Source organism: Comamonas suwonensis (genome assembly GCF_012844455.2).
Taxonomy (GTDB): Bacteria; Pseudomonadota; Gammaproteobacteria; order Burkholderiales; family Burkholderiaceae_C; genus Comamonas; species Comamonas suwonensis.
In genome coordinates this window covers 56,420-108,950 of sequence record NZ_JABBCQ020000018.1, presented here as the reverse complement: position 1 = coordinate 108,950, position 52,531 = coordinate 56,420, and the positions used below count along the sequence as shown (strand labels likewise).

General features: G+C 56.6%; 51 protein-coding genes and 1 other RNA gene (1 of these 52 only partly in view). 28 read left to right on the top strand and 24 right to left on the bottom strand.

Annotated elements, in window-relative coordinates; translation table 11 throughout:
- The first annotated feature begins 1 nt into the window (after nt 1).
- From HF327_RS18380 to HF327_RS18370, 3 genes are all read left to right on the top strand, one after another.
- Nucleotides 2-445, top strand: coding sequence for a methyltransferase family protein (locus tag HF327_RS18380; RefSeq protein ID WP_236024276.1), 444 nt, complete (start codon nt 2-4; stop codon nt 443-445).
- A 166-nt stretch (nt 446-611) separates the two neighbouring features.
- Nucleotides 612-1,052: a hypothetical protein gene (locus HF327_RS18375; RefSeq protein ID WP_198461765.1), complete on the top strand. Its 441-nt coding sequence runs from the start codon at nt 612-614 to the stop codon at nt 1,050-1,052.
- Complete coding sequence (locus HF327_RS18370; RefSeq protein WP_198461764.1) at nt 1,049-1,465, top strand: hypothetical protein; 417 nt, start codon at nt 1,049-1,051, stop codon at nt 1,463-1,465. Before HF327_RS18375 ends, HF327_RS18370 begins: the two co-directional genes overlap by 4 nt.
- A gap of 268 nt (nt 1,466-1,733) precedes the next feature.
- On the opposite strand, the gene HF327_RS22375 is transcribed toward HF327_RS18370, so the two are convergent.
- Nucleotides 1,734-1,868, bottom strand: a complete 135-nt coding sequence (locus HF327_RS22375) for a thermonuclease family protein (protein ID WP_328701907.1) — start codon at nt 1,866-1,868, stop codon at nt 1,734-1,736.
- Nucleotides 1,869-2,343: 475 nt separating this feature from the next.
- Between HF327_RS22375 and rimO the strand changes: the two genes are divergently transcribed.
- From rimO to HF327_RS18340, 5 genes are all read left to right on the top strand, one after another.
- A complete protein-coding gene (gene rimO, locus HF327_RS18360; protein WP_407927054.1) occupies nt 2,344-3,723 on the top strand; it encodes a 30S ribosomal protein S12 methylthiotransferase RimO in 1,380 nt (459 codons plus the stop codon).
- A 491-nt stretch (nt 3,724-4,214) separates the two neighbouring features.
- On the top strand, nt 4,215-4,634 hold the full coding sequence (locus HF327_RS18355; RefSeq protein WP_198461762.1) for a nucleotidyltransferase family protein: 420 nt from the start codon (nt 4,215-4,217) through the stop codon (nt 4,632-4,634).
- A gap of 24 nt (nt 4,635-4,658) precedes the next feature.
- A complete protein-coding gene (locus HF327_RS18350; protein ID WP_198461761.1) occupies nt 4,659-5,168 on the top strand; it encodes a hypothetical protein in 510 nt (169 codons plus the stop codon).
- The gene (locus tag HF327_RS18345) at nt 5,165-6,055 is read left to right on the top strand and encodes an S-4TM family putative pore-forming effector (protein WP_198461760.1); all 891 of its coding nucleotides are present in this window, start codon (nt 5,165-5,167) and stop codon (nt 6,053-6,055) included. The genes HF327_RS18350 and HF327_RS18345 overlap by 4 nt, the downstream gene beginning before the upstream one ends.
- A 287-nt stretch (nt 6,056-6,342) precedes the next feature.
- Complete coding sequence (locus tag HF327_RS18340) at nt 6,343-6,918, top strand: recombinase family protein (RefSeq protein WP_198461759.1); 576 nt, start codon at nt 6,343-6,345, stop codon at nt 6,916-6,918.
- Nucleotides 6,919-8,481: 1,563 nt separating this feature from the next.
- Here the strand turns inward: HF327_RS18340 and HF327_RS18335 are convergent.
- Both HF327_RS18335 and ffs read right to left on the bottom strand, forming a co-directional pair.
- A complete protein-coding gene (locus tag HF327_RS18335; protein ID WP_198461758.1) occupies nt 8,482-9,882 on the bottom strand; it encodes a site-specific integrase in 1,401 nt (466 codons plus the stop codon).
- A 116-nt stretch (nt 9,883-9,998) separates the two neighbouring features.
- Nucleotides 9,999-10,094, bottom strand: an RNA gene (gene ffs / locus HF327_RS18330) — signal recognition particle sRNA small type.
- A gap of 101 nt (nt 10,095-10,195) precedes the next feature.
- Between ffs and dnaX the strand changes: the two genes are divergently transcribed.
- The 3 genes from dnaX (at nt 10,196) to recR (ending at nt 13,475) form a co-directional block, all read left to right on the top strand.
- On the top strand, nt 10,196-12,346 hold the full coding sequence (dnaX, locus tag HF327_RS18325) for a DNA polymerase III subunit gamma/tau (protein ID WP_198461757.1): 2,151 nt from the start codon (nt 10,196-10,198) through the stop codon (nt 12,344-12,346).
- A 27-nt stretch (nt 12,347-12,373) separates the two neighbouring features.
- On the top strand, nt 12,374-12,706 hold the full coding sequence (locus HF327_RS18320) for a YbaB/EbfC family nucleoid-associated protein (RefSeq protein WP_099737431.1): 333 nt from the start codon (nt 12,374-12,376) through the stop codon (nt 12,704-12,706).
- A 178-nt stretch (nt 12,707-12,884) separates the two neighbouring features.
- Nucleotides 12,885-13,475, top strand: a complete 591-nt coding sequence (gene recR, locus HF327_RS18315) for a recombination mediator RecR (protein WP_198461756.1) — start codon at nt 12,885-12,887, stop codon at nt 13,473-13,475.
- Between the two features lie 153 nt (nt 13,476-13,628).
- Here the strand turns inward: recR and HF327_RS18310 are convergent, their stop codons facing one another.
- Nucleotides 13,629-15,149 carry a transglycosylase SLT domain-containing protein gene (locus HF327_RS18310; protein WP_198461755.1) on the bottom strand — a complete coding sequence of 507 codons (1,521 nt, stop codon included), beginning with the start codon at nt 15,147-15,149 and terminating at the stop codon, nt 13,629-13,631.
- Nucleotides 15,149-15,934 carry a hydroxyacylglutathione hydrolase gene (gloB, locus tag HF327_RS18305; protein ID WP_198461754.1) on the bottom strand — a complete coding sequence of 262 codons (786 nt, stop codon included), beginning with the start codon at nt 15,932-15,934 and terminating at the stop codon, nt 15,149-15,151. Before gloB ends, HF327_RS18310 begins: the two co-directional genes overlap by 1 nt.
- 19 nt (nt 15,935-15,953) lie before the next feature.
- Here gloB and HF327_RS18300 point away from each other — a divergent pair, with 19 nt between their 5' ends.
- Complete coding sequence (locus HF327_RS18300) at nt 15,954-16,799, top strand: class I SAM-dependent methyltransferase (protein ID WP_198461753.1); 846 nt, start codon at nt 15,954-15,956, stop codon at nt 16,797-16,799.
- On the top strand, nt 16,796-17,245 hold the full coding sequence (gene rnhA, locus HF327_RS18295) for a ribonuclease HI (protein WP_198461752.1): 450 nt from the start codon (nt 16,796-16,798) through the stop codon (nt 17,243-17,245). Before HF327_RS18300 ends, rnhA begins: the two co-directional genes overlap by 4 nt.
- 129 nt (nt 17,246-17,374) lie before the next feature.
- Here rnhA and HF327_RS18290 read toward each other — a convergent pair whose 3' ends face one another.
- The 6 genes from HF327_RS18290 to HF327_RS18265 form a co-directional block, all read right to left on the bottom strand.
- On the bottom strand, nt 17,375-17,701 hold the full coding sequence (locus HF327_RS18290; RefSeq protein ID WP_198461751.1) for a thioredoxin family protein: 327 nt from the start codon (nt 17,699-17,701) through the stop codon (nt 17,375-17,377).
- 57 nt (nt 17,702-17,758) lie between these two features.
- A complete protein-coding gene (gene moeA / locus HF327_RS18285) occupies nt 17,759-19,132 on the bottom strand; it encodes a molybdopterin molybdotransferase MoeA (protein ID WP_198461750.1) in 1,374 nt (457 codons plus the stop codon).
- 78 nt (nt 19,133-19,210) lie between these two features.
- Nucleotides 19,211-19,891, bottom strand: a complete 681-nt coding sequence (gene mobA / locus HF327_RS18280) for a molybdenum cofactor guanylyltransferase MobA (RefSeq protein ID WP_198461749.1) — start codon at nt 19,889-19,891, stop codon at nt 19,211-19,213.
- The gene (gene moaA / locus HF327_RS18275; protein WP_198461748.1) at nt 19,884-21,026 is read right to left on the bottom strand and encodes a GTP 3',8-cyclase MoaA; all 1,143 of its coding nucleotides are present in this window, start codon (nt 21,024-21,026) and stop codon (nt 19,884-19,886) included. The genes mobA and moaA overlap by 8 nt, the downstream gene beginning before the upstream one ends.
- Before the next feature lie 97 nt (nt 21,027-21,123).
- On the bottom strand, nt 21,124-21,705 hold the full coding sequence (locus HF327_RS18270; RefSeq protein WP_198461747.1) for a DUF2889 domain-containing protein: 582 nt from the start codon (nt 21,703-21,705) through the stop codon (nt 21,124-21,126).
- Nucleotides 21,706-21,907: 202 nt separating this feature from the next.
- Complete coding sequence (locus tag HF327_RS18265; RefSeq protein WP_198461746.1) at nt 21,908-22,729, bottom strand: Crp/Fnr family transcriptional regulator; 822 nt, start codon at nt 22,727-22,729, stop codon at nt 21,908-21,910.
- 61 nt (nt 22,730-22,790) lie between these two features.
- Between HF327_RS18265 and HF327_RS18260 the strand changes: the two genes are divergently transcribed.
- The 4 genes from HF327_RS18260 (at nt 22,791) to HF327_RS18245 (ending at nt 28,220) form a co-directional block, all read left to right on the top strand.
- Nucleotides 22,791-23,315 carry an Mpo1 family 2-hydroxy fatty acid dioxygenase gene (locus HF327_RS18260; protein WP_198461745.1) on the top strand — a complete coding sequence of 175 codons (525 nt, stop codon included), beginning with the start codon at nt 22,791-22,793 and terminating at the stop codon, nt 23,313-23,315.
- 228 nt (nt 23,316-23,543) lie between these two features.
- Nucleotides 23,544-24,071 (top strand): inorganic diphosphatase, encoded by a 528-nt coding sequence (gene ppa / locus HF327_RS18255; RefSeq protein ID WP_099737418.1) that lies wholly within the window; start codon nt 23,544-23,546, stop codon nt 24,069-24,071.
- Nucleotides 24,072-24,208: 137 nt separating this feature from the next.
- Nucleotides 24,209-25,993, top strand: a complete 1,785-nt coding sequence (locus tag HF327_RS18250; protein ID WP_198461744.1) for a methyl-accepting chemotaxis protein — start codon at nt 24,209-24,211, stop codon at nt 25,991-25,993.
- Nucleotides 25,994-26,453: 460 nt separating this feature from the next.
- Entirely contained in the window at nt 26,454-28,220 is a 1,767-nt protein-coding gene (locus tag HF327_RS18245) for a methyl-accepting chemotaxis protein (protein ID WP_198461743.1), read from the top strand.
- Nucleotides 28,221-28,300: 80 nt separating this feature from the next.
- On the opposite strand, the gene HF327_RS18240 is transcribed toward HF327_RS18245, so the two are convergent.
- Nucleotides 28,301-29,620 (bottom strand): GNAT family N-acetyltransferase, encoded by a 1,320-nt coding sequence (locus tag HF327_RS18240; protein WP_236024275.1) that lies wholly within the window; start codon nt 29,618-29,620, stop codon nt 28,301-28,303.
- Between HF327_RS18240 and HF327_RS18235 the strand changes: the two genes are divergently transcribed.
- Nucleotides 29,619-31,259 (top strand): NAD+ synthase, encoded by a 1,641-nt coding sequence (locus tag HF327_RS18235; RefSeq protein ID WP_198461742.1) that lies wholly within the window; start codon nt 29,619-29,621, stop codon nt 31,257-31,259. The genes HF327_RS18240 and HF327_RS18235 overlap by 2 nt on opposite strands.
- 51 nt (nt 31,260-31,310) lie before the next feature.
- Nucleotides 31,311-31,649 (top strand): P-II family nitrogen regulator, encoded by a 339-nt coding sequence (locus HF327_RS18230; RefSeq protein ID WP_198461741.1) that lies wholly within the window; start codon nt 31,311-31,313, stop codon nt 31,647-31,649.
- A 132-nt stretch (nt 31,650-31,781) separates the two neighbouring features.
- Here HF327_RS18230 and HF327_RS18225 read toward each other — a convergent pair whose 3' ends face one another.
- The 6 genes from HF327_RS18225 to HF327_RS18200 all read right to left on the bottom strand — a co-directional run bounded on the left by HF327_RS18225 (nt 31,782) and on the right by HF327_RS18200 (nt 35,248).
- A complete protein-coding gene (locus HF327_RS18225; RefSeq protein WP_198461740.1) occupies nt 31,782-32,375 on the bottom strand; it encodes an LOG family protein in 594 nt (197 codons plus the stop codon).
- The gene (locus HF327_RS18220; RefSeq protein WP_198461739.1) at nt 32,372-32,770 is read right to left on the bottom strand and encodes a diacylglycerol kinase; all 399 of its coding nucleotides are present in this window, start codon (nt 32,768-32,770) and stop codon (nt 32,372-32,374) included. Before HF327_RS18220 ends, HF327_RS18225 begins: the two co-directional genes overlap by 4 nt.
- Before the next feature lie 11 nt (nt 32,771-32,781).
- Nucleotides 32,782-33,330 (bottom strand): RDD family protein, encoded by a 549-nt coding sequence (locus HF327_RS18215; protein ID WP_198461738.1) that lies wholly within the window; start codon nt 33,328-33,330, stop codon nt 32,782-32,784.
- Between the two features lie 63 nt (nt 33,331-33,393).
- On the bottom strand, nt 33,394-34,206 hold the full coding sequence (locus tag HF327_RS18210) for a DUF3106 domain-containing protein (RefSeq protein WP_198461737.1): 813 nt from the start codon (nt 34,204-34,206) through the stop codon (nt 33,394-33,396).
- Between the two features lie 23 nt (nt 34,207-34,229).
- Nucleotides 34,230-34,682: a DUF3619 family protein gene (locus HF327_RS18205; RefSeq protein WP_198461736.1), complete on the bottom strand. Its 453-nt coding sequence runs from the start codon at nt 34,680-34,682 to the stop codon at nt 34,230-34,232.
- Nucleotides 34,679-35,248 (bottom strand): RNA polymerase sigma factor, encoded by a 570-nt coding sequence (locus tag HF327_RS18200; RefSeq protein WP_198461735.1) that lies wholly within the window; start codon nt 35,246-35,248, stop codon nt 34,679-34,681. The genes HF327_RS18205 and HF327_RS18200 overlap by 4 nt, the downstream gene beginning before the upstream one ends.
- 265 nt (nt 35,249-35,513) lie before the next feature.
- Between HF327_RS18200 and HF327_RS18195 the strand changes: the two genes are divergently transcribed.
- From HF327_RS18195 to pbpG, 7 genes are all read left to right on the top strand, one after another.
- Nucleotides 35,514-37,301: an acetolactate synthase 3 catalytic subunit gene (locus tag HF327_RS18195; protein ID WP_198461734.1), complete on the top strand. Its 1,788-nt coding sequence runs from the start codon at nt 35,514-35,516 to the stop codon at nt 37,299-37,301.
- 154 nt (nt 37,302-37,455) lie between these two features.
- Nucleotides 37,456-37,947: an acetolactate synthase small subunit gene (gene ilvN / locus HF327_RS18190; RefSeq protein ID WP_099737407.1), complete on the top strand. Its 492-nt coding sequence runs from the start codon at nt 37,456-37,458 to the stop codon at nt 37,945-37,947.
- A 65-nt stretch (nt 37,948-38,012) separates the two neighbouring features.
- Complete coding sequence (ilvC, locus tag HF327_RS18185) at nt 38,013-39,029, top strand: ketol-acid reductoisomerase (RefSeq protein WP_198461733.1); 1,017 nt, start codon at nt 38,013-38,015, stop codon at nt 39,027-39,029.
- Nucleotides 39,030-39,227: 198 nt separating this feature from the next.
- A complete protein-coding gene (pssA, locus tag HF327_RS18180) occupies nt 39,228-40,097 on the top strand; it encodes a CDP-diacylglycerol--serine O-phosphatidyltransferase (RefSeq protein ID WP_198461732.1) in 870 nt (289 codons plus the stop codon).
- Nucleotides 40,098-40,326: 229 nt separating this feature from the next.
- Nucleotides 40,327-42,000 carry a 2-isopropylmalate synthase gene (gene leuA, locus HF327_RS18175; RefSeq protein WP_198461731.1) on the top strand — a complete coding sequence of 558 codons (1,674 nt, stop codon included), beginning with the start codon at nt 40,327-40,329 and terminating at the stop codon, nt 41,998-42,000.
- Between the two features lie 102 nt (nt 42,001-42,102).
- On the top strand, nt 42,103-43,641 hold the full coding sequence (locus HF327_RS18170) for a 2-isopropylmalate synthase (protein ID WP_198461730.1): 1,539 nt from the start codon (nt 42,103-42,105) through the stop codon (nt 43,639-43,641).
- Nucleotides 43,642-43,753: 112 nt separating this feature from the next.
- The gene (pbpG, locus tag HF327_RS18165) at nt 43,754-44,971 is read left to right on the top strand and encodes a D-alanyl-D-alanine endopeptidase (RefSeq protein ID WP_198461729.1); all 1,218 of its coding nucleotides are present in this window, start codon (nt 43,754-43,756) and stop codon (nt 44,969-44,971) included.
- A gap of 148 nt (nt 44,972-45,119) precedes the next feature.
- Here pbpG and HF327_RS18160 read toward each other — a convergent pair whose 3' ends face one another.
- The 6 genes from HF327_RS18160 to HF327_RS18135 form a co-directional block, all read right to left on the bottom strand.
- The gene (locus HF327_RS18160; RefSeq protein ID WP_236024273.1) at nt 45,120-45,956 is read right to left on the bottom strand and encodes an IclR family transcriptional regulator; all 837 of its coding nucleotides are present in this window, start codon (nt 45,954-45,956) and stop codon (nt 45,120-45,122) included.
- Between the two features lie 101 nt (nt 45,957-46,057).
- On the bottom strand, nt 46,058-46,825 hold the full coding sequence (locus tag HF327_RS18155) for an arginyltransferase (protein WP_198461728.1): 768 nt from the start codon (nt 46,823-46,825) through the stop codon (nt 46,058-46,060).
- A gap of 29 nt (nt 46,826-46,854) precedes the next feature.
- The gene (gene aat / locus HF327_RS18150; protein WP_198461727.1) at nt 46,855-47,604 is read right to left on the bottom strand and encodes a leucyl/phenylalanyl-tRNA--protein transferase; all 750 of its coding nucleotides are present in this window, start codon (nt 47,602-47,604) and stop codon (nt 46,855-46,857) included.
- Between the two features lie 198 nt (nt 47,605-47,802).
- Nucleotides 47,803-48,357, bottom strand: coding sequence for an elongation factor P (gene efp / locus HF327_RS18145; protein ID WP_003056627.1), 555 nt, complete (start codon nt 48,355-48,357; stop codon nt 47,803-47,805).
- A 194-nt stretch (nt 48,358-48,551) separates the two neighbouring features.
- Complete coding sequence (gene earP, locus HF327_RS18140) at nt 48,552-49,664, bottom strand: elongation factor P maturation arginine rhamnosyltransferase EarP (RefSeq protein ID WP_198461726.1); 1,113 nt, start codon at nt 49,662-49,664, stop codon at nt 48,552-48,554.
- Nucleotides 49,665-49,668: 4 nt separating this feature from the next.
- Complete coding sequence (locus tag HF327_RS18135; RefSeq protein ID WP_198461725.1) at nt 49,669-50,583, bottom strand: LysR family transcriptional regulator; 915 nt, start codon at nt 50,581-50,583, stop codon at nt 49,669-49,671.
- A 137-nt stretch (nt 50,584-50,720) separates the two neighbouring features.
- Between HF327_RS18135 and HF327_RS18130 the strand changes: the two genes are divergently transcribed.
- On the top strand, nt 50,721-51,953 hold the full coding sequence (locus tag HF327_RS18130) for a CaiB/BaiF CoA transferase family protein (RefSeq protein ID WP_198461724.1): 1,233 nt from the start codon (nt 50,721-50,723) through the stop codon (nt 51,951-51,953).
- A protein-coding gene (locus HF327_RS18125) for a hydroxymethylglutaryl-CoA lyase (RefSeq protein ID WP_198461723.1) crosses the window boundary here: on the top strand, nt 51,950-52,531 show its 5' portion. Its footprint extends 399 nt past the window's final position; 582 of the gene's 981 nt are visible here — the first part of the coding sequence; the start codon lies at nt 51,950-51,952; the stop codon falls past the right edge of the window. Before HF327_RS18130 ends, HF327_RS18125 begins: the two co-directional genes overlap by 4 nt.

Here is a 52,531-nt window from a genome sequence, read left to right as displayed (position 1 = left end):
GCTGTCCTTGCGAGTGCCCCCAGTGGCGCTTTCCGCGTTATTCGCCGCCGCAATGTGGTTTCTTCCCGATGTCTTAATGATCAAGACTCCAGGCGCATGGGTGGTGGCAATTGTTCTGGCTACGCTCGGCGGGGCCTTCTGCATTGCAGGCGTTCTGGCATTTCGGCAAGCAAAAACCACGGTCAACCCAGTCAATCCCGAGACCTCGACAGCGCTGGTCGTGCATGGGGTTTTTCGTCTGACACGCAACCCCATGTATTTGGGCTTCACATTTTTACTCTTGGCCTTTGCAGTGTGGTTGGGAAAGATACCAGCGATGCTCCTCGTGCCGCTATTCATGGCGTATCTGCAGCGCTTCCAGATACGACCTGAGGAAGATGCTTTGAACGAGCGATTTGGAGCTTCGTTCGATGCATATCGTCATCAGGTGCGGCGTTGGCTCTAGGTTGGATCGCGTCTTATTGATGCGTTCGGCCAGGAGCAGCCGTTGTCGGAGCCCGCACCGGCCCCTTGACGACGATTCGCCGTGCCTTCAGGCAAAATCCAGATGATTGGGGCAAGCTTGGCGTCAGATCTGTCGGGAACCCCACCTTGAAGAATGGAAAGCATCAATGGCACTGACGAAGAAGGGCGAGTTCATGTACGGGACGACGTCCGGCGACACCCAAGCCGAACTGCGCAGCTACAGCGTTGCGAATCGCCATGAGGCCGTCCGGTTTGCCTCGTCCAAATGCGATTGTGGGTGCCGGACTTTTGCGCTGCAGACCGATGAAGAAGCCGGCGTGGCAATTCGCACCTGCACTGACTGCGGGCAGGAACACCTGATGGGCGACAGCGCGGACTACATTGAAAAGTCCGCGCCCGAGGGGCACGAGTGCGTATGCGAGAACGAGGCGTTCGAGCTCGTGTCCGGCGTCTCCGTGTATGAGGGCACACATGATGTTCGTTGGTACTACATCGCTTGCCACTGCGTGGAATGCAATCTGGTTGGAGTCTTCGCAGACTGGAAGTGTGAAGCCGGTGATGCGGCGGCCTTCCTCGCCAAGGTATGAGCAGCTTTCTGTCCTTTGTTAGCAAAACGGATAGCAACCCAATTGACCCAGATGCAGTCGAAGAAGCGTCGCGCTGCCTTGACCAATTTACTGCTGCATTCAATGCACTGGATTTAGCTGGCATGGATGCACAGCTTCATTTCCCGCATGTGATGATTTCGGGAGCTGATACCCTGGTTTGGGATGCTCCGAACCAACATCCTTCGGATTTTTTTCAGCGGCTAAAAAGTACTGGTTGGTCATCGACGCGATACGAATCGAAAGTCCCCGTTCTGAGTAGCCAGGACAAGGTCCATTTCCTCGTCACGTACACCCGACGTTCAGACACCGGTGAAGAACTGACTCGTCACACCAACCTTTGGATTCTGGTTAAGCAAAATGAAGTTTGGGGTATATCTCTTCGCTCATACTGAGTGATCGGCCGCTTGGGGTCGTTTACTGACTTAGCCTCATCCGGGACTCGCGAGCCATTTTTCTCCACCCCCATGGCGCAATTGGCTTCGAATCGCCACAACCCGACTTTACGCGCCTTGGCTTCCTGCTCGGCAAACTCATACTGACCGCGTTCCTGGGGAGATTGCTCCGCGAATAGGCTCGATACCACCAGGCTATGCCTTCAGTGACCATGGCTAGCCCTGCATCAAGAGTGCGCGGCCCCCTGGGTGCTGTTGCCGGCGCAACCTAGACCGAGCAAACGTGGCGCTTGTATCGGTCGAGCTTGTTGCACCGCAACTCAGCCTCTTTTTGAAATGTCAGTTCGCCCAGTGCTTGTCGGGCGCGCTCCCCAAATGGCTGCCTGCGCTCAGGGGCATCGATGCCCTGCAGCCTTACTTTGACTTGCTCATATTGCCCAGGCTCGCCGCAGCGGGCGGTCAGAGTGTCGCCATCTTAGATGCCGACGACAAGGCTGAAGAGGGTGGTTGCAAGCATCTATCGAATACCTGAGCCGTGGGAATAAGTTCTGGAGAGGCGCATGAATGCTGAGTGGGTAGATGGTAAAATATTCCCATAAATCTGCTGGAACCTGCGCCGGTGCTTGATCGTGAGTCGGACTTTTAATCCGTTGGTCACGAGTTCGAATCTCGTAGGATCCACCAGAATGTAGGCGCTATAGCTATAAAAGCTGTAGCGCCTTTTTCATTTATCTATCCATTGACTGTCGGCCTGTACGTCGAGTTGGGCAATGGTATTGCGCCTGCCAAAAATTGCGATTAGCTTAAAATCGCTGCTTTCGCGTAGAGACTGCGCCGCTGGAAAAAATCAAATGAAATCAACTGATTCTGATCGCACGATGCAAACGAGTATCCCGAAAGTCGGGTTCGTCTCGCTGGGCTGTCCTAAAGCGCTGACCGACAGCGAACTGATCCTCACGCAGCTCAGCGCCGAGGGTTATCAGACCTCCAAGACCTTTGAAGGTGCTGACTTGGTCATCGTCAACACCTGCGGTTTTATTGATGATGCAGTCAAAGAAAGTCTGGACACCATTGGTGAAGCGCTTGCCGCCAACGGCAAGGTGATTGTTACTGGCTGCCTGGGCGCCAAGGTCGGTAAAGAAGGCGGTGCCACCATGGTGGCTGAAGTCCACCCCAGTGTGCTGGCTGTAACCGGTCCCCATGCCACGCAAGAGGTGATGGATGCCGTGCACGCCCATTTGCCCAAGCCCCACGACCCGTTTGTGGACTTGGTGCCTGGCAGCTTTGGCGATGCGGGCATCAAGCTCACGCCTAAGCACTATGCGTATTTGAAGATCTCTGAAGGTTGCAACCACCGTTGCACCTTCTGCATCATCCCCTCCATGCGCGGCGACTTGGTTTCGCGCCCGATTGGCGATGTCTTGAAAGAAGCCAAAGCGCTGTTTGAAGGCGGCGTCAAAGAGCTGCTGGTTATCAGCCAAGACACCTCCGCCTACGGCGTAGATGTGAAGTACGTCACTGGCTTCTGGGATGGCAAGCCCGTTAAGACCCGCATGCTGGAGCTGGCCGATGAATTGGGCAAGCTGGCCAAGCAATACGGCGCGTGGGTGCGTATGCACTACGTGTACCCGTACCCCACTGTTGATGCCGTGCTGCCGCTGATGGCCGAAGGCAAGGTCTTGCCATATTTGGACGTGCCGCTGCAGCATAGCCACCCTGACGTTCTGAAGCGCATGAAGCGCCCTGCATCCGGCGAAAAAAACCTTGATCGCATTCGCGAATGGCGCAAGATCTGCCCAGAGTTGGTGATTCGCTCCACCTTCATTGCAGGCTTCCCTGGGGAGACCGAAGAAGAATTTGAACACCTGCTGGACTTCATCCGCGAAGCCGAAATTGACCGCGCCGGTTGCTTTGCTTACAGCCCGGTCGAAGGCGCTACAGCCAATGAACTACCCGGCATGCTGCCTGAAGAGGTGCGCGAAGCGCGCCGCGCCCGCTTTATGGAAGTGGCTGAGGAAGTTTCCACCGCGCGCTTGCAGCGCCGCGTGGGTCAGGTCATGAAGGTGCTGGTCGACAAGGCCATCAGCTTGGGCAAAAAGGGTGGCGTAGGTCGCACCTATGCGGATGCTCCAGAGATCGACGGCGTGGTGCACATCCAGCCGCCAGAAAAGGCCAGCAAGACCTACAAGGTGGGTGATTTGATCAGTGTGCGTATCGTTGGTACGCAAGGCCATGATCTGGTGGGTATTCCCGTCTAAGTGTATGAAGCAGTCTTTGTAAGCTGCATCAAAAACTCAAAAGGGCCGCGTTCTGCGGCCCTTTTTGCGTCTGTGCTTTGTCAGGTATTGCGCAATGAGTTATCAAATTTTGGACTGAGACGAGGCACGCAGTTGCAGGTATTACGGGTTGTTGAAGAAACTTGCTGACGCAGTCATGAACGCAAAAAGACACCTGTCGATTTGACGAGGTGTCACAGTGTTGTGCTGCACATGCTTGGAAATATTTTTCTAGGAAGGTGATCTCTTTTCTACAAAGAGTATTCCATCGAAAGGTGACGAACCTTACCTCGGCACTGGTTTCACAGTTAGGGCTGCTTGGTTCCCCACCTGACCCGGTTTTTCGCAAGCGAAATCGCTTCCCCATGCGAGGAGGCCCGTCCAACAAAAAATGAGTGTTGTGACACAAAGAAGTGTCACAAAACAGATGTGATCTTAGCAGTTGCTAGCCAATGCCCCTGACTAGATGAGTAATGATCCACGCGTTGACTGGTTGGGCTATTTTTGTAATCTTATTATCTATAATGTATTTGCGTTGTTTAAAAAGGGGAAAAATGCCACGTACGATAGAGCAAGGATTCCAAGATTTTCATAACACAATTAAAGCTAGCGCAGCAGAAACTGAAGCTACGGTCTCACATAGGGCATCAATCAAAGCATGCCTTGAAAAAAACTTCGGATTGAAGAGATTCACCAGGATTGGTTCTTTTGGAAATGGAACTAATATTTCTCGATACAGCGATGTTGATTATCTTGCCTGTTTGCCTACAACGTCACTTAAGCTGTCTTCTACTTATACCCTGAGCTTAGTTAAAGATGCATTAGTGACCAGATTTCCACATACGGATATTAAGGTTAGTACCCCTGCAGTTGTCTGTCCCTTCGGGCAATAAAAGTCTCAAGATACTGAAATTGTTGTGGCCGACTACGTAAAAGAAAGCAACGGCTACAGCATATATGAGATCGCTGATGGAAATAATGGATGGATGCAGATTTGTCCAGATGCTCATAATGCTTATGTTAATGCCGTAGACAAAAAACATGGTGGAAAAGTTAAGCCTCTTATTCGATTTATCAAGGCTTGGAAATTTTACCGAGATGTTCCTATAAAGTCATTTTATTTGGAAATGAGGGTTGCGAAATATGCTGACGGTGAATCTTGCATTATTTACGATATCGATGTGAAAAATATCCTGGCCATGCTTCTGGAGAATAATCTTTCTTCTTTGCAAGATCCTATGGGTTTTTCTGGCTATATTTACCCATGCAAAACAGAAGCTTTTAAGCAGGATGCAATTTCAAAGTTGAGTACAGCCGTTAGTCGTGCTGTAAAGGCTCGCAATGCAACAATAGACGGTAATGTAAAGGAAGCATTTGATTTTTGGAATTTACTTTATAACAATAAATTTCCAGATTACTATTTATGAGTATCATTCAAAGGCAAGAGTTTCCTGAAAATATTGAGCTTCTTGCTGCTCAAAGAAATCTTTATTCCAGGGCGAAGAGCATCATTGGATTTCAAATGCTGCTTAGTGTCCCTATTGCAATCTGTGCTGCTGTTGCCGCAATAGTGAAGCCAGAGTTCAAAGGCTACGTGGCTCTTTGGGGTATTCTGGTTGTGGTTTTTGATCTGTTTGTTCTTACGCCTTGGGTAAAGAAGTTGCGTGATAAGGCTGCCAGAACTCAAGAGCTTTTTGATACAAACGTTTTGGGTTTGGAATGGAATGAATTTGCGGTGGGTAAAAAACCAGAGCGTGAAATGATTCATGAGGAAGCTCAAAATCATGGTCTGAAGGATGATGAAGTTGAGTGCTTGAGAAAATGGTATCCAGTAGTTATAGAAAGAGTTTCAGAAATATTTGGAATAATAATTAGTCAGCGGTCAAATGTTTGGTGGGATGCGAGAATGAGAAGAAAGTACACTTTATTTATTCGCATCATTCTAATCAGTATCGCAGTGGGGATGATTAGCTATGGTTTGTATGAGAAAAAGGATATGTTTGAGTTTTTGGCATATATCATTGCACCTTTAACTGCTACCTATGTCTTTGGTTATCGTCAAATGATGGAGCATGAAGATGCTGCAGAGAGGTTGGATAAGCTGAAAGAACTATCTGAGAAAATATGGGCTGATGCGGTTTCGAATAAAGATCCAAGCGTATTAAAGTTGAAGTGTAGAACGCTTCAAGACCAGATTTTTGATCATAGAAAAAAAACTCCGCCCGTCTTTGATTTTTTGTTCCGTTGGTTTAGAGATGGGAATGAGTCGCTGATGAACAAAGGTGCTGAAACATTAGTGAAGGAAGTTAAATAAGGAGATTGGGTTGCCCTAATTTTATTATTATTCTGTTGTATATGCTCCCCCTCCGTGGGGGAGGTTTGCTCCCAACCCAGCTAATTCTTGTTTGGGAAATCGATGACCTTTTTTGCCAGGTTGTTGAGGCTTGATTGGGGTGTTGGCAGCCTTGTGACGAAGACTCGGTTTGACTCAAAAGTTGTACCTTTTGATTTACACCGAAGACGATGTTGGCGGGTATATCAAAAGATATTAAAGCGATTTTTGATATAGTGTCAAAATCTCGAAGTAACTTCTGATACATCATGAGCCGCATTGCCTACTACCGGGTATCCGCATCCGAACAATCTATTGAGTCCCAGCGCCTAGCGTTGGCGGGAGGGTTCGACAAAGAGTTTCAAGATGAAGGCGTGAGCGGAGCGGTTCCTGCTGCTGAGAGGGCTGGATTCGCTCAACTACTGGCATATGTCCGGGAGGGTGACAGCATTCACGTATATGCGGTGGATCGTTTGGGGCGTGATGCGCTGGATGTGCAGCAGGTGGTGCGTGACCTGATGAAGCGAGGGATTGCCATCGAGATTCACGGCCTGGGCCGTATTGCGGCTGGCGTGGGTGAATTGATCCTGGCAGTGCTTGCCCAAATTGCAGATATGGAGCGCAAGCGGATTAGGGATCGGACGGAGGCGGGAAGAGCGGTGGCCCGAGAACTGTTGGCAACGACAGGCAAAACACAACATGGGAAACTTTCCCTTGGTCGTCCTGCTGCCGCTAATGCGGATGAGGTGAAAGAGTGGAGAAAGGCAAATAGTGCCAGTATTGCGGAAACCGCCAAGCACTTTGGAATTTCCATAGCTACCGTGAATCGCTATTGTCGCAATTAAATAAAAAGCCTCAGGAAAGCCGTTATTAGCCTCTCTGCTGGTTTTAAATGGAAATGGATATACCAGGGTAGCCTGATGGCGGTAAAATCGATTACGAGCCCTCTAATTAATCCTGTGGCCTCTCGTGTCTACTTTCAGAGTGGTTTGGGCTGGTCTTTGAGAAAATACCGGATAGGGTCTTGACAAATTCTCAATGTTGTGGTAAAATAGCAACAGACAACTCGATATTGGGTTGTGTGTTTTGCTAATTGGGACGTGGACACGAACCGGGGTTGGCAATCCTATTATCCCCCTACCTGGGCTGGTGGGTTCTTCGGAATCGAGGCACGCAGGGGGCAGACAGACAAGATGTGCGTTTGCACGTTGTGGCGGGTCTGGTGCAGGGCTAACACCCGTAAATGTGGCTGCATGTCACCCCTTGTTAGAAGGAGGGTGGCTGTCTTGGCATGATTTATTCATGCTTCTCACCCTTATGGTGAGCTGTTTCGTGCTCGAAGGTAACGTGACTCAGGAGGCAACTGTCTTTGACAACAGGTAGATTGGATAGGTTTTACTCCTTGAAAGTCTCTGGTGTCATAGACAAGTTTTGTCTTCTATTTTGAAACTCAAGGTAACTATACTATTAGTAGTATATTAATAGTAAATTAGTATTATATTTATTATAATTATAATATAAAATATTATAATAAATATACACTAGATGCTTAATCTAAGTTTCTAATATAGACAGAGCTAGCTGATTAACTAGCATAAAGTTTTATAGTGTAATAATACCTGAGTTATTGTTGGTTTATATATTTGGAGACCGAGAGGGCTTTCTTTGTTTTTGCTGAGTGCTTCTTTGTAGTCCTGAGGCTTAGCCTGGGCCATCCTCTTGCTTCATTTTCCTGTTTTGGATTTGTTGGGTTTTTGTAGGAGGTGTTAGGTGTCATTTTAGTTTTTGATTTTCTTTATGTTGATGCTAAGTTGTTGTATTTATTGGATTTGAGCGGTATTTGTTGGTTTTGTTGTAGATGTGCTTGTTGAGATTGGTATGAATAATTATATGTTTATAACAAATGGGAAAACAATAAAATATGTGTTTTGTTAAGACATTAACTTCTGAATAGTCAATAAATATCTAGAGAGTGATTCTGGCGGGATTATAGAGGTTGTTTGTGGATTTAATACAGGCATGGGGCTTTCAGCTTCGTGCCTTTTTTGTTTTGAATTAAGGGTATTGTGTGATACAGATATTGATATTTTCGTTTTTGATGGCTTTAATTGTTACCTGCTCAGAGATGCGCTAAGACCTTTAGATGTCAGTCCTGAATTTTTTGGGGTGGGGTGATTGGCGTGGCCCTTGTTTCAGCCCAATACCAGCTCAATCCAATATTGTCCTTGCGGTAAAATATATTATTTCTAGTGATATTTACTTCTCTAGTGATTATTTTCATAAATTATATTTGGTGTGATTAGTCGTATCTTTGAATGCCATTTAAGCGCGTTTTAAGGGGCCTGTGGGCATATTTATCTAATGCCTAATGGGTTGGTTGCTGGCGTGTAAAAACGCTTGTAGTGCGTTTAAATCGATTTGCGTCTGCCGCCTCGTTTTGCAGCTTCCATTCTTGGGGATGTGTAAGCACGAGGAAGGGTTATTGGGTGAGTTATTGCCTGAATCGCTTCGATGCGATCAGCCAGGTTCACGTTCTGGTATATGGTCTTGCCCACGCTTCCCTGGGTTTCGTGGCCCGTAATGGAGTCCATGACCTTTTCAGAAATCTTGGATCTTGCCATGCGTGTTCTGGCGAGGTGGCGGAAAGAGTGAAAGTCTGGGTAACGCTCCGTTAAGCCAATGCTGCGGCGGTACTCTCCAAACCAGTTGGATAGGGTAAGTCCCGGGCGTTCTGGGTCAACGCGGAGAATGGGCCATAGCTTGTCGTGGCCTGCATTCCTGATGGCTTGGACATACTCCAGCAGACCAAGCCTGAGCAGCTCAGGGTGGATGGGGATGCTGCGGACGCTGGCGCTGCTTTTTACCCGCTGACCTTCGCCTGCGTCTGTGATGGTCAGTATGGGAATACCATCCATCAAGCTGATGTCACAAGTACGAAGCTGAGACAATTCTCCTATACGTGCCCCTGAGTACAGAGCCATGAGTGGCACCCAGTAGGCCGCATCGCTGCCCGACTTCTTGCCCTTTGGGGTGTCGTAAGTAGTGAACAGAGGCTGACTGAATAGCTGTTGCAGCTCCTCGTCTTTCCAAGGCCTGCGGGTCTGGGCCTTGTTGACCTGAATCTCCATGCCTTCCCAAGGCTGCTTGGGTATCAGCTCCAGCTCTCGGTAGGCGTAGACCAGCAATGACTTCACCCAGACGAATCTATTACGAGCTGTGGTCAGTGATATGGATTGCTCTTGCAGCCATGACCTAAAGGCATCGCCGTGCGCTCGGGTGAGTTGGTCAACGGGCAAGCGACCCAATGCCTTGTCGCAGGTCTCTATAGCTAGCAGGCAGGCTTGCTCAGATGACTTAGTCCGCTTCTTGACTCGCAGCCAGCGCTTGTATAGCTCCTTCAGTGTGGGCATCTCTGCATACAGGGCTGGGCCAGCCTGAGGATTCACTGCAGCTCTTTTTGATGTGGATGCCAGGGTGGCTTGGCTGTCAGTGTTTGCACCTGTCTGAGTGGCGCTCGTGGGATTTGAGCTGACCTGTGCGGGAAGAGTAATGCCTTCTAGTGGCTCCAAGACTTTTTGTGTTTGCTTTGACAGACTTGGGAGGGGGCCTTGACTCTTCTTGGCTACGGAAAACAGCGCCAGCAGTCGTGCTCGTTCAACAGTTCCTCGCAACTCAGCTTCAGATCTATCTGAAGTTTCCAGACTCTTGCGGAAAGCGCTACGCCCAAACCTTGCTCTAAGGTCTGTCGGAATGAGTACGCGGAGGTGGTAGATGCCTGCTCTTTGATGTAGGCCCGTGAGGCTTGCCATAAGGCGAAACTCTTGTCTGGGTTGGACAAAAGTGACACACCCAAGTGACACAACACATCAAAATTTGCTTTTCTAGGAAGACAACCTCTTGTCAACAAAGAGGATTTCCATCGAAAGGTGACGAACCTTACCTCGGCACTGGTTTCACAGTTAGGGCTGCTTGGTTCCCCACCTGACCCGGTTGGCCGCTTCCCCATGCGAGGAGGCCCGTCATGGCTGATTATAGGTTGAAAACACACACTCTGAATTCTCATTGCATGAGATTTCAGGTGCAGCCGTGTTGACATGCCCTTGCCCCGTAGAATTGAAAGCTATGTCTTATTTAGTGCTTGCTCGTAAATACCGGCCCCGTACCTTCTCCGAAATGGTGGGGCAGGAGCACGTGGTTCAGGCTCTGACCAATGCGTTGACTCAGCAGCGCCTGCATCACGCTTATCTGTTCACGGGCACGCGTGGCGTGGGCAAGACCACGGTGTCGCGTATTCTGGCCAAGTCGCTGAATTGCCAGGGTGTGGATGGCAATGGTGGAATCACTGCAACTCCTTGCGGGGTATGCGCTGCGTGCACTGAAATCGATAGCGGTCGCTTCCCTGATTACACCGAGCTGGATGCTGCGTCTAACCGCGGGGTGGACGAGGTTCAGAGCCTGCTGGAGCAGGCCGTCTACAAGCCAGTACAAGGGCGCTTCAAGGTTTTCATGATCGACGAGGTGCACATGTTGACCAACACGGCTTTTAACGCCATGTTGAAGACGCTGGAGGAGCCGCCTGAATATCTGAAGTTTGTGCTGGCCACGACCGATCCTCAGAAAGTGCCTATGACGGTGCTTTCGCGTTGCCTGCAATTCAACCTGCGGCCCATGGCCCCTGAGACGGTGCTGGAACACCTGACGCAAGTGCTGGCCAAAGAGGCTGTGCCGGCTGAGCCGCAGGCATTGCGCCTGCTCTCGCGTGCCGCACGCGGCTCCATGCGTGATGCGCTGAGTCTGACCGATCAGGCCATCGCCTTTGGCAGCGGTCAGCTTCAGGAGGCCTCGGTGCGCCAGATGCTGGGCAGTGTGGACCGCAGCCATGTGTTTCGCCTGATTGATGCACTGGCGCAGGGCGATGGCCGCACGGTGGTTGAGACTTCTGAGGAATTGCGCCACAACGGCTTGTCGGCTGCATCAACGCTGGAAGAAATGTGCGCTGTGCTGCAGCGCATGGCGGTGCTGCAGGCCGTGCCTGATATGCCTTTGGACGCCAGCGATCCGGAAGCTGCTGAAGTCGATCGCCTTGCGAGCTTGATGCCGCGTGACGAGACGCAACTGCTCTACAGCATCTGCCTGCATGGCCGTGCGGAGCTGGGTCTGGCTCCCGACGAATATGCGGCGCTGACCATGGCGTTGCTGCGGCTGCTGGCTTTTAAGCCTGAAGATGCCGAAACCGGCACGGCTGAAAAAAAAACTCCAGCGCTGAGGCCTAGTCGCCCAGTTACTGCTGCACCGGCTGCTGATCCCGCAGTGCTGCAGGCTCCGGTGGCCACGCCTGCGGCTATCTCGCATGTTGCTCCACCCGTGCAGCCGCAGGTGGCAGAGTCGCAGCTTGTCCCTGAAGTTTTAGAGCTAAATAAGCCTCAAGTCCATGAAATTAAAGAGGATGATGCTACTTTATTGCTAGCTGATCCTGTGCTCGCTCAGCCTCAAAAGGCAGTGCCGCACAACGCTCCTGCCGCTGTGCTGGAAGCGCCTCGGTCGTCTATGCAAGGTGCCGCTGAAGTGCCTGCCGTAGCGACTGAAGAGGCTGTAGATTCAGAAGAAGATGCTTCGGAATCAGAAGAAATGGCGGATCCGGCCGATGTCACAGACACTCCGCAAGAAGTGGACCCTAGCGAAGCCGCCTGGGCTGGTATGCCCGAAGAGGGTTGGGCGGATGATGGCCGCTGGAGCGATGACGCCGATGTAGATGTTGGCCAGCCCATAAACTCCATGCCTGCGATACCTTCCATGGAGCAGGAAGAGCCTGCGGCACAGGAGTTGGCTAGTGGCTATGCCAGCACCGCTCAGGATGTTGCGCCTGTAGAGCGCACGGCCGAAGGTGATCTATGGCAATACGTGGTGGAGCAATTGCTACAGACTGAAGCGGTTGCGGCGCTGGCGCGGCAGCTGGCGTTGCAGTCGCAGCTAATTGCCCGTGACGGTGATTTGTGGCATTTGCGGGTCGATTCCAGCTCTTTGAATCAAACGGGCTCGCGTGATCGCTTGCGTGCTGCGCTGGAAGCTGCTGGTCATGCGCGACAATTGCACGTTGAGCTGGGCCCGGTGACCGATACTCCGGCACGTCGACTGGCCTTTGAAAAGAAAACGCACCAGCTGCTTGCTGAAGACATTGTTAAAAGCAATTTGCTGGTGCAAACCTTGAGGCGAGACTTTGGCGCGAAAATCGTGCCTGGCAGCATCAAGCCCCTATCCATTCAGCCTGAATAAGGCGTTTCAACAAAAGAAGGAATTCACATGTTCAACAAAGGACAACTCGCCGGTTTGATGAAACAAGCCCAGTCCATGCAGGACAACCTGAAGAAGGCTCAGGACGAGCTGGGCAACATCGAAGTCGAAGGCGAATCCGGTGCTGGTTTGGTCAAGGTTGTGATGACCTGCAAGCACGACGTCAAGCGCATCACCATTGACCCCAGCCTGCTGGCTGAAGACAAGGACATGCTGGAAGATCTGGTCGCTGCCGCTTTCAACGCTGCTGTGCGCAAGGCTGAAGAAACTTCCAGCGAGAAGATGGGCAAGATCACAGCCGGTATGCCTGGCCTGCCTGGCGGCATGAAGTTCCCGTTCTAAACGGCTCTCCCTGTGCGGCTTTGCCGCTTCCCCCTGAGGGGGACGGCAGCATCGCTGCGCTTGCTTGCTGCCCCTGGCTTGGGGCATGCCAGCGTTGGTTGCAGTACAAGAAAGACTGTATTCAAATATCAGGCGATCTCCGGATCGCCTTTTTTCTGGTGAGTGAAAGGACAAGCCTGTGTCTGATGTGCAATCTCTGGATGTCTTGATTGAAGCCCTGCGGCGCTTGCCGGGGGTGGGCGTCAAGTCGGCTCAGCGCATGGCGTTTCATTTGCTCCAGCGCGATCAGGCGGGGGCGTTGCAACTGGCGCGGGCGCTGGATTCGGCGGTGAATTCTGTGCACCACTGTGAGCGTTGCCACACCTTTACCGAAGGCGTGATTTGCAGCATTTGCGATGACGCAGGGCGCGACACGGCGCGGTTGTGTGTGGTGGAGGCCCCTGCCGATCTGGCGGCGATGGAGCGCACGGGCGCTTATCAAGGCTTTTACTACGTGTTGATGGGCCGTTTGTCGCCGCTGGATGGCGTGGGGCCCAAAGAAATTGGCATGAAGCAGCTGCTGGAGCGAGCCTGCGATGGTGTGGTGCAGGAGGTGATTCTGGCCACCAGTTTTACCGCCGAAGGCGAGGCCACGGCCCACGCGATCAGCGAAGCGCTGAAGTCGCGCGGGATTCTGGTGACGCGCCTTGCGCGGGGTGTGCCGATTGGCAGCGAGTTGGAGTATGTGGATCTGGGCACTATTGCCCATGCGCTGGTGGACCGGCGCTAAAAACAACCGTCAAAAATGCCTCAGGTGCTTTTCAATAAAGCGCAAGCAGCTATCAAATTGGTGAATTCAATGAGGCGCTGATCGTCGTAAAAAAAGCCCGCTGGTTTTGCAACTGGCGGGCTTTTTTTGTTGTGCAGTGACTTGCTTGCGCTTTTATTTGCGTTTCTTGGCGGGTGTGCCGCCACGCGCCTTGGGCTCGCTCTTGCCACCGCGCGCGGCAGTCACAGTTTTGCTGGTCTTGCTGGAGGCGGATGCCTTGCTGTTGCTACGACCACCACGGCTGACGCCTTGGCTGCTGGCCTCAGCGCGGGCGCTGCGCGCGGCGCGGCTGGGCAGGTAGGCAATCAGCGATTGACCGGCGTGCAGCGATGCGGTGGACTTCAAATCGTTCCAGTCAGCCAGATTGGAGACGCTGACGCCGTAGCGGCTGGCTACGCTGATCAGCGTATCGCGCTTGCGGGCCTTGACGGTGGTGCGCACGGTCACGATCTCCGGGGCGAAGGAGATCTGGCCGTTGTCGGCGACGTGGCCGGGTACGTCGGTCTTGACATCGGCATCACGTGGGATCATCAGGGCCGAACCGGCTTTGATCAGCATGCGCGGGGGAATGTTGTTGATGGCGCGCAAATCGGCCTCACCCAGCCCGGCGCGCTGGGCGGCTTCAGCCACGGTGATGGTGGTGGGGACGGTCCACACCGTCCAGCTGGCGAACTGACCTTCGCTATAGGCCTGCAGATTGCGGCGGAAGACCTTGGCGTTGTCCCAGGGCAGCAGCACCTGCGGCGTGGCGCGGGCAAAGATCACGGGCTTGTGAAAGCTGGGGTTGAGCGCCTTGAAGTCTTTGACGCTTACATCGGCCAGCTTGGCCACCAGTTCCACATCAATGTCGTGGGGCAGGTTCACGGCTTGAAAGTAGGGGTGGTTCTCGATGATGGGCAGCTCGGCGTTGAAGCGCTCGGGGTTGGCCACGATGTTCTTGACGGCTTGCAGCTTGGGCACGTACATGCGGGTTTCGGCCGGCATCTGCAGGTCGAGGTAGCCCGTGGGCAGGCCCAGCTTCTCATTGCGCTTGATAGCGCGGCCCACGCTGCCTTCGCCCCAGTTGTAGGCGGCAAGGGCCAGATGCCAGTCGCCAAACATGTTGTACAGTTTTTGCAGATAGTCGAGGGCGGCGCGGGTGGAGGCCAGCACGTCGCGTCGGTCATCGCGGAAGATGTTCTGCTTGAGGTCGAAATACGTGCCTGTAGCGGGCATGAACTGCCACATGCCTGCAGCCTTGGCGCTGGAGACTGCCTGCGGGTTGAACGCGCTTTCGATATAGGGCAGCAGCGCCAGCTCGGTGGGCATGCCGCGGCGCTCCAGCTCTTCGACGATGTGGAACAGATATTTGCTGGAGCGCTCCGTCATGCGCTGAATGTAGTCAGGGCGCGTGGAATACCACTGCTCCTGGTTCTGCACCAGATCCTGCTCCAGGTCGGGCATGGCAAAGCCCTTGCGGATACGCAGCCAGAGGTCGCCCGTAGCTTCGAGTTCGGCGACTTCAGAGCTACCGACCTTGCCTTGGCCAAGGGGCTTGAGCGGGCCGTCGGGATACATGGGGTCGACGCTGCTGGTGGTGGCGCAGCCGGTCAGAATCAGCACGCTGGTGAGCAGCAGGGTGGAGAGCAGTTTCATCAGAAAACGTTTTTCCATTGGCGCAGGGTAGCCAGCACGCTGGCAGGCTCCCGGGGCTTGGTTTGAGGGTCATGGTGCACGGCGGCTGCGATGACATCGGCAGCGCGGCTGCGCATGAATGGATTGATGGCCAGTTCGGTCTGCAGAGTGGAAGGCAGCGTGGGCTGTCCGCGCGCACGCAGCTTCTGGCAATGATCCAGATACTGAGCCAGATCTGGGTTGTTTGGTTCCACGGCCTGCGCAAAACGCAGGTTTGAAATTGTGTATTCATGGGCGCAGCACACCAGAGTGCTGGCAGGGAGGGCGGCCATTGCGTCCAGCGAGGCCTGCATTTGTTCTGCCGTGCCTTCAAACAATCGCCCGCAGCCGCCCGAAAACAGGGTGTCGCCGCAGAACAGCACAGGTTGTGCTGGATGCTTGATATTGGCGTGGTCGCTGAAAAAGGCGATGTGCCCGCTGGTGTGGCCAGGCACATCAATGACTTGCCATGGGCCGCCTAGCAGGTCAATGCTGTCACCGCCTTGCACGCGGGTGACAGGCTCGGGCAAGGTCTCGAAGGCGGGGCCCCAGACAGGGGCACCTGTGGCTGTGCGGATCGCGTCAACGCCGCCGACATGGTCGGCATGGTGATGGGTGACTAGAATGCCTTGCAGCTTCAAGCCCAGCTGCGCCAGCATGTTCAGCACGGGGTCGGCCTGTCCTGGGTCGACGACCACAGCATGCTCTGCATCGTGGATCATCCAGATGTAGTTGTCGGAAAAGGCAGGAATGGGCAACAGGTTCATGAGCTGCAAAATTATAAAGATGCATCACTGGACAGAATCAGCCCTTGGGCACTATCTCCTCGAATGGGAGCAGCAGCGCTTTGATGAAGCGGTCGCGGATATCTTTGGCTATCACGCGCTTCAACTGGGCTTGCCGCCGCTCGAGGGCCTGCGCAATAACCGCATGCCGCACCGCTGGCTGGCGCTGGATGGCTCCGGCGCTGTTCCAGATGTCAATCCAGATTGCAAAGCAGGCACTTTAGCGCAAGCCGGGCTTGCGAGGGCTGCCGCTAGTGAAACTGAGAGTACAAAGTCGTCTGCAGATCCGCCTCAAGCACCTGTCTTGATGACGGCGGCCGAGGCCTTGCCTTTTTCTGAAGCCAGTCTTGATCTGCTGCTCATGCCGCATACGCTGGAGGCTTCAAACGACCCCCATGCCGCCCTGCGTGAAGCTGCGCGGGTGCTGGTGCCTGAGGGGCGCTTGGTCATCAGCGGCCTGAACCCTGTCAGCCTGCTGGGATTGCAGCGCCGGGTAGAGCGCAGCGCGGGCTATCTGCCGGATTTGAGTCTGGGCGTGGGCTACTGGCGTTTGCGTGATTGGCTGCAATTGCTGAGCTTTGAGATCGAAGCCGTGCAATTTGGCTGTTATCGTCCTGCCACGCAAAGTGCGCAGTGGCTGAGCCGCTGGCAGTTTATGGAAAGTATGGGTCACCGTTGCTGGCCAGTGCTGGGCGGGGTGTATTGCGTGGTGGCCGTCAAGCGTGTGCCGGGCACGCGGATGATGAGCCCTAGCTGGCGCAATCGCAGCGCGCCAGCGGGCATGAAGGCACCGGTAACCAATAAGCAGCCGCCAGATACGATCTGGCGCAACAAGGAAGAAAATTGAATCAAGTTGTGATCTATACCGATGGCGCCTGCAAGGGCAACCCCGGCCCTGGCGGCTGGGGCGCATTGCTGCAAGCCGGATCGGCAAAGAAAGAATTATTTGGTGGCGAACTGGGCACCACCAATAATCGCATGGAGCTGATGGCAGTGATTCAGGCCCTGGCCGCGCTCAAGCGCCCCTGCGATGTGGTGCTGTACCTTGACAGCCAGTACGTGCGCAAAGGCATTACCGAGTGGATTCATGGCTGGAAGGCCAAGGGCTGGGTGACGGCATCGAAAGAACCGGTGAAAAACGCCGACCTGTGGAAGCAGCTGGATGCGCTGGTGCAGGGCAGTGGTCACCGCATTGATTGGCGCTGGGTCAAGGGCCATGCTGGTGACCCCGGCAATGAGCATGCCGACTCGCTGGCCAATAAGGGTGTGGAGCTGGCGCTGAAAAACGGTTGATCGCAGAGCGATGAGTCAGGCAGAGATGCCATCTGCGCTGGCTTGTGTTGAGTTGGCTGATCCAAGCAAATAACCGCCTGCAAGGGCTGCCTCGCAGCAAAGCCGCTCACCGGGAGCGGCTCAATGACCTCAGGGGGTGATTTGAGCCAGTGCTTCTGCTATCTGTTCTTCTGACTCGGGTCGTACCACTCGCGCCACTTCCTTGCCGTCGCGCAAGAAGATCAGCGTAGGCCAGAGTTTGATGCGGTAGCTGCGGCCCAGCGGACGGCCGGGGCCGTCTTCCACCTTGATATGCGGAAGGTCAGGGTGTGCCGCCAGCGCTGCCTGCAGCAGGGGTTGAGCGCCCAGGCAGTGGCCGCACCAGGGCGTGCCAAATTCCAGCAAATTCGCACCCTGGAGTGCATCGATGGCCTGCCTTGTGGGCTCTGTGGCCCAGTGGGTGGCTTGGTATGGCATGAAGTCTTTTCCTGAAGTGATCGTGGGCGTCATCTTGCGAAGCGAGCGTGTCTGATTTCAGATCAGGCCCTGCAAAAGCAGAACGTTGACGCTTTCTCCGGGCAGCACATCGCCGCGCTCATCGTTCAGCACGATGATGCAGTTGGCCGCCACCATGGAGCTGAGCACGCCCGAGCCCTGAGGGCCGGTAGTGCGCACCGTGGCTTGCCCCTGGGCATTGAGTTCAATCACGCCGCGCAGATATTCGGTGCGGCCGGGGCGCTTGCGCAGGCGTTCGCTGCTAATGGCCTGCAACTGGGGCACCGGTGCAGCGCGTTCACCGGCCAGGAGGGACAGTGCCGGGCGCACAAACATCAAAAAGCTGACCATGGCGGCCACCGGATTGCCGGGCATGCCCAGCAGCACGGCGGGGCGCAGAGTTGATGGAGTATTGCTCTGATTTTGAGAGCTTTTTACGCTTATTGTGCTTGCGCTGCAGGCTGATTCTGAGTAGGGATTGGCAGCGACCGGAGCAAGCAGACCGACTGCCAGCGGCCTGCCAGGACGCATGGTAATGTGCCAGAACTCCACGCGACCCATGCTTTGCAGCATGGCGCGGGTGTGGTCGGCTTCGCCAGCGCTGATGCCGCCACTTGTCAACACCACATCGGCCAGCGATGCGGCTTGGCTCAGGCGTTCTTGCAATGCAGCAGGCTCATCAGGGATGGCACCGAGATCAAGCACCTTGGCACCCATGCGGCGCAGCAGCGCCTGCAGGCTGAAACGGTTGCTGTCGTAGATGGCGCCTTCGCGCGGTGCATCGCCGGGATTGAGCAACTCATCGCCGGTTGAGAAGTAGGCCACGCACAGGCGGCGGCGTACGCTGACTTGGCCCAGCCCCAGGCTGGCCAGCAGGCCTAAAGCAGCGGGCGTGAGGCGCTGGCCTGCGGGCAGAGCGACCGAGCCTTGCTGCAAATCTTCACCGCGCAGGCGGCGGTTGGCACCGGCGGGCACATTGCTGGCATCCAGTTCCACAAAGGCATCGCTGACCGTCACCTGCTCATGCGGCACAACAGTATCCAGCCCCTCAGGCATGACAGCACCAGTCATGATCTTTACGCATTCACCCGCTGCCAAGTGGCCATGCCAGGGCGCACCAGCCAGGGCTGTGCCCACGACGCGCAGAGTGAGGCGCGGGTTGGGCTGGACGCTTTTCAGCTTGCTGCCTGCAAAGGCATAGCCGTCCATAGCGCTGTTGTCGTGGGGCGGTACGTTGACGGGGCAGATGACGTCTGCTGCCAGCACGCGGTCCAGCGCATCGGGCAGGGTTACGGTGTCTATGTCGGCGACAGCGCCCAGCGGTTGCAGCAAAGCCTGCAGTTTCTGGTGCACCTGTGTGGTGGTCAGCGTCTGGGCGTTGGTGGCGGCGGCAGGTTGAAAAATCGCGGTCATAGCAGCATTCAAAGAAAAAACCTCATGACGGGTGGCACTATGGGGCTGTCACCGTACTTTACGCGTTTGGCTTGCGGGCTAAGGGTTCCGGGCTGGTGTGTCGGCAGCAAGTTGCTCCAGATCATGCAACTGGGCCAGTGTGTTGGCATTGGTAAAGGCCTGTTCATCACCGGGGCGGTCAAACATGGCTTTCGCGCAGTGGTGCTGGATGGTCCAGGCGTCAATTTTGCGGCCGCCGCTGGTGATGAAGGCTTCAAGGCTGTGTTTGAGGCTGGACCTGATCAGGCAGAACACGGGCTGGGCACGCAGCTCAGGCGACTGGTGGGGCTGTGCGCGTTCGGTATCCCAGCCGTGGGCAATGATGATGTCGGTGCGGGCATCCCCACGCGCAGCAATCATCTGTGCAGCCAGATCAAGCGGGAACAAAGGGGTGTCACAAGGCACGCACAGGAGCCAGGGCGTCTGGCACTGGGCAAGACCCGCCATGAAGCCTGCCAGTGGGCCGGGATAGTCGGGCAGGGCATCGGCGCAGACCTTGGCATTCAGCGGCTGGCCCAATGCGAGGTATTGCTCGGTATTGCGGTTGGCGTTAATCAGCAGGGGGCCAACCTGTGGTGCCAGGCGCTGCAGCGCATGCAGCGCCAGTGGCAGGCCTTGAAAGTGCTGCAAGCCTTTGTCCACCCCGCCCATGCGCGCACCGCGCCCACCGGCCAATAGGCAGCCGGTGATCTGGTCAGCAGTGATGGGTGAATCAGCCACCGATGTAACTCATTTCGATACGGCGGCCGCTGTGGGTGGGCGTTGCATCGGGTGGCATTTCACTTCGCATCTGTGAGTAGCGGTCGTCGCGCTGCTGCCAGATGGGGGCAATGGCTGCCGCCATTTCAGCATTGCTGGCACCGCTGCGCAGTAGGCTGCGCAAGTCCCAGCCCTGACTGGCAAACAGACACAGGTACAGCTTGCCTTCGGTAGACAGGCGTGCGCGGTTGCAGTCACCGCAAAAAGCGTGGGTCACGCTGCTGATCACGCCCACTTCGCCCAGCCTGGGATCGTGTTGACCGGAGGCATCGGTATAGCCCCAGCGCACGGCGGTCTCTCCTCTGGAGCTGGGCTCCAGTGGGATCAGCGGCAATTCGGTGCGCAGGCGGGCGATGACGTCATCGGAGGGCAGCACCTCATTCATGCGCCAGCCGTTCGTAGCGCCAACATCCATGTATTCGATAAAACGCAGCGTCACGCCTGTGCCGCGGAAGTGGCGGGCCATGGGCAGAATTTGATCATCATTGGTGCCGCGTTTGACGACCATGTTGACCTTGATGTCCGACAGGCCCACTGCGCGCGCCGCTTCAATGCCGTCCAGCACATCGGCCACGGGGAAGTCCACATCGTTCATGCGGCGAAAGACTTCGTCGTTCAAGCCGTCCAGGCTGACGGTGACGCGGCTCAGGCCTGCATCTTTCAAGGCCCGTGCCTTGCGCGCCAGCAGCGATGCGTTGGTGGTCAACGTCAGGTCAAGTGGCTGGCCATCGGGGGTGCGCAGCTCGGCCAGCTGGGCGATGAGCACTTCGAGGTTCTTGCGCAGCAGCGGCTCCCCGCCGGTCAGGCGCAGTTTGCGCACGCCGTGCTGCACAAACAGCTGGGCAAGGCGCGTGATTTCCTCAAAGCTCAGCAGGGAGCTGTGGGGGAGGTACTGATAGTTTTTGTCGAAAACTTCCTTGGGCATGCAGTAGTTGCAGCGGAAGTTGCAGCGGTCGGTGACGCTGATGCGCAGGTCGCGCAAAGGCCGTCCCCATTGGTCTTGCAGCAACCCGGTGGGGGCTTGCAAGACGCTGGGGACGACAGCGTTGCGGGATGCCGCACGCTCATCGACCAAGGGAATCACTCGTTCTGCCATGGGGTTGATTGTGCCGCAAGCGCGATGTCCGGGCCGCCTGCGGGCTTGTTGTAGGTTATCAAATTTGATAGCTGCTTGCGCTTGATGGTATTGCGAATCAGCCTTGTTTGATATTTTCTTTGGGCTGCTGCGTCAGCGGCTTCCAGTCTTTGAATTCGGGGTAAAACTCGGCCACGCCGGGGCCGTTGAAGTCCCAGCCAAGGCACTGGCCCAGATGGCGCGGTGGCTCGCCAGAGTCGTTGGTGTTGAACTGGTTGAGCACGGTGTGGAAGGCGGGCGTAGCCATGTTGAACAACAGCTCGCGCAGGTGGGTGCAGCCTGCCACGCCGCCCAGATTGTCTGAGATGGCGCGGCGCCAGCCACGGGTGATGCAGCAGCCCACCATTTTTTGCATGGATTTTGTGGCCTCGGGGCAATGGCCCAGCGGGTGGTCATCCATGGTGGCTTCTATGCCGTGCACGACCATGTCGGCGTCGATGGTCAGGCGAATCCACATATGGTGAATCGGCTTGCCTGCAGGCACTTTGCGGTGGCCATGCAGTTCGATGTCATAGGTCTTCTGGTCGACCAGTTCGGCCTCTATATCCCACATGCCGTCATGACGGGTGTAGCCCCGGTATTTGACGTCGCGCATATGAATGGGCAGTGGCTTGCGGTGGGCACTGGGGGACAGGGGCATGGGGTATCCGTTGTGATGGCGGGCGATCACGGATGGATGTTCTGTCTACAACTCTATCGCCCGCGATGATTTTTGAATGAACGCCGTGGTGGCGTTTTTTTCATTATCAAAGAGATAGCAGGCTTGTCCAGCAAGAAGCGGACAGCGGGCAATATGAGGGGGCGAAACGGAGCCTTGGCAGAGGCATGCCGTCAGTGCGCTTTCAGCAACCTGTTCTGTCATTTGCACTTGTTCGCCCAGTCTGAGCGGCGGCCTTGAGAGCGGGGAGATCCAGCACCTCCAGCTTGCCACGTCTCAGTTGCAGCCAGCCTGCCAGTTGCAGCTCTTGAAGGATCTGGTTGGTGGTCTGGCGCGACAGGCCCAGCATGCGGGCCAGCTGCTCTTGGGATACGGCCAGCTCGCGGTGGGTGCGGGATCGGTCTGCCCATTGCTCGTTGCCCATGGCCATCTGCACCAGTCGGCACATGATGCGCTGGGCTGCGGGTAGCACGGTCTGCTCTTCCAGCGCAATCAGGCTGGCGCGCAGCTTGTGCGTCAGCAGCAGGGCCATGGGTTGCCAGTGCTGAGGTGTGGCATCCAGCCATTCGCGCAACGGCGCTATGGGGATTTGCAGCAGGGCACAGGCCGTATTGGCGCAGGCGTCGTGGGTACGGGGTGCACCATCAAACAGGGCAATTTCGCCCAGCCAGCTGGGCGCTTCGATCAAGGTGAGCAGGGCGGTGCGGGTATTTTCTTGCAGTGCGGCGGTGCCTGAGATGCTGAGCGAGCCGCGTGCCACGGCATATATGCCGCAGGGTGCATCACCCCGGCGAAACAGCCATTCACCGGGCGACAGCAGGCGGGGCTGAGCCATGTGCTGCATGTGCGCAGCCAGCTCTGGAGGCAGACCCCGAAACCAGCGCCCGGCCTGCACGATGGCCCATAGGTCATTAGTGCCCACATGCTCAAAGCTGCGTTTGCGCGCCGGCGGTGCGAGGGCCAGAGCAGGCTTGGGCGATGGTATGAGGTCTTGTGTCGGCGGCATGACAGACTGCAAGGTTGATACTGCGTCACCATGCTCGGACAAGCGACACGGAGATACAGCGATGAAAACCCTAATCGATCAGTTGTCCAACTACGCCGACTACCACCGCGACCCGCGCAATATCGTCACCCACTACATCGGCGTGCCGATGATCATGCTGGCCGTGGTCATTTTGCTGGCCCGGCTGCAATGGGGCGCGCTGGCCGGGGTGCCGCTGTCGCTGGCCTTGCTGGGGGCTATAGCCGCTGCGGCTTATTACTGCGTGCTGGACATTCGCTATGGCTTGTTTATGACAGCGCTGCTGGCTGTCATGCTGGCGCTGGCCACGCCGATTGCGGCGCAGTCCACCACGCTGTGGCTGGCGTGGGGTGTGGGGCTGTTTGCGGTGGGCTGGGTGATTCAGTTCATCGGTCATTACTATGAAGGTCGCAAGCCCGCGTTTTTTGACGATGTGATGGGCCTCATCGTCGGCCCGCTGTTTGTGGTGGCCGAACTGGGTTTTGCCCTGGGCTTGCGCAAGTCCGTACAGGCAGCCGTGGAGGTGCGCAGCGGCCCAGTGCGCCGCCGGCAATCAGTTCACGCTTGATTAACTATGATTTTTATAGCTTCTTGCGCATATAAATATTAGGCTTGAGGCAGTTTTTCTTGAATTTTTTGGAATCTGTGCCTGGTGATGGCGCTGTAAGCCCCCGCAACTTTCAAACATGTAATGCCCGCGTTAGGGTCATGCGCCTAGAATTACGGGGTGGCCCGCAGGCGCTGACGCTTCATCAGCCCTGACGGGGCTTTTTTGTATTACTTCCTCCCAACCATCATGTCTCTGAACAATGTGACCCCCGGCTCCAAGACTCCTGACGTCTTCAACGTCATCATTGAAATCTCGGCCAACTCCGCTCCCGTGAAGTACGAAGTGGACAAGGAAACCGGCTGCCTGTTTGTGGATCGTTTCATGGGCACCGCCATGCACTACCCCGTGAACTACGGTTATGTGCCCAAGACCCTGGCTGGCGACGGCGACCCCGTGGACGTGCTGGTGATGACTCCCTTCCCCCTGCCTGCCGGTGTGGTCGTGGCTTGCCGTGCCATCGGTATCCTGCACATGGAAGATGAAGGCGGCGTGGACGGCAAGGTGTTGGCTGTGCCTACACAAAAGCTGTTGCCCAGCTACGACAAGATCAACCACCTCAGCGACATTCACGATCTGGTGCTGCAGCAAATCTCGCACTTCTTCGAGCACTACAAGGACCTGGAAAAAGGCAAGTGGGTCAAGGTTCTGGGCTGGAAGGGCGTGGACGAGGCGCACAAGGAAATCGTGGACGGCATCGCCGCATACAAGGGTTAATCCAAAGCAGTAAAGGCTCTCTAACCTTTACGCGCAGCAGGCTTTTGCCTGAGTCGCCGATACAATTTGAAACGCACCTGGCAGCAAACGCCGGGTGCGTTTTTTATTGCCTGAATCGGCAGACACGAGGGGATCGCATGAGTTGGAAGATTTCGGACTGGCGCGTGGGAACCACGCTGGGTATCAGCTTTCTGACGCTGGTATTTTTCTCGGCCCTTCTGGGTTTTGTGGCCTGGCTTCAGCTGACCAGTATTCATTCCGCCGGGCGCGCCATCTCGGAAGTGGCTTTGCCCAGCGTCTATAACGCCGCTTCCATGCGCTCCGAGTACAACCGGCTGCGCCGCCATGAAGCCGGTATCTCAACCGCACGTACGCTGGTTGAGCTCGAAGGCTACGAGCAGCAGGTTCAGCAGCGCCTCAAGACGATTGCAGAACAGGAAGAAATCATAGCCAGCCTGATTGACAGCGATGTGCTGCGCCAGGCCTACAGCAGCTATCAGGCCAATAAGGCGGAGTTTTTGAAGCTGCACGAGCAATTGCTGGCGCAGGCACGTGATGGTGACTACAGCACCGTAGAAAGCCAGGCCGCCATGGGCGACGAGCTGGGCTTGTTCTTTGCGGGCCAGTCTGAGCAGGCATTCGGCCAACTGGCCGAGAGCACGGGAAAGTTCATGAATCTGCAGCTGGAGAGCGCCGCCAGCGCCCAGCAGGCTGAAAAATCCAGCTTTGAGCTGGCCCGCTACTGGTTGCTGGGTACGCTGGCGCTGGTGGTGCTTATTGCTGCTGCGGTGGGGATTGCTATGACACGCTCCATCACCACCCCTGTTGCGAAGGCAGTAGAGCTGGCGCAGGCCGTGGCCGCAGGCCAGTTGGGCATGGAGGTGCACAGCGAGCGCCGTGATGAAATGGGCTTGCTGCTCAATGCGCTCGAGGAGATGCGCCGCCAGCTGGCATCGGTGGTGCAGGATGTGCGTGGTAACGCCCATGGCGTGGCCCTGGCATCCAGTGAAATTGCGCAGGGCAATGCGGACCTGTCAGCTCGAACCGAGAGCCAGGCCAGCGCTTTGGAGGAAACAGCGGCGTCCATGGAGCAACTGGGCTCCACCGTGCGCCAGAACGCTGACAACGCACAGACGGCCAACCAGATGGCCAAGAATGCATCCGATGTTGCGGGCCGTGGCGGCTCCGTCGTGGCGCAGGTGGTGGACACCATGAAGGGCATCAACGACAGCAGCCACCAGATTGCCGACATCATCGGCGTGATCGACTCTATCGCTTTCCAGACCAATATCCTGGCGCTGAACGCCGCAGTGGAAGCCGCCCGTGCGGGCGAGCAAGGCCGTGGTTTTGCCGTGGTGGCTGGCGAGGTGCGTACTCTGGCGCAGCGCAGTGCGGAAGCTGCCAAAGAAATCAAGCAGCTCATCAACGCCAGTGTGGAGCGTGTAGAGCAGGGCTCGCAACTGGTGGACAAAGCCGGCACCACCATGACCGAGATCGTCAGCGCCATTGGCCGCGTGACCGACATCATGGGCGAGATCAGTGCCGCCAGCCGTGAACAAAGCCAGGGCGTTGCCCAGGTGGGCGAGGCGGTCACGCAGATGGACCAGACCACGCAGCAGAACGCTGCACTGGTGGAAGAAAGCGCTGCGGCTGCTGACTCCCTGCAGCGCCAGGCCAAGGCCTTGGTGGATTCTGTGGCGATCTTTCAGCTCGGTCCGCAGGCGCAAGGCTTTGCTGGTGCCGCGCTGAAGCCAAGCCGGGATGCGGGGTCGCGTTCAGATGCCGGCGTGCGATTTGCCAACCGTGAGGAGCCGCGTGTCGCCCCCGGTGCCGTGCCTGCCCCTCGCGCACCAGCTCAGGTGGTGGCATCGGCAAAAACCAAGCCTGCGCTGACCAATAATGAAGACTGGGAACAGTTCTGAATATGACGCGACTGCGTTAAACGATGCCTTGAGTGCTGGCAAAAGCACATAGCGACCATCACAAGCCCCGGCCTTGCGCGAGCAGCCGGGGCTTTTTGTATGGCTTCTTTGCTTTTGTCTTGATGTGCATCAAGACGGTGAAGATTTGAGCCATTGTGTGGAAAGCCCAAAGTTAATAAGTTTGAAAATTGCGCCGGATATTGGAGTGATGACGAAAACCTCCCCTGTGTTTTGTAGGACTGGTCTTGCTTGTTTGTAGGTGGTTATTGATATGCAGGAAATATGGAATTTGAAACAATTGAAAACAAATTAGACTGTTTCTGAATTGCTTTTTAGATTATTTCGGTGGGTGAAAGATTTTTAGGTGCACATGTTGCAGGCAGCTGATTCTCTGCATGTGTAAACGCTAATACCAGATAGGTTGAGACAAACCTGATCGGAAAAAAGGGCAGTGCAATATATGAAGAACGTCAAAATCTCCACGCGCATTCTGGGTACTTTCGGGATTCTGCTGGTGCTTCTGCTGGTCGTGGTTTCAATGGCACTGCTGCAGCTGCGCTCCATGCGCTCCAGTGCGGAAACAATCACCGGCAACGCGCTGCCGAGTGTGGAGGTGATCAATACCCTCAATACCGATCTGGCACGCACGCGTTTGTTGGAGTTGCGGCATGTCAATAATGACGAGCCTGCCTATATAGCTCAGGTGGAAGCTCAGTTCGAGCAATTGCAAAAGCATCTGGTCGAAGCGAAGAAGCTTTACGAGCCCTTGATTGTTACCAATCAGGAGCGCGAGCTTTACACCCAGTTTCTGCGCGAGCGAGAGCGCTATGTTGAAGCAAACAAACAGCTGTTCGAGGTTTCGCGCCGTGGCGATAAAGAGCAGGCCAAGCAATTGCTGGGCGCCGAGTCGCTGAAGCTCTACAACGCATCATCGGAGACATTGCAAAAGCTCATCCATTACAACAGCCAGGTAGCCAAGGATGAGACGCAGGCTTCGGAGCGGGTTTATGAGCGGGCTGTGAGCATGCTGATTATTGTGGCCGCCATTGCTGTACTGGTCGCCGTGATTGCCGGTATCTTGCTGGTGCGTTCCATTCGTGCGCCGTTGCTGCAAGCCGTGCAAGCCGCAGACCGTGTGGCCAATGGTGACTTGAGCGGCACCATTCATGTGGAACGCCAGGATGAAACCGGTCAGCTGCTCAATGCGCTGGAGCGCATGCAACACAGCCTGGTGCAGACCGTGCGCAGCGTGCGCCAGAACGCAGAAGGTGTGGCATCGGCCAGTGCGCAGATTGCATCGGGCAATGCCGATCTGTCCAGCCGCACAGAAGAACAGGCCAGCGCGCTGGAAGAAACCGCAGCGTCCATGGAGCAACTGGGCTCCACCGTGCGCCAGAACGCGGATAACGCCCGTGCAGCCAACCAGATGGCGGTAAATGCCTCGCAAGTGGCTGCCCAAGGCGGTGCGGTGGTGGCTGAAGTGGTTGAGACTATGAAGGGCATCAACAACAGCAGCCATCAGATTGCCGACATCATTTCGGTCATTGACTCCATCGCCTTCCAGACCAATATTCTGGCGTTGAACGCAGCGGTGGAAGCCGCCCGCGCCGGTGAGCAAGGCCGAGGCTTTGCCGTGGTGGCCGGCGAGGTGCGCACGCTGGCCCAGCGCAGCGCCGAGGCCGCCAAGGAAATCAAGGGTCTGATTACGACCAGCGTGCAGCGTGTGGAGCAAGGGACCCAACTGGTGGACAAGGCCGGCACCACCATGGCGGACATCGTTTCGGCCATTCGCCGCGTGACGGACTTGATGGCCGAGATCAGCGCTGCCAGCCAGGAACAAAGCCAGGGCGTGGCTCAGGTGGGCGAAGCGGTGACCCAGATGGATCAGACCACGCAGCAAAACGCGGCACTGGTCGAGGAAAGCGCTGCCGCCGCAGGTGCGCTGCGCAAGCAGGCGCAAGATCTGGTGCAGGCCGTGGCCGTGTTCCAGTTGCCCGCCAGCGCCATGTATGAGCAAGCCGTCAAGGTGACGGCACGTGCGGTGGCCAGTTCCGCAGCGGCCTCGAACACTCACTCGCGCGTGGCGTCAACTCCCCGCGTGGGAGCTCGCCCTGCACCGATGCAAACCGCGCCCCAGTCTTTGATGGGCAGAGCGGCTACTGAGCCAGCACCCAATCGCAGTCAGCGTAAATCGTCGCTCAACGAGGACGATTGGGAAACTTTCTGAATGTCTCCGAGGGTCTGAACTTTAAGGTCGCTGCAAGGCGACCTTTTTTGTGCCTCTGAGATTGTTGGCCTTGCCTGAAATCATGCTTTGCGCAGAGGGCTGTGTGTCTTGAGGTCTTGCACATAGTCGGCCATGCCTTCGCCTTCGCGCTGCAAAAAGCGGGCAATGGCATCGGCAAAAGCTGGGTGGGCCACCCAGTGGGCACTGGGCGTTTCTATCGGCAGCAGGGCGCGGGCCATTTTGTGCTCACCTTGCGCGCCGCCTTCAAAGCGTGCAATGCCGTTGGCAATACACCATTCAAGGGGCTGGTAGTAGCAGGCTTCAAAGTGCAGGCTGTCCACGCGCTGCAATGCGCCCCAGTAGCGGCCATAGGCCACTCTGTTATTGATAGCTGCTTGCGCCTTGTTTGCATCGTTAATTGAAGGGTTTGATGCTGAAGTGGTTGCTTCACTCGCGCTGACAGCTATCAAACTTGAGGCGATGGCTTGGCCCTCGTGCTCGGCAATGAACATTACCCAGTTCTCAGGCATGGTGTCAGCCATTGCTTCAAAAAATGCGGGCGACAGATAGGGGGCGTTGCCATGTTCCAGATAAGTGCGTTCGTAGCAGCGGTAGAAAAAATTCCAGTCCTCCGCGCTGATGTTGTTGCCTTCCATGACTCTGAAGCTCACACCGGCATCGCGCACCTTGCGGCGTTCTTGTCGAATTTTTTTGCGCTTTTCCTGATTGAGCGAGGCCAGGAAGTCGTCAAAGTCACGCCAGGCAATGGCTTCGCTGGAGGCCGTATTTGTCAATTCTTCGGGGCGCGTGGAGGCCTTGTTCGTCCAGTGAAACTGCACCGTGCTGCGCTGCATCCAGCCTGCTGCGGCGCAGGCAGCCAGGTCATCCGTATCCCCAAACAGCAGGTGCAGTGATGACAGCTGCAGTGACTCTGCCCATTCCTGTATGGCCTGCACCAGCGCCAGGCGCAGCGCCTGCGTGCGCGCCAAAAGGCGCGAGCCGGGTACGGGTGTGAAAGGCACGGCCATCACCGCCTTGGGGTAGTAGGGCAGGCCATGCTGCTCGTAAGCGCGGGCCCAGGCCCAGTCAAACACATATTCCCCGTAAGAATGGTTCTTGATATAGAGGGGGCAGGCGGCGAGTAATTCGCCTTGGTCCCAGATGGTGATGACCCGTATGACCCAGCCCGTTTCAGGCGTGGCGCTGCCGCTTTGCTCCATGGCGGCCAGGTATTCGTGCCGCATGAACGGCGTGGGCGTGGACTGAGAGGCCAGCAGCGCATTCCAGTTTTGTGCGTCCAGCTGCTGCACGCTGGTGAGCACGCGAGTGATAATTGTGTTTTCGGCCATGCCCTGATTGTCGCGGGCGCCGGTAGCCTCACCGCCTAGCTTGCTTTTCATGACGCTTTCTATCTGCTGTGCCCAACGCAATTTTGTCGTGGGTGACCTCTCTGGCAATGTCCAGAAAATCATTGCCGCCGCTGCTGACGCTTATGCCAACGGTGCCCGCCTGTTGCTCACCCCCGAGCTTGCTTTGTGCGGCTATGCGGCTGAAGACCTTTATTTGCGCCCCGCATTCCTTGATGCCTGCGCTGCCGCGCTGCTAGAGCTGCAGGCCGCCAGCGCTCAATGGCCGGGGCTGGTGCTGGTCATCGGTCACCCGCAGCGTGATGAGGGAAAGCTGTTCAACGCCGCCAGCGTGCTGTGTGATGGTCAGCCAATTGCCCATTACTTCAAGCAGTTGCTGCCCAATTTCGGCGTGTTTGATGAGCAGCGCTACTTCGCCGTGGGCAGTACGCCTTGCGTGGTGGATGTGGCTGGCGTTCAGGTTGGCCTGCTGATTTGCGAAGACGCCTGGCACGCAGGCCCGGCCCAAGCTGCCGTGGCCGCTGGCGCGCAATTGCTGGTGGTCATCAATGCATCGCCATTTCACAGCGGAAAACCGATTGAGCGCGAGACAGTAATTGCGCAACGTGCTATTGAAAATGCAGTGCCTGTGATCTATTCCCACCTGGTGGGTGGGCAGGACGAAATTGTTTTTGACGGTGGCTCGTTTGCCATAGAGGCCAATGGCCAACTGGCTGCACGCGCCGCGGCTTTTGAAGAAGACTTGCCGCAGGTGGCTGCCCATCTGGTGGACGGTCGTGTCAGTCTGATGGGCGAAGTCAAGCCCCAACTCAGCCACCACCACGCTTTGTGGTCTGCGCTGGTGCTGGCCGTGCGCGACTATGTGGGCAAGAACCGCTTCCCCGGTGCGCTCATCGGCTTGTCGGGCGGCATGGATTCGGCGCTGGTGCTGTCGATTGCGGTGGACGCGCTGGGCGCAGACAAGGTGCGCACGGTGATGATGCCTTCGCCCTACACGGCCGACATCAGCTGGCTGGATGCCCGTGAAATGTCTGAGCGCGTGGGCGTGCAGCACGAAGAAATTGATATTGCGCCCCAGTTCGAGGCCTTCAAGGCCGCGCTGACCACCACATTTGCGGGCCGTGCTGAAGACACGACTGAAGAAAACCTGCAGGCGCGCATTCGCGGCACATTGCTCATGGCCATGAGCAACAAGTTTGGTCATATGGTGCTGACCACGGGTAACAAAAGCGAAATGTCGACCGGGTACTGCACGCTTTATGGCGATATGGCCGGCGGTTTTGCTGTCATCAAGGATGTACTCAAGACCGAAGTTTTTGCGCTGGCGCGCTGGCGCAATGCCCATGACCCGTTTGGCACGGGACTTGATCCCATCCCCGATCGCATCATTACGCGCCCGCCCAGTGCCGAGTTGCGCCCGGACCAGAAAGATCAGGACAGCCTGCCTGACTACGAGGTGCTGGACGCTATCGTCATGCACTACATGGAAAATAATGAAAGCGTAAGCTCCATCGTAGCCAAGGGTTTTGCGGTCGCTGATGTGGAGCGCGTCACGCGTCTGATACAAATCAATGAGCACAAGCGTCGCCAGGCACCCGTCGGCCCACGCGTGACGGGGCGCAGTTTTGGCAAAGACTGGCGCTACCCGATAACCAACAAATTCCGTGCCTGAGGCCCAGCCTCTGGTGCGTTGCCGATTTCAATCTATTGAGGAATAAGCCCCATGAAAATGATTACCGCCGTCATCAAGCCTTTCAAACTTGAGGAAGTGCGCGAGGCCTTGGCCGAGTGTGGGGTGAATGGTCTGACCGTGACAGAAGTCAAGGGTTTTGGCCGCCAGAAAGGCCACACCGAGCTGTACCGCGGTGCAGAGTACGTGGTGGACTTTCTGCCCAAGGTGAAGATTGAGGTCGTGGTCAAGGACGAAGATGTGGACCGCTGCGTGGACTCCATCGTCAACGTGGCACGTACAGGCAAGATTGGTGACGGCAAGATCTTCATCACCCCCGTGGAGCGCGTGGTGCGCATTCGCACAGGCGAGCTGGACGACACCGCTGTCTAAGCCGTCATGCCACGCACCCAGCAAAAAGCCAGACCTTGAGTCTGGCTTTTTTGTTCAGGCCGGTAAAACTGAAGCGAGCTATCAGATAGACGCCAGCAAAGGCTGCCCTGTAGCAAAGCTGCCCTAGGGGTATCAGATCACAGAGCGCAGATTGGCGGTCTCCATGCGCGTGCCTGCGTTCTGCACCAGATTTTGCAGCAGTGCATTCGTGTCAGAGCCGCTTTCAATCAGCCCCATCTGCCACTCACCCATGAATTCGCTGCTGACGCAGGACTGCAGAAACTGCAGCATGGTGTCGTAATAGCCATCTACATTGAGGATGCCGATGGGCTTGTCGTGATAGCCCAACTGGCGCCAGGTCCAGACTTCAAACAGCTCTTCAAAGGTGCCAATGCCGCCGGGCAGGGCCACAAAGACATCGCTGCGCTCGGCCATCATGGCCTTGCGCTCGTGCATGTTCTTGACGATATGCAGTTCGTCGCAGGCTTGATTGGCCAGTTCTTTATCGACCAGTGCCTGAGGAATGATGCCGATCACACGGCCGCCTGCCTGCTGAGTGGCTTCAGCAACCACGCCCATCAGGCCGCTGCGCCCGCCGCCATAGACAAGCTGACCGCCGCGTTCGCCAATCCAGCGGCCAACAGCCTTTGCGACTTCGGTAAATTGAGGGTTGGTACCGGGGCGCGAGCCGCAGTACACGCAGATGGAGAAGGCTGGAGTAGTCATGCAATGAATCGGTTGTAAATGGCGGCAGCCCAGACGGTGCCGCAAAGGCATAGCGACAGTAAGACAGCGGCGCTGCCCATGTCTTTGGCTTTTTTGGACAGCTCATGCCACTCGGGACCAATGCGGTCAATAGCGGCTTCAATGCCGGTGTTGAGCAGCTCGACGATGAGAACCAGTGTGACCGTTGCGGCCAGCAGGGCCACCTGCTCCCAGGTGGTCCCCAGCCAGAAGGCCGCAGGAATCATGACAAAAGCGCAGATGGCCTCTTGCTGAAAGGCTTTTTCATACCAGCCGGCCTTCAGGCCCGCCAGCGAATAGGCGCCTGCATGCAGCACGCGAGAAAGACCGGTGCGGCTTTTCTGGGGATTGACGGGATCGGGTGTTGAAGAGGTCATGCAGAGCAAAATCAGCGGATGCGTTTAGGTGCGGGGGCCTGATGAACCAGCTGGGTGCCAGCCCAGGCGTCATGCCAGAACTGTTTTTTAGGGTGAAAGCGGCTGAGCAGGGCCCAGATCAGAATCCAGCCCAGCATTAGCACCATTACTTCCAGAGGCGGAAGGCCCAAGGGGTAGAGCACAGCCAGAGGCGGCAGCCACCACATCCAGCTAGCGGCATAGCGCAGCAGGGCGCGGGTCTGGGTCAAAGGACGGCCTTGGGCATCCACCACGCGGATATGCCAGGTCTTCATGGCCAGTGTCTGACCCTTGCTCCAGAACCAGACAAAGTAAATCCCGAGCACCACCATCATGAAAGCTTGCAGCAAGTGGCGGTTGTCGAGCGCATTGCGGGTCTGGGACAACGTGCTAAACAGATAGCCAGCAATAAACACCACGCCAAACAGCAGCATGCCTTCATAAAGCCAGCAGGCCATTCTGCGGCGCAGGCTTGGAGCTATGAAATCAGGAGTCTTTGAGGGTGTTGCGCTGCCATCATCAATCGAAATATCTTGCTGCATGAAGGCATTGTAGGTGGCGACTCAGCAATTTTGAGGCTCTGACCACTGCATCACAGAGCTAGATTAGTGCGAGTCTTGAGCTGGCGCATCCAGCGGCGGCAGAGTGATAGGCGTGGCACGTGGAATATCCACCGGTGCTGTCTCCACAATCACGGAAGGCGTGCGCACCGGGTGCGTTTCCACCATCGCAGGCGTGGAGGGAACGGGCGGCGGAGGGTGGTGAATGGTGGCAGGCGGAATTTTGGGTAGATTCGGCACCGTATTGGGCGTGGCTGTGGCGGCAGGGATACGCGCCAGCTTCTTGGGTGCCACTGGCTTGATGGCTGGGGCGGCTGTCACCACTTTTGGGGCGGCGCGGGAGGCAAGCAAGCGCTTTTCTTCATCGCTCAGGGCCTGATAAGCCTCCCACTGGGCTTGCTTGTCTGTCGCCAATCTGTTCGTGATAGCAAAGTTCAGGCGGGCCTGATTGCGCTGAGCAGCGCTCAGGCCAGACCATGATTCCATACGGTCACGCAGCTTTTCCTGCTCGCGCTCGCTGAGCTTGTCAAAACCGTCAGCCAGGGCAATCCAGCGGCGTTTTTGTACCGAGCCAACCATGGGCCAGCGTTCTTCCAGCGGCGAAAGTACTTGGCGCTGATGGCTGCTAAGTTCTGCCCAACGCGGGCCAGAGGCTTGCGCCGTGGCTCGCTGGCGCATGGATGGGTCCACATGCATGGTCTTGGATGCAGCCATGGTCGCAGGCGGCACAGCGCTAGGCGCGAGCCTGACTTGCTGCACCACATTCCATCCTGTCCAGGACAGAGCCATCAACAACACCGCCGCCATGACGGCGGCGGTGTTGTTGGGACTCAGAATGGAGCGCTTTTCAGTAGGCATCAATGCAGGGTGCGGCGGGCTGTTTAGTGTTCTGAAGCGGAGGCAGAAGTCTTGAGGTACTGAATAAAGCCTGGATCCGAGTATGCAGCGGGGGGCAGATCATCAGTGAGCAAAGCGGTATCGACTGCGGTGACTTCACTAAGCATACTTTGCTCAGTGTCCGCGTTGTAAATCACCAAGCCTGCAATCAGCGCAAATACAGGAATGGCCGAAATCACTGCGCGCCACCAGCCAGTACCTTCATTGGGGCTGCCCATGGTCAGGGTGCCGCCCTGGGAAGATGCTGCAGCGCTGGTTTGCGCGTGCAGCACTGTCGCTTCGCGGCGGCGTTCGGAGACGGCCCTCTCGCGGGAAGCACGCAGGCGCTCGGTCACTTCGTAGGGGAGCAAAGCCTCGCCTTCGCTCAGTCGGGCCGTGATATGACGTGCGAAGCGGTCGGCAGCCTGTTCTTGCAGGAATGTGGGCGCGGATTTCATAACTCGATTCCTTTGGCCTTGAGTGCCTTGCTCAATGTTTGGATGGCGCGGAAGCAATGTGTTTTAACACTGCCTTCAGAGCAGCCCATGGCTGCAGCGGTTTCCGCAACATCCATCTCTTCCCAATAACGCATGAGGAATGCTTCGCGTTGACGCGTTGGAAGCTCTTGTATTTCTTTTTCGATACTTTGCAGCGTCTGCTTGCGCTCAGTCAGGCTTTCCACATTGTGAGCGGCGGCCTCGTCGGCATTGGTGGCGTAGGTCTCCAGCCAGTCAAAGCCACCGTCATCGTCTGAGGATGATTCCAGATCACTGAAATGTGTGAACAGGGCTTTTTGCGTCTTCTGGCGCCTGAACCAGTCCAGCGTGCTGTTCGAGAGAATGCGCTGAAACAGCATGGGCAGCTCATTGATGGGTTTGTCACCATAGTGCTGGGAAAGCTTGAGCATGCTGTCCTGCACGATATCCAGGGCGGCCTCCTCATCGCGGACGTGAAAAAAGCTGCGCTTGAACGCGCGCTTTTCTACGCCTTTGAGGAATGCAGACAGTTCTTGTTCTGTGGCCAAGAGAGAGTAACCCTGGAAAAATCGGGGGGGAGTGCCGGTGGGAAAGCTGTCGATTATCGCATCCACTGATGTTTTTTTGTGTAGTGCATTTGAAGGTCTTGTTGCAGTGCGATAATGTTCTCAACTTAAAGAAGCAAACGGATCACGGTCCGGCGTATACACAAACGCCCATGGCTTGTGGTCTTAAGTCCTAAACCGGCCTCACAAGGGCTTCAGGCTAAGGGCACCGAAGGTTTTTCGTTAGAGAAATTCACAAAGGTTGATCATGGAAATCTCCAAAGCCGAGCTGGCCTCTGCAGCCGCAGCATCGTCCCCCAAGGGCGCCCAGGAATTAATGGGCTCCGAAATCCTCATCAAGTCTCTTCAGGCTGAAGGTGTCAAGCACCTGTGGGGTTACCCAGGCGGGGCAGTTCTCTATATTTACGACGCGCTGTACAAGCAAGACAGCATTCAGCATGTGCTGGTGCGCCATGAACAGGCGGCTGTGCATGCTGCCGATGGCTTTGCACGTGCAACGGGTGAAGTGGGCGTGGCGCTGGTGACATCCGGCCCCGGACTGACCAATGCGGTCACCGGCATTGCTACAGCGTATACGGACTCCATCCCCATGGTGGTGGTGGCCGGTCAGACTTCGACCAACTACATTGGTACCGACGCCTTCCAAGAATGCGACACCGTGGGCATTACACGTCCCATCGTCAAGCACAACTTCCTGGTCAAAGATGTTCGCGATCTGGCCGAAACCATGAAGAAGGCCTTCCACATCGCCCGCACTGGCCGTCCCGGCCCTGTGGTGGTGGATATTCCGAAAGACGTGTCCTTCAAGAAGGCGCTGTACACGGGCTATCCTGAAAAAGTGGAAATGCGCTCGTACAATCCCGTCAAAAAGGGTCATGCAGGTCAGATTCGCAAGGCACTGCAGCTGCTGCTGACGGCGAAGCGTCCGTACATCTATACCGGCGGCGGTGTGTTGCTGGGCAACGCAACGAATGAGCTGCGCACGCTGGTGGACATGCTGGGCTACCCCATTACCAGCACCCTGATGGGTCTGGGTGCATACCCAGCCAGCGACAAGAAATTCCTCGGCATGCTGGGCATGCACGGCACCATTGAAGCCAACAACGCTATGCAAAATAGCGATGTGCTGCTGGCGGTGGGTGCCCGTTTTGACGACCGCGTGATTGGCAACCCCAAGCACTTCATGTCGGTGGAGCGCAAGATCATTCATATCGACGTGGACCCCTCCTCCATCTCCAAGCGAGTGAAGGTGGATGTGCCTATCGTGGGTGATGTCAAGGATGTGCTGGTCGAGTTGATTGCCATGCTGCGCGAATCTGCTCAGCGCCCCGACGAAGGTGCTCTGAGTCAGTGGTGGACCAGCATCGAAGGCTGGCGCAGCCGCGATTGCCTGGCCTACGACATGTCCAGCCCCGACGTGATCAAGCCGCAGTACGTGGTCGACACTCTGTGGAAGATGACCAAGGATGCCGACACTTACGTGACTTCTGACGTCGGTCAACACCAGATGTGGGCTGCGCAGTACTACCGCTTTGATGAACCCCGTCGCTGGATCAACTCTGGCGGTCTGGGCACCATGGGTGTGGGTCTGCCCTATGCCATGGGCATCAAGCTGGCCAAGCCTGACTCTGAGGTGTTCTGTATCACGGGCGAAGGCTCGATTCAGATGAACATTCAGGAGCTGGCCACCTGCAAGCAGTACAACACGCCGGTGGTGATTTGCGCGCTGAACAACCGCTTCTTGGGCATGGTGCGCCAGTGGCAGGAGATTGAGTACTCGGGCCGCTACTCCAGCAGCTACATGGACTCCCTGCCTGACTTTGTGAAGCTGGCGGAAGCCTATGGCCACCGCGGCCTGCTGATCGAAAAGCCGGCTGATGTGGAAGGCGCGCTGCGCGAAGCGCGTCGTATCGTGCGCGAAGAGAGCAAGACCGTCTTCCTCGACTTCCGCACCGATCCTACTGAAAACGTGTTCCCCATGGTACAGGCTGGCCGTGGTATCACGGAAATGCTGCTGGGCGCTGACGATCTGTAATGCGTGAGCCGATTTTGCATGAAATCGGCCTCTAGCCATTAACTATCAAGCGCAAGCAGCTATATTTTAAATAGCGTTTTTTGACGAATCTATTGCTCGCCGAGCCTGGCACTTACCGGTGTCAGGGGAGGGCGACGAAAAGAGGAATCTGGGTATGAAACACATTATTGCTGTCCTGCTCGAAAACGAGCCCGGAGCACTGTCGCGCGTCGTGGGCCTGTTCTCGGCCCGTGGCTACAACATTGAATCTCTGACGGTGGCGCCGACGGAAGACCCATCACTGTCCCGCATGACCATACTGACCACCGGCTCAGATGATGTGATTGAGCAAATCACAAAGCACCTGAATCGCCTGATTGAAGTGGTTAAAGTGGTGGACCTGACAGAGGGTTCTTACACCGAGCGTGAGCTGATGATGGTCAAGGTGCGAGCTGTGGGCAAGGAGCGCGAAGAAATGAAGCGCATGGCCGATATCTTCCGTGGCCGCATCATTGACGTGACCGAAAAGAGCTACACCGTAGAGCTGACCGGTGACCAGTCCAAGAATGACGCCTTCCTGCAAGCGATTGACCGTACTGCCATTTTGGAGACAGTACGTACAGGCGCCTCGGGTATTGGCCGCGGCGAGCGCATTCTGCGTGTCTAATTGACCCTTTTTTGAACCTGTTCAAACCTTTTAAACCCCCTCAAGATAAGAGACCTGGAGCCAACATGAAAGTTTTCTACGACAAAGACTGTGACCTGAGCCTGATCAAAGGTAAGACCATTGCCATCATTGGTTACGGCAGCCAAGGCCATGCACATGCACAAAATCTGAGCGACAGCGGCGTGAAGGTCGTGGTTGGTCTGCGCAAGGGTGGCGCTTCGTGGGATAAGGTTGGCAAGGCTGGCCTGACCGTCATGGAAGTCAACGACGCCGTGAAGGCCGCTGACGTGGTCATGATGCTGTTGCCTGACGAAAACATCCCCGATGTTTACAACAACAACGTCGCCCCCAACATCAAGGCTGGCGCAGTGCTGGCGTTTGCCCACGGCTTCAACGTGCATTACAACCAGGTCGTGCCCCGCGCCGATGTGGACGTGATCATGGTCGCCCCCAAGGGCCCTGGCCACACCGTGCGCTCCGAGTACTTGAAGGGCGGCGGCGTGCCTTCCCTGATCGCTGTGTACCAGGACGTGTCCGGCAAGGCGCGTGATATCGCTCTGTCCTACGCTTCTGCCAACGGCGGCGGCAAGGGCGGCATCATCGAAACCAACTTCAAGGAAGAAACCGAGACCGACCTGTTCGGCGAACAGGCTGTGCTGTGCGGTGGTGCCGTTGAACTGGTGAAGATGGGCTTCGAAACTCTGACCGAAGCGGGTTACGCTCCCGAAATGGCTTACTTCGAGTGCCTGCACGAGCTGAAGCTGATTGTTGACCTGATGTATGAAGGCGGTATCGCCAACATGAACTACTCCATCTCGAACAACGCCGAGTATGGTGAGTACGTGACGGGTACTGAAGTCATCAACGACAAGTCCCGCGAAGCCATGCGCAACGCCCTGAAGCGCATCCAGAGCGGTGAATACGCCAAGATGTTCATCAGCGAAGGTCGCCTGAACTACCCATCGATGACTGCACGTCGTCGCCAGAACGCTGAGCATGCCATCGAGCAAGTGGGTGGCCAGCTGCGCGCCATGATGCCTTGGATCTCCAAGAACAAGCTGGTTGACCAAACCCGCAACTAATGCTCGCTAGTCATTCAGCGAAAGCTGGATGACCTTGTGTCTGCAAGAGGCCGCCATTCAGGTGGCCTTTTTTCATTCCGGGGGCAGTGTGTGCGGCGGGTACACTGGGGGCAGGGCATTGCTATGATGGTTTTGCTTGAAATACTATGGTTTTAATAGCTGCATGCGCATGACATGCAAGCACTGGAGGTCTGTTTAATGCAAAACAGCAATGATTCTGCCGACGCAGGCGGCGCTCAGCGCAAGATGCGCAAAGGCATTTATGTGCTGCCCAATCTGTTCACGCTGGCGGCGCTGTTTGGAGGTTTCTACTCCATCGTCATGGCCATGAACAACAAGTTCGAGTTGGCGGCTGTGGGTGTTTTTTGCGCCATGGTGCTCGACAGTCTGGATGGCCGCGTGGCCCGCATGACACACACGCAAAGTGCCTTTGGCGAGCAGATGGATTCGCTCTCCGACATGGTTTCTTTTGGTGCGGCTCCCGCACTGATTGCCTATGAGTGGGCACTGCGCCCGCTGGGGCGCTGGGGCTGGCTGGCCGCTTTTGTGTACTGTGCCTGCGCTGCGCTGCGTCTGGCTCGCTTCAATGTGAACACGGCGGTCGTCGATAAGCGTTACTTTCAGGGCATGCCTTCACCTGCGGCGGCAGCCTTGGTGGCTGGTTTTATCTGGCTGACCAGTGCCTTGCTGGTGTCTCACCGTGATGTGCCAATTTTTGGCGATGTGATGTCCTGGTTTGGCGGCTACGCCACTGACCGCGCTGACCTGTCCTGGGTCATGTTTGCCATCACGCTGTTTGCGGGCCTGACCATGGTCACCAATATTCCCTACTACAGCTTCAAGGACATTGGCGGCGCCAAGAGCATGCCGTTTGTCTCTCTGGTTGTCGTGGCCTTGCTGATGGCGCTGGTGAGCATCGAGCCTGCAACCATGCTGTTTCTGGTGTTCGTCGGCTACTCGATCTCTGGCTATGTGATCTACGTCTGGCGTCGCGCCAAGGGCGAGCATGTGAGCATTGTGTCCACATCCAAAGACGAGCCCGACGAGCGCGGTCTGCACGACGATTGATGCAGTTGCACAAAAAGTGCTGGCATTGTCAACTTTTCCTGTGTTAAAGTCATTCGCATGAAAAACCTGTCGCTAGCTCTACTACTAATGTCCATCGGGCAGAGAAAGTAGCGCGCGCGTACAAACACACCTACTTCACGGCCCGTAGCTTCAGCGACGGGCCGTTTTTGTTTTTGGGCGTCGCTGAAGCTGGGTTTAAATTCTTCTAATTCGACTAAAGAGACTCACCATGTTGCAAAACCCTTCCACCAAATACCGCGCCTTTGCCCCTGTTCGTTTGACCGACCGCACTTGGCCCGATGCGGTCATCACCAAGCCCCCGGTCTGGTGCAGCGTGGATTTGCGTGACGGCAATCAGGCCCTGATCGAGCCTATGGACATTGATCGCAAGGTGCAGATGTTTGAGCAGCTGGTGAAGATCGGCTTCAAGGAAATTGAAGTGGGCTTCCCCTCCGCATCGCAGGTCGAATTTGACTTCATGCGCAAGCTCATCGAAGAAAACCGCATTCCCGATGACGTGACAGTGCAAGTGCTGACACAGGCTCGTGAGCACTTGATCCGCCGCACCTTTGAAGCTTTGCAAGGTGTGCCCCGTGCAATTGTTCACCTCTACAACGCAACAGCCCCTGTGATGCGCCGTGTGGTGCTGAACATGAGCGAAGACGAGATTGTGGAGTTGGCCGCTACGAATGCCCAGATGTTCAGGGACATCGCGGCACAGAACCCCGGCACAAAATGGACCTTCCAGTACTCGCCCGAAATGTATTCGGATACCGAGCTGGAATTCTCCAAGCGCGTGATTGATGCAGTGACCGATGTGTGGCAGCCCACACCCGAGAACAAGTGCATCATCAACTTGCCCACCACGGTGGAGCATTCCACCCCCAATATCTTTGCCGACATGGTGGAGTGGACGCATCGCAACATCAAGCGTCGCGACAGCGTGGTGATCTCGGTTCACCCTCACAACGATCGCGGCACGGGCACGGCTGCTGCTGAGCTGTCTTTGATGGCTGGTGCTGACCGTCTCGAAGGCTGTTTGTTCGGCAACGGCGAGCGTACAGGTAACCTCGATGTGGTGAACGTCGCTCTCAACATGTATATCCAGGGTGTGAACCCCGGTCTGGACTTCTCCAATATCGACGAAATCCGCGCAACGGTTGAGCATTGCAACCAGTTGCCCGTGCATCCTCGTCACCCTTACGTGGGTGACTTGGTCTACACCTCCTTCTCTGGCTCTCATCAGGATGCCATCAAGAAGGCATTCGCCGCTCACAAGGATGGCGATATCTGGGATATGCCTTATCTGCCTATCGACCCCAAGGATCTGGGACGTAGCTATGAGGCCGTGATTCGCGTCAACAGCCAATCCGGCAAGGGCGGTATTGCCTATCTGCTCGAAAGCGAATATGGCTTGCAATTGCCCCGCCGCCTGCAGATCGAATTCAGTCAGGTGGTCCAGCGCGAGATGGATGCCAGCGGCAAGGAGTTGTCCGCAGCGGCTCTGTGGGAGCTGTTCCAGCGTGAGTATGGCGTCCACACCATCAAGGCACCTCAGTACCGCCTGAGTGAAGCTGATGGCGTGGTCAGCATGAGCGCCGAGATTGAGGTGGAAGGCCAGAAGTATTTTTTGGAAAGCGAAGGTTCGGGCCCCATTGATGCCTTTGTGCAGGCCTTGTCGGCTGCTGTGAGTCGTAACGTTCGCGTGCTGAACTACTCTGAGCACGCCATTGGCGAAGGTGCGAACGCCAAGGCCATTGCCTATGTAGAGTTGCGCGTTGACGACAGGCAGGTTTGCTACGGTGTTGGGGTGGACGCCAATATCGTCTCTGCCTCACTTCGCGCCATTATTTCGGGAGTGCAACGTGTCCCGGTCGCTGCTGAAGAAGCGGTCGCTGCCTAAAAGACCTGTGAGCCGGTGCCGCCAAAAGCGCACCGGCTTTTTTATCGGTAATCCTCCAAAAAACCGGCGTTTATCCGCGCCACAACCCAGAGAGACCCCATCATGTCTGATCAGCTCATTATTTTTGACACGACCTTGCGTGACGGCGAGCAGTCGCCCGGTGCTTCGATGACGCGCGATGAAAAACTGCGTATTGCCCGCCAGCTGGAACGTCTGAAAGTGGATGTGATCGAGGCAGGGTTTGCGGCCGCTTCCAATGGAGACTTTGAGTCCATCCAGACGATTGCCCGCAGTATCAAGGATTCCACCATCTGCTCACTTTCGCGCGCCAATGACCGCGATATTGCGCGCGCTGCCGAGGCGCTGAAGGATGCCCATCGTGGCCGCATCCATACCTTTATTGCGACCAGCCCGCTGCACATGGAAAAAAAGCTCCGCATGACGCCCGAGCAGGTGCTCGAGCAGGCCAAGCAAGCCGTGCGTTTTGGACGCAACCTGATGGATGACATCGAGTTCAGCGCCGAAGACGGTTACCGCAGTGAGCCCGATTTTTTGGCCCGCGTGATTGAAGCGGTCATCAACGAAGGTGCAACGACCATCAATGTGCCCGACACCGTGGGCTATGCCATTCCTGAGTTGTATGGCGAGTTCATTCGCAAACTGCGCGAGCGCGTGCCCAATAGCGACAAGGCTGTGTGGTCCGTGCACTGCCACAACGATCTGGGTATGGCGGTGGCCAATTCGCTGGCTGGTGTGAAGATCGGTGGCGCACGTCAAATTGAGTGCACTATCAATGGGTTGGGGGAGCGCGCAGGTAACTGCTCACTTGAAGAGGTCGTCATGGCCATCAAGACCCGCAAGGATTACTTTGGGCTGGATGTGAATATCGACACCCAGCACATCGTGGCGGCCAGCCGTCTGGTTAGCCAGACTACAGGCTTTATCGTGCAGCCCAACAAGGCGGTGGTGGGTGCCAATGCATTTGCTCATGCTTCTGGCATTCACCAGGATGGCGTGCTCAAGGCGCGTGATACCTATGAAATCATGCGGGCTGAAGATGTGGGCTGGGCCGCCAACAAAATCGTGCTGGGCAAGCTCAGCGGCCGTAATGCCTTCAAACAGCGCCTGCAGGAGCTGGGTGTGGAGCTGGATAGCGAAGCCGCCATCAATCAGGCTTTTACACGCTTCAAGGAGCTAGCCGATCGCAAGAGCGAAATTTTTGACGAAGACATTCTGGCTCTGGTCAATGTCGATGGTGGTCAGGGCCAGGAAAGCCAGTTTCAATTCATCTCGCTGGCTCAGCAAAGTGAGACGGGTGAGCGCCCGCATGCGTCAGTTGTGTTCAGCAATGCAGGTCAGGAAATCAAGGCCAGCTCTGACGGTAATGGTCCGGTCGATGCCTCATTCAAGGCCATCGAGTCGGAGGTCAAGAGCGGGGCCGAGATGGTGCTCTATTCCGTCAATGCCATCAGCGGTTCTACCGAGAGCCAGGGTGAGGTCACCGTGCGCTTGCAACGCAGTGGGCGGGTGGTCAATGGCGTGGGCGCAGACCCCGATATTGTGGTTGCTTCTGCCAAGGCTTATCTGAGTGCTTTGAACAAATTGCATAGCAATCATGAAGTTGTAGCAGCACAAGGTTGAGTACAGGATTTATAATTTCACTTAGATTATCGAGAAAGTTGTGCAAGTGCTTGTCACTGCACAACTTTTTTGGTTGAATTAAATCCTTACACCTTGTTGTCTGGAGTATCGCATGCCGCTGCTGCGTTCTTTTCGCCTTGCAAAACTAACTCAGGTGTTGTCTTTGGCTCTGTTGAGCTGTGCGCTGGCCGTGCCCGCAGCACAGGCTGCGCCCAAAAAAGACGCTAAAAAGCCCGTTGCGGCTGCCTCTGCTTCCTCCAAAAAAGCAGCTAAAGAACCCGCAGGCAAAGTCCGGGTGGCTGCTGAGCCTAAAGCCAAGGGCGCCAAAGTTGCCAAGGGCAAGCAAGACAAGGCTGAAGCCAAGGTTGCCGGTAAAAAAGGTAGCAAGGCTGCTGTCGTTGCCAAGGCTGAAAAGCCAGAAAAAGCCTCGGGCAAGAAGCGCTTGGCCAAGGCTGGTGCGGCCAGTGCAGCGGTGGCCGCAGCAGCCGTTGCCACTGCTGTAGAGCCTGTTCGCCAGTCCTATGGCCAGATGGCAGGTCTGCATTCGGTGTCTGATCCGCTGGATCTGCAAAGCAGTGTGGCTTATGTGATCGACCAAGACACGCACGAGGTTCTGCTCAGCAAGAACGATCAGGCCGTGCTGCCGATTGCCTCGCTGACCAAGCTCATGACCGGCCTGCTGGTTTCTCAGGCTCGGTTGCCCATGGATGAGATGATCACTATCACGCAAGACGATGTGGATACCGAAAAGCACAGCAGCTCGCGTTTGCGTGTGGGCACGACCTTGACACGCTCCGAGATGATGCACCTGGCGCTGATGTCCAGCGAGAACCGTGCAGCCCATGCACTGGGCCGCACCTATCCCGGTGGTCTGGGGCAGTTTGTGCAGCAGATGAATTCCAAGGCTTTGCAGCTGGGCATGAAGGACACGCGCTATGTGGAGCCTACAGGTCTGTCCAGCAGCAACCAGTCCAGCGCGCGGGATCTGGCCCGTCTGGTCGCTGTCGCACATGCGGACCCTTTGATGCGCGAGTATTCGACATCACATGGTTACGAGGTGGCGGTGGGGCGTCGCACTTTGCAGTTCAACAACACCAACCGTCTGGTCAAGAGCGACAACTGGGATATTGGTCTGCAAAAGACCGGCTATATCTCTGAAGCGGGTCGCTGCCTGGTGATGCAGGCTCAGGTTTCAGGTCGCAAACTGATCATGGTGTTCCTGGATTCCGCTGGTAAGTTCAGCCGTCTGGCGGATGCCGAGCGAGTGCGTCACTGGATTGAAGCCATGCCCGGTGCCAGCAGCTCTATTGGACAGCGTATTCGCGGGTAACCATCCTGAATAGGCATCTGGCCTTTGAAGGAGGTCACAAAAAAGCGCTACTCGAGGTAGCGCTTTTTTATGGCTGCTTTATAAAAAATCAGGCTCTATCCCTTGCAGGGATTGCGCTGAAAGCTCACAAATATGAAGCAGATGGCGATCAGCCCTGCTGGTGGCTGCGGCTGTAAGTATCAGCTGCGGGCTGCGTGTTTGGCGTGCGTGCACTGGCGCAGCCAAGCGCAGAAGAAATCTCCTGCACAGTTGCCTGCAGTCTCGGTGCCCAGCTTTCATCAAGACGATCTGCGGGGGCTGAAATGGACAGGCCGGCAATCAGCTTGCCTTGGTCGTCATAAATGCCAGCGGCCATGCAGCGCACGCCCAGCTCCAGCTCTTCATTGTCGCGTGCAATACCGTACTGGCGCACTTTGGCTAGCTCATGCTCCAGTTCACCCAGCTGGGTAATGCTGAAGTGGGTCTTGCCGGGCAAACCGGTGCGTGTGGCATAGGCGCGCACTTGCTGGGAATTGTCAGCGGCCAGAAACAGCTTGCCGTTAGAGGTCAAATGCAGTGGCGCATGGCCGCCGATGGCACGCACCACCTGCATGCCGGAGCGCTCGCTGTACGCGCGCTCCACATACACGATTTCATCGCCCTGGCGCACAGAGAGGCTGATGGGCTGCTGAATCTGCTTGTAGAGCTGGCGCATGGGCGTCAGTGCTACCTCGCGCACATTCAGGCGGGCCTTGACCAGATTGCCAAGCTCCAGAAAACGCATGCCCAGGCGATAGCTGCCGGATTCGGGGCGATCCACAAATCGGCCCAGAGCCAGATCGTTGAGGATGCGGTGCGTTGTCGAGGGATGCAGGCCTGTGCGTTCGCTGATCTCCTTCAAAGAAACCGCTTCCTCACGCGATGCCAGCACGTCGATCAACGTGAACATGCGTTCCAGAACCTGGACGCTGGGCTTTGCGGAGGCCGATAGGTCGTCTTTTTTCATGCGTTGGAGATACTTTGCGGGATGAAGGCATTCTAGCGGTGCTATAGCCGCGCAGGCATGTCATCTGCTCATATATCCATGTGCTGAGTTTTTCAGCAACATCAATCAATTTGTGAGCGCGCAATGCTTTGTCTGTCAACGCGTCGCCATTGTTCACCCTGACGAATCTCATGCGGCAAAAAGCTGGCTTTGTAGCGCATCTTCTGGCTGTCCGAGATCCAGTAGCCGAGGTACACATAAGGCAGGTTCATGGCCTTGGCTTGCTGAATTTGCCACAGCACATTGAAGGTGCCGTAGCTGGCGTGATCTTCCGGGTCATAAAAGGTGTAGACCGCAGACAGGCCGTCTTCCAGCACATCCAGAATCGAGAGCATCTTTAGCACGCCGGGTGCCCCGGTGTCGGTCGGCTCACGAAACTCTACCAAGCGTGAATTGACGCGGCTTTGTAGCAAGAATTGCGTGTACTGATCGACGCTGTCGTTGTCCATGCCACCACCGCTGTGGCGGTGCTGCTGATATCGCAAATAAAGCTGGTAGTGCTCGTCAGAGTAGTGCAGCCGCTGTATGGAGGTCATCAGCTGACCGTGCTGCCTGGCCGAGCGCCGCTGGCTGCGGTTGGGGCGAAATTCATTGCTGATGATGCGCAGCGGAATGCAGGCCTGGCACCCGTCGCAATAAGGGCGGTAGGTAAACATGCCACTGCGACGAAACCCCATGGTGACCAGCTCTGAATAAACCGCATTCTGAATTTGATGGCTGGGTGTTGCGACCTGTGAACGGGCCAGTCGCCCCGGCAGATAGCTGCAGGGATAGGCTGCCGTAGCATAAAACTGCAGGGCATGTAGCGGTAGGTCGTTTGGGTGCGTCATGATCAGGCCGGTGCTGCAGATGAGGTGCGTCAAACTTCAGGAGTGCTCAGCAATTGATCCCAGTATAGGGGGGCAAATTGCCAGTGCATATCGGGCAACTGAGCTTGTGCTCTGACGGTCTGTGCAAATTGCTCTCTGGGGATTTCGCGGCCGCCCATGAATGACAGGTGAGCAGTGGCTTGCTGGCAGTCAATTTGCGGAACCTGATGGGCGTGACATAGCGCAACCAGCGCAGACAGGGCAATCTTTGACGCATCGGTTTGCAGCGCAAACATGGATTCGCCAAACACCGCCTTGCCCAGTGCCACGCAGTAAAGGCCCCCCACCAGCTTGCCATTCACCCAGGTCTCTACGCTGTGCGCTGCACCTTGCTGGTGCAGCTCGGTATAGGCTTCGATGATGCTTTGAACAATCCAGGTACCGTTTTGTCCATCGCGCGGGGCTTGGGCGCAGTGCTGCATCACGGTTGAGAAGGAACTGTCGATGCGAATCTCGCAGCCAGGGGCGTCGCGAAATTTTTGTAGTGACTTGCGCAAACTGCGGCGAAGCCGGAACTCGTCAGGGCGAAGAATCATGCGCGGGTTGGGGGACCACCAGAGCACCGGTTGTCCCTCACTGAACCAGGGGAAAATTCCCTGGCCGTAGGCTGCGCGCAGGTGTGCTGCATCCAGGGTGCTGCCTGCTGCCAATAGTCCGGGAATCGGATCTTGCTCGCCCCAAGTCTGATCGATCGGTGGGAATTCTTGTTCAGGCTGCAGCCAAGGCAGGGAATGCGTCATTTGCCGATGGGGTTGATGGAGAGACTTTAGTCTTGCACAGACTTGGCGCATTTTGTGAATATGTGCAGAACAGGGGGGGGGCTGCTGACGGACTGCTTGGCGTGCGGGCTCAACGCCCCTATTTTTGAGCGACAACAAAAAAGGCTTCCATCAGGAAGCCTTTTTGATGAGCGAGCAGCTGCAAGAGCTGCAGCCGCATTAAACGCGCTTGCGGTATTCGCCGGTGCGGGTGTCGATTTCGATCTTGTCTTCTTGGGACACGAACAGGGGCACGGCCACTTCGAAGCCGGTAGCGATCTTGGCGGGCTTCAGAACCTTGCCGGAGGTATCGCCCTTGACGGCTGGCTCGGTCCAGGTGATTTCGCGCACGATGGTGGTGGGCAGTTCGACGGAGATGGCCTTGCCGTCATAGAACACCACTTCGGCAGTCATGCCGTCTTCCAGATAGTTCAGTGCGTCAGCCATGTTTTCGGCTTCGACTTCGTACTGGTTGAACTCTTCGTCCATCCACACGTACATGGGGTCGGCGAAGTAGGAGTAGGTGCAATCCTTCTTGTCCAGGATCACGTTGTCGATCTTGTCGTCGGCCTTGAACACGTTTTCCGTGCCGAAGTTGCCGATCAGGCTCTTGAGCTTCATGCGCACGGTAGCAGCGCCACGGCCGCCACGAGCGTATTCGGTCTTCAGAACGATCATGGGGTCCTTGCCGAACATGATCACATTGCCTGCGCGGATTTCTTGAGCGATTTTCATGGCTTGCTTGCGTTTGAAAGGTTGGAGCCGCTCTACACGGCAGGCAAGCTGTTCGCAATGGTTGCTGAGACAGCAACGCATCAATAGTGCGGCGGCGGGGCCTGCCGCGTGTACCGCGGCGGGGCGCGACCCTGGTAAGCAAGATCGCTCGGCGGGCCGGGTACGCTTGCCCTCAGAGAGGCAAAACGTCGATTTTAGCTTTTTTCGGCGACAAAAGCTTGAAGCTGCTCAATCAAGTCAGTCTGAAGCGCTAATTTTTCTCGTCCAGCCCTTATGCACAAGGCCCATTCAGCCAATATTTCACGACTCAGTAAAGGCAATGTTTGCGGTGCGGTCATGCCGTTCCAGGCGCGGTGAAAGCGCACCAGGCTTTCAGGTGCGCCCAGCCAGTCAAGAAAAGCGTTGAGCTTGTGGTGGTGGGCATTGTCATGCTGCGGGTAGATATGCCAGACAAAAGGCTGACCTGCCCAGATGGCGCGAACCAGAGAGTCTTCGCCGCGCACCAGATTCAGGTCACAGGCCCAGAGCATTTCATCAAACTGGGGTTGTGGGCAGGGTTGCAGATACTGTATGTTCAATGATTGAGCGGCTGGCAATGCCTGAACAGCTGCTGTAGCACGGCCGGGTGTGACCAGCAGTCTGGTGTTGAGAGTGGGTGTTTGTTCCAGAAACTGTGGCAAGGCTGTTGGCTCATAGCAAAACAGCGAGACAGCGCATTCATCGGCTTGAACGCCTTGCGCTGCGCGCCATTGCAGGCGCTCACCCGCAAAGCGACTCTGGCGCTGGCTCAGATTCAGCTCGCGTACCAGTGCGCCTGTTGCGCTGGTAAAACCAGGGTAGAAAAACCAGCGAGTCAGCCCTGCTGCCGGGCCGGACATGATGCGCGACGGCAGGCGGTGGCAGCGTTCTACGTAATCTTCGGCAGACAGGTATTCGAGGTTGATCCAGACCGGTGGCAGACCTTGCTCTGCCTTGCGTGCAATGGCGAAGGCAAACGGTTGGGGAATCTCGCAGCCAAAGGCTTCAACCACCACGTCACCGACCACGGCGGGGATGTCGACCATCAGCGCAGGCCATGCATGGACACTGAGGCCTTTGGGCCAGGGCTGCGGGGTCATCCACTGCAAGGCGCTGGCATCGTCCATCCACAGCCGTACTTGCTGGCCGCGTGCAACCAGTTCTGCTGCAGTGCGCCAGCACACGCCCACATCGCCAAAGTTATCAATGACCTGGCAAAAAATATCCCAGGTCAGAGATGGGTGTTGGGTCGTCACATTCGCTTCTGGCAGCGGTAAAAAATCCAGCATGGCTTTAGTCTTTATGAGTTTCTTCGAGCTGGCACAGGTGCTCGGCCAGCAATTGCGCCACAGGCGAGAGTGCGTCTTGCGAGCGCACGCACAGCATTAACTGGCGCTCGGCCCAGCTTTCATCCAGCCGGATGCAGCGCAGCGGCAGCGTGCCCATGTAAATACGTGCGCTGCCCTTGGGGAGGATGCCTATGCCCAGGCCTGACGCCACCATCAGGCACAGCGCGTCATAGCCGGTCACCTTCATACGCAGGCGCGGCTGCAAGCCTTGGTCTGCGGCTGCGCGGGTAATGAGATGGTTGAGAGCGCTGTCGGCGTGCATACCAATCAGGTCATGCGTCACGACTTGTTCCAGTCGCAGGCTGCGCTTACGCGCTAGCGGATGGGATTGCGGCATGACGACGGCCAGTCGGTCGCGCCGGTAGGGGCGTAGGCTGATCTTATTGCCGTAGCTGCCATTGTTGAGCAGGCCGATATCGGCCTCGTTATCCGCCACGGCGCGCGCAATATCGGTGCTCACGCGCTCTTGCAGGCGCACATCGACATGCGGGTGCTGACTTAAAAAGCGCTGCAACTGCGCTGGCAGAAACTGCGTGATGCTGGAGATGTTGGCCATTACCCGCACATGGCCGCGCAGGCCTTCTTGGCCGCCTTGCGCATAGTCCTTCATCTGCGTGGCAATGCCATCCATTTCATTGAGCACGCCGCGTGCCATGTTCAGCAGCGCATAGGCCGCTGCCGTAGGTGCACTGCCGCGGTTGCTGCGGGTAAAGAGTTCTACCTGCAGCTGACTTTCCAGCTCTGCCAAGCGGCGGCTGGCGGCAGACGGCGCAATGTGCTCGCGTGCAGCGGCGCGGGCGATGGCGTTTTCTTCCATCACGGCAACAAACAGGCTCAGGGTGATTGGGTCCAGCTTCATGAGGTGTGCATTATCCCAGCTATGCCTAAATGCGATGGCAGCTTCGCATATCAGCGTTTTGCGAGAACCGGTCTAAACGGCAAGATGATTGAAAAGCTGCTCTGGGTAACGCAAAACGGCATAGCAAGAGACAAACAATGACAATGATGAATATCAAAGACCCCGCAACGCAAACTTCCACGCCGCGTGCGCTTGAGGGCGTGAAGGTTGTGGAAATGGGGCAACTGATTGCCGGTCCGTTCTGCGGCAAGACGCTGGGTGAATTTGGCGCTGATGTGATCAAGATCGAGGCCCCCGGCGCGGGCGACCCGCTGCGCAACTGGCGCCTGATCAAGGAAGGCACCTCCGTCTGGTGGCAGGTGCAGTCGCGCAACAAACGATCGGTGGCGCTGGATTTGCGTCAGCAAGAAGCGCAGGACGTGGCCAGAAAATTGATTGCCGAGGCCGATGTGCTGGTGGAAAACTTCCGCCCCGGCACACTGGAGGGCTGGGGTATGTCGCCTGAAGAGCTGCATGCCATCAACCCCGGTCTGGTGATTCTGCGCATTTCGGGCTACGGTCAGACTGGCCCCTACCGGGATCTGCCGGGCTTTGGCGTGATTGGTGAGGCCATGGGCGGGCTGCGTCACCTGACGGCTGAGCCGGGTCGCGTGCCTGTGCGTGTGGGGGTCTCGATTGGAGACACGCTAGCAGCTTTGCACGGCGTGGTAGGCGTGATGATGGCCTTGTACCACCGCAAGGTGAGTGGCGGCCCCGGCCAGGTGATTGATGTGGCCCTGCATGAGGCCGTGTTCAACATCATGGAAAGTCTGCTCCCTGAATACAGCGCCTTTGGTGCTGTGCGCGAAGCCGCAGGCAGTGCGCTACCGGGTATTGCTCCGTCGAATGCTTACCCTTGTCTGGACGGCTGGGTGCTGGTTGCGGGCAATGGAGATTCCATCTTCAAGCGGCTGATGACTGCGATTGGTCGCCAGGACTTGGCCGATGCGCCCGACTTGGCCGATAACGCAGGTCGTGTGGCTCGAGTGGCAACCATTGATGGTGCGATTGGTGACTGGACGCGAGTCCGCACCGTGCAGGCGGTGATGGACGAGCTGGGCAATGCCCGCGTTCCCGCAGGCAAGGTCTACACCGCCAAAGATATCGCAGAAGACCCGCATTACCACGCCCGCGAGATGATCTTGACCCAGCGCACCCGCGATGGTTTTGAGGTGAAAGTGCCTGGTGTGGTGCCCAAGCTCTCGCTGACGCCCGGTACCGTGCGCAGCAGTGCGCCGCATGTGGGTGATGACACCGACGCCGTGCTGGCCGAAGTAGGCCTGAGCGCCGAGCAGATTGCACAACTGCGCGCCAAGGGAATCATTCAATGAACAGCCGGAATGTCTGGAATGGCGAGGCTCGCCGTATCTATATCAACGAAGTCGGCACGCGTGATGGCTTGCAGATGGAGGCTGCGTTTGTACCGACTGAGGACAAGATTGCGCTGATCAATGCGCTGTCGCAAGCTGGGCTGTCCAAGATTGAAGTGACGGCTTTTGTCTCGCCCAAGGCCATCCCCGCGCTGCGCGATGGCGAGATTGTGATGCGCGAGATCGAGCGCCAGCCGGGCACCATCTATACGGCGCTGGTACCCAATGTGCGCGGAGCGGAGCGCGCCATTGATGCGCATACCGATGAGTTGAATTTGGTGATGTCCGTCAGCGAGACGCATAACCTCTGCAATCTGCGCATGCAGCGCAGTCAGTCGTTTGAAGCGCTCAAACAGGTCATCGCTGTGGCGCAGCAGGCGGCAACGCCCGTCAACGTCTCGCTGTCTTGCTGCTTTGGCTGCCCCATGGAGGGCGATGTGCCTGAGGCCGAAGTGCTGGGCTGGGTGCAGCGCTTTGCGGATCTGGGTGTGCAGGGCATCACCCTGTGCGACACCACGGGCATGGCCTACCCGAGTCAG

Excerpts from the sequence above, each read along its gene's own strand:
- earP (WP_198461726.1), bottom strand. The coding sequence starts at position 49,664 with ATGCTGGATTTTTTACCGCTGCCAGAAGCGAATGTGACGACCCAACAC.
- HF327_RS18240 (WP_236024275.1), bottom strand. The coding sequence starts at position 29,620 with ATGAAAAGCAAGCTAGGCGGTGAGGCTACCGGCGCCCGCGACAATCAG.
- HF327_RS18245 (WP_198461743.1), top strand. The coding sequence starts at position 26,454 with ATGAAGAACGTCAAAATCTCCACGCGCATTCTGGGTACTTTCGGGATT.
- HF327_RS18370 (WP_198461764.1), top strand. The coding sequence starts at position 1,049 with ATGAGCAGCTTTCTGTCCTTTGTTAGCAAAACGGATAGCAACCCAATT.
- pssA (WP_198461732.1), top strand. The coding sequence starts at position 39,228 with ATGCAAAACAGCAATGATTCTGCCGACGCAGGCGGCGCTCAGCGCAAG.
- HF327_RS18265 (WP_198461746.1), bottom strand. The coding sequence starts at position 22,729 with ATGCCGCCGACACAAGACCTCATACCATCGCCCAAGCCTGCTCTGGCC.
- ppa (WP_099737418.1), top strand. The coding sequence starts at position 23,544 with ATGTCTCTGAACAATGTGACCCCCGGCTCCAAGACTCCTGACGTCTTC.
- HF327_RS18355 (WP_198461762.1), top strand. The coding sequence starts at position 4,215 with ATGATCCACGCGTTGACTGGTTGGGCTATTTTTGTAATCTTATTATCT.
- HF327_RS18225 (WP_198461740.1), bottom strand. The coding sequence starts at position 32,375 with ATGACTACTCCAGCCTTCTCCATCTGCGTGTACTGCGGCTCGCGCCCC.
- HF327_RS18320 (WP_099737431.1), top strand. The coding sequence starts at position 12,374 with ATGTTCAACAAAGGACAACTCGCCGGTTTGATGAAACAAGCCCAGTCC.
- aat (WP_198461727.1), bottom strand. The coding sequence starts at position 47,604 with ATGACGCATTCCCTGCCTTGGCTGCAGCCTGAACAAGAATTCCCACCG.
- pbpG (WP_198461729.1), top strand. The coding sequence starts at position 43,754 with ATGCCGCTGCTGCGTTCTTTTCGCCTTGCAAAACTAACTCAGGTGTTG.
- ilvN (WP_099737407.1), top strand. The coding sequence starts at position 37,456 with ATGAAACACATTATTGCTGTCCTGCTCGAAAACGAGCCCGGAGCACTG.
- HF327_RS18340 (WP_198461759.1), top strand. The coding sequence starts at position 6,343 with ATGAGCCGCATTGCCTACTACCGGGTATCCGCATCCGAACAATCTATT.
- HF327_RS18160 (WP_236024273.1), bottom strand. The coding sequence starts at position 45,956 with ATGAAAAAAGACGACCTATCGGCCTCCGCAAAGCCCAGCGTCCAGGTT.
- HF327_RS18135 (WP_198461725.1), bottom strand. The coding sequence starts at position 50,583 with ATGAAGCTGGACCCAATCACCCTGAGCCTGTTTGTTGCCGTGATGGAA.
- HF327_RS18195 (WP_198461734.1), top strand. The coding sequence starts at position 35,514 with ATGGAAATCTCCAAAGCCGAGCTGGCCTCTGCAGCCGCAGCATCGTCC.
- efp (WP_003056627.1), bottom strand. The coding sequence starts at position 48,357 with ATGAAAATCGCTCAAGAAATCCGCGCAGGCAATGTGATCATGTTCGGC.
- HF327_RS18345 (WP_198461760.1), top strand. The coding sequence starts at position 5,165 with ATGAGTATCATTCAAAGGCAAGAGTTTCCTGAAAATATTGAGCTTCTT.
- HF327_RS18235 (WP_198461742.1), top strand. The coding sequence starts at position 29,619 with ATGACGCTTTCTATCTGCTGTGCCCAACGCAATTTTGTCGTGGGTGAC.
- HF327_RS18300 (WP_198461753.1), top strand. The coding sequence starts at position 15,954 with ATGCATCACTGGACAGAATCAGCCCTTGGGCACTATCTCCTCGAATGG.
- HF327_RS18250 (WP_198461744.1), top strand. The coding sequence starts at position 24,209 with ATGAGTTGGAAGATTTCGGACTGGCGCGTGGGAACCACGCTGGGTATC.
- HF327_RS18220 (WP_198461739.1), bottom strand. The coding sequence starts at position 32,770 with ATGACCTCTTCAACACCCGATCCCGTCAATCCCCAGAAAAGCCGCACC.
- HF327_RS18230 (WP_198461741.1), top strand. The coding sequence starts at position 31,311 with ATGAAAATGATTACCGCCGTCATCAAGCCTTTCAAACTTGAGGAAGTG.
- gloB (WP_198461754.1), bottom strand. The coding sequence starts at position 15,934 with ATGAACCTGTTGCCCATTCCTGCCTTTTCCGACAACTACATCTGGATG.
- dnaX (WP_198461757.1), top strand. The coding sequence starts at position 10,196 with ATGTCTTATTTAGTGCTTGCTCGTAAATACCGGCCCCGTACCTTCTCC.
- leuA (WP_198461731.1), top strand. The coding sequence starts at position 40,327 with ATGTTGCAAAACCCTTCCACCAAATACCGCGCCTTTGCCCCTGTTCGT.
- HF327_RS18375 (WP_198461765.1), top strand. The coding sequence starts at position 612 with ATGGCACTGACGAAGAAGGGCGAGTTCATGTACGGGACGACGTCCGGC.
- moeA (WP_198461750.1), bottom strand. The coding sequence starts at position 19,132 with ATGACCGCGATTTTTCAACCTGCCGCCGCCACCAACGCCCAGACGCTG.
- HF327_RS18260 (WP_198461745.1), top strand. The coding sequence starts at position 22,791 with ATGAAAACCCTAATCGATCAGTTGTCCAACTACGCCGACTACCACCGC.
- HF327_RS18290 (WP_198461751.1), bottom strand. The coding sequence starts at position 17,701 with ATGCCATACCAAGCCACCCACTGGGCCACAGAGCCCACAAGGCAGGCC.
- rimO (WP_407927054.1), top strand. The coding sequence starts at position 2,344 with ATGCAAACGAGTATCCCGAAAGTCGGGTTCGTCTCGCTGGGCTGTCCT.
- HF327_RS18130 (WP_198461724.1), top strand. The coding sequence starts at position 50,721 with ATGACAATGATGAATATCAAAGACCCCGCAACGCAAACTTCCACGCCG.
- HF327_RS18205 (WP_198461736.1), bottom strand. The coding sequence starts at position 34,682 with ATGAAATCCGCGCCCACATTCCTGCAAGAACAGGCTGCCGACCGCTTC.
- HF327_RS18335 (WP_198461758.1), bottom strand. The coding sequence starts at position 9,882 with ATGGCAAGCCTCACGGGCCTACATCAAAGAGCAGGCATCTACCACCTC.
- HF327_RS18215 (WP_198461738.1), bottom strand. The coding sequence starts at position 33,330 with ATGCAGCAAGATATTTCGATTGATGATGGCAGCGCAACACCCTCAAAG.
- ilvC (WP_198461733.1), top strand. The coding sequence starts at position 38,013 with ATGAAAGTTTTCTACGACAAAGACTGTGACCTGAGCCTGATCAAAGGT.
- HF327_RS18310 (WP_198461755.1), bottom strand. The coding sequence starts at position 15,149 with ATGAAACTGCTCTCCACCCTGCTGCTCACCAGCGTGCTGATTCTGACC.
- moaA (WP_198461748.1), bottom strand. The coding sequence starts at position 21,026 with ATGGCAGAACGAGTGATTCCCTTGGTCGATGAGCGTGCGGCATCCCGC.
- HF327_RS18170 (WP_198461730.1), top strand. The coding sequence starts at position 42,103 with ATGTCTGATCAGCTCATTATTTTTGACACGACCTTGCGTGACGGCGAG.
- HF327_RS18270 (WP_198461747.1), bottom strand. The coding sequence starts at position 21,705 with ATGCCCCTGTCCCCCAGTGCCCACCGCAAGCCACTGCCCATTCATATG.
- HF327_RS18210 (WP_198461737.1), bottom strand. The coding sequence starts at position 34,206 with ATGCCTACTGAAAAGCGCTCCATTCTGAGTCCCAACAACACCGCCGCC.
- HF327_RS18155 (WP_198461728.1), bottom strand. The coding sequence starts at position 46,825 with ATGACGCACCCAAACGACCTACCGCTACATGCCCTGCAGTTTTATGCT.